This is a genomic window from Psychrobacter sp. TPE 89C (assembly GCF_055522395.1).
This window is the reverse complement of record NZ_JBVFXW010000010.1, coordinates 1-57,671: the sequence shown is the minus strand read 5'-3', so window position 1 is coordinate 57,671 and position 57,671 is coordinate 1. Positions and strand designations below refer to the sequence as shown.

The following is a 57,671-nucleotide window of genomic DNA, read 5'->3' as shown; positions in this document are numbered from 1 at the left end:
AACAAAAGCCAACCCTGATGCAGATATCTATCCTGCACAGACCAGTCAAACGGTCAATGACCCTATCGAAGACGAAGTTAATAAAAACGTCTTTATGGGTCGTCTCGAAGACCTCGTCCATTCGACAGCAAACTGGGGGCGCAAGCACTCACTATGGCCATTTAACTTTGGTACTTCTTGCTGCTATGTAGAATACGCCACCACCTTGACAGCCGTTCATGATTTATCACGCTTTGGTGCTGAGGTTATTCGTGCCTCGCCTCGTCAAGCAGATGTCATGATCGTCGCCGGTACTTGTTTTGTCAAAATGGCACCTGTTATTCAACGTCTTTATGAGCAAATGCTTGAGCCAAAATGGGTCATCTCAATGGGTGCCTGTGCCAACTCTGGTGGTATGTATGATATCTACTCTGTCGTACAAGGCGTAGATAAAATCATTCCAGTCGATGTCTATGTGCCAGGCTGTCCGCCGCGTCCAGAAGCTTTGATTCAAGGTTTGATGTTATTGCAAGAATCTATCACCAAAGAGCGTCGTCCGCTGGGTATCCATGTCAATGAGCAGGGTATTTATAAGCCACAGATGACGCCTGAGCGTGACCGTAAGCAAGCAGATCGTATTGCTGTTAAAAACTTGCGTAGCCCAGATAGCATTTAGATTTGTGCGTTTAGATTTGTAGCGATAGCAACAACCTCAATATTTTATGCCCTCATCATAGTTCGGTTATGATTAACATAGCTTAGTTATGGTTGACATAGTTCGGTTATGACTAACATAGTTCAGTTATGATTAATGAAGGAATACATCATTCATGGTCACGGTAGTCGAAAACATAGATCCTAAGATTAAGCCTGTCCCAGCCGTTATCAAAGAGCTGGAGCAGAAGTATGCCGGTAAGTTTGTCGTGCAGCACACTGTTGATGAGATTCCAACGGTTTGGGTTGCGCGTGCGGATTTGCTCGATGTTCTCTTATTCCTGCGTAAATTGCCACAGCCATACGTCATGCTATTTGACTTATCAGCGATAGATGAGCGTTTACGCCAGCATCGCGCGGGTTTGCCTGATAGTGATTTTACGGTTTTTTATCACTTGATGTCGCTTGAGCGCAATAGTGACGTACGTATCAAAGTCGCGCTGAGCGAAGATGATGTCAATGTACCGAGCGCCACCAATATTTGGCCAAACGCCAACTGGTATGAGCGCGAAGTATGGGATATGTTCGGTATTGTCTTTACAGGTCATCCGCATTTGACCCGTATCTTATTACCAAAATACTGGGAAGGTCATCCATTACGTAAAGAGTATCATGCGCGTGCGACTGAATTTACTCCGTATTTCTTGAATACCGCCAAGCAGCAATACGAGCAAGAGAACCTGCGTTTTGTCCCAGAAGAATGGGGCATGAAGCGTTCAGGTCGTGATGAAGATTTTATGTTCTTGAACATCGGTCCTAACCATCCCTCTGCTCATGGTGCCTTCCGTTTGGTGCTACAGCTCGATGGCGAAGAAGTCGTCGATTGTATTCCTGATATCGGCTATCACCATCGCGGCGCAGAAAAAATGGCTGAGCGTCAAACCTGGCACTCATTTATTCCTTATACCGACCGAATCGATTATCTTGGCGGTGTGATGAATGAGCTGCCGTACATCATGTCGGTCGAAAAGCTGGCTGGAATCACCATTCCACCGCGCGCTGAAACCATCCGCGTGATGATGAGCGAGTTTTTCCGTATTACCAATAACTTATTATTCGTCGGTACTTTCATTCAGGATGCGGGCGGTATGACCCCTGTATTCTATATGTTTACCGATCGCCAAAAAGCCTATGACGTCATCGAAGCCGTGACTGGCTATCGTATGCATCCCGCTTGGTTCCGTATCGGCGGTACAGCTGCTGATCTGCCACGTGGCTGGCAACGTCTGGTTCGTGAGTTCTTAGATTGGATGCCAAAACGCTTGGACGAATATGTCAAAGCAGCATTACAAAACAGCGTGCTCAAAGGCCGTACTCAAGGGGTTGCTCAGTATAATGCCAAGCAAGCATTGGCTTGGGGCGTCACTGGTGCAGGTCTACGTGCGACAGGCGTTGACTTTGATCTGCGTAAAGCACGTCCATATATGGGCTATGAGAATTACGACTTTGAAGTGCCAGTTGGTTACAACGGTGATGCTTATGACCGTTGTATGGTCAAAGTCGAAGAGATGCGTCAGTCGTTACGTATCATTCGCCAGTGCATGGATAATATGCCACAAGGCCCTTATAAAGCGGATCATCCACTAGCGGTACCACCGCCGAAAGACCGTACCTTGAACGATATTGAGACGCTGATTAATCACTTTATCTCAGTATCTTGGGGTCCTGTGATGCCAGCGGGCGAGTGTACGACGATTGTAGAAGCGACCAAAGGTCTCAACAGCTATTACATCACCTCAGATAAGGCGACGATGAGCTATCGTACTCGTATCCGTACACCGACATTTGCGCATTTGCAGCAGATGCCGTCCGTGATTAATGGTTCGCTCGTCTCTGATGCCATTATGTATCTGGCATCGATTGATATTGTGATGGCCGATTGTGATCGCTAATACTTTGATCGTTGATGCTGTGATCAGAAAATTATCGTTATTAAAGAAATACGTTTATCAATATATCATTGCCAAATGGCACACCAAAATGCTGATATCTTGCCATGTAGCGACACTCGTAAAACTGCCGCTATTAGCTGATAAAGCGTGATGAGTGAGGACAGATAGAAGACTATGAAAATTGTTTCCGACAAAATGCCAAAAGTAGATGTGGCAAGCATCCTCACTAGCGAGGAAATTGCGGCTATTCATGAGTTTATGCACCATTATCCACAGGCGCGTGCTGCCTCGTTAGATGCACTAAAAATTGTGCAAAAGCGCAACGGCTGGGTCGATGATGGACAAGTCAATGCCATTGCCAATATTCTAGATATTCCAATGTCAGATATGGATGGGGTCGCTACTTTCTTTAACCGTATTTATCGTCAGCCTGTTGGTCGCCATGTCATCCTTATTTGTGATTCAGTGGCTTGTTTCTTGACAGGTTATGAGGCGTTATCGGCTGAAATCAGATCGCAACTGGGTATTGAATATGGTCAGACGACGGCTGATGGTCGTTTTACGCTATTGCCAATTTGCTGTTTAGGTAACTGTGATAAGGGTCCTGCTGTGTTGATTGACGAAGACACCTATGGCCCTGTCCAGCCTGAAGAAGTAACGCAATTATTGGAGCTATACGCATGAGATTAACGCTTTCAGAGCAGATTGCTCAACGTAGCCAAGGCAAAGCGCCAAGCCAGCTTAATGAGCAGCGCATTCCAATTTATGGTGATAAAGCCACAGCGACTAGCGAAACCAAGCCGTTAACATGGCGTCTAGCACATCATGACGCAGTGCTTGATTTGGCCACCTACGAATCTCTAAAAGGTTTCACTGGTTTAAAGCAAGCTTTGAGTCAATCGCCTAAAGAAGTCGGCAATATGATCAAAGCTGCCAACGTCAGAGGCCGCGGCGGTGCAGGTTTTAATGCTGGTTTGAAGTGGACATTTATGTCACCGCCAGATGGCTTACCGCGTTATCTCATTTGTAATGCTGATGAGATGGAGCCGGGTACCTTTAAAGATCGTCTATTGATGGAGCGTCTACCGTTTCAGCTGATTGAAGGTATGTTGATTACCGCTCATGCTATTGGTGCAACTGACGGTTATATCTTTATCCGCGGTGAGTACATCTTGGCCGCTGAACGTTTGGTCGCTGCCATCGAAGAATGCTTGGCCAATAATTTAATGGGTAAGAACATTTTAGGCTCAGATTTTAGCTTTAACTTGCATGTGCATACTGGTGCTGGACGCTATATCTGCGGTGAAGAAACCGCATTGATTAATTGTCTAGAAGGTCGCCGTGCTAACCCACGTACCAAACCGCCTTTCCCGCAAATTTCTGGTGCATGGGGTCGTCCAACGGTTGTCAACAACGTTGAGACTTTATGCAACATGCCAGCCATCTTAAACCATGGCGTTGAATGGTATCAGTCGTTATCTACTATTAAAGGTAAGAGTCAAACGCCAGGTACGAAATTGTTTGGTTGTTCAGGCTTGGTCAATGACCCAGGTCTGTGGGAGTTACCATTTGGTTATACGGCACGCGAAATCATTGAAGATTTAGCGGGTGGTATGCAAGCAGGCAAAACCCTCAAAGCTTGGCTACCGGGCGGCGCTTCTACTGACTTTTTGACCACTGAGCATTTAGATGTGGTGGTGGATTTTGACACCATTCAAAAAGCAGGTAGCCGTATGGGTACTGGGCTGATTATGGTGGTGGATGAAGCTCAAGATATGGTGCCACTCGTTCGCAATCTCGAAATTTTCTTTCAACGCGAATCTTGCGGTTGGTGTACACCATGCCGTGATGGTTTACCGTGGGGCGTCAAACTACTTACTGCTATCAACGATGGCGAAGGGCAAGTAGGCGATGTGGAAAAACTAGAAGGCCTCACGCGTGACTTATGGATTGGTAAAACATTCTGTGCGCATGCGCCAGGTGCGATGGAGCCACTAATGAGTGCGATTAAATATTTCCGTCCAGAGTTTGATCAAAAAATCACTCAGGCGGTTGGTGTAGATATCATTGATGCTGCAGCCAATCAACAGCCAGTAGTGAAATAAGGAGAGCGGCATGGCAGTCATACATATTGATGGAACCACTGTCGAAGTAGATAGCGCGGATAACTTGCTACAAGCTTGTTTATCACTCGGCATTGATGTGCCTTATTTTTGTTATCATCCAGCCCTTGGCTCAGTAGGCTCGTGCCGTCAGTGCGCGGTCAAGCAATTTCAAAACAAAGAAGATATGGAAGCAGGTCGCGGTCGTCTTGTGATGTCATGTATGGTCGCCCCTGGCGATGACATGTACATCTCGGTCACTGATGATGAAGCCAAAGCGTTTCGCAAGTCGATGGTTGAGTTACTCATGACCAACCATCCACATGATTGTCCAACCTGTGAAGAGGGTGGGCATTGCCATCTGCAAGACATGACATATATGTCAGGTCATAGCCGTCGTCGCTATCGCTTTACCAAGCGCACGCATCACAATCAAGAGCTTGGCCCATTCATCGCGCATGAGATGAATCGCTGTATCGCTTGCTATCGTTGTGTACGTTTCTATAAAGACTATGCAGGCGGTGAAGATTTGGGCGTTTATGGCTCAAACAACCGTGTGTATTTTGGTCGTGATAAAGATGGTCAGTTCGAAAGCGAATTCTCAGGCAACTTAACGGAAGTATGCCCAACCGGTGTATTTACTGACAAAACACATTCTGAACGTTATAACCGTAAATGGGACATGCAGTATGCGCCAAGCATCTGTCATGGCTGTTCGGCTGGCTGTAATATTTCACCAGGTGAGCGTTATGGTGAATTGCGCCGTATCGAAAACCGCTATAACGGTGAAGTAAACCGCTATTTCTTATGTGACCGTGGTCGCTTTGGTTATGGCTATGTCAATCGCGACGATCGTCCAACGCAAGCGCTTGAACGTATCAATGATAAGCATGTCAAAATCAATATCGATTATGCATTAGATGAAACCATCAAACGTATCAAAGATAAAAAAGTCATCGGTATTGGCTCACCACGTGCCAGTTTAGAGACCAACTTTGCGCTAAAAAATCTCGTGGGCTTTGATAACTTTTCAACAGGTTTGAACCATCAGCAGCAAGCACTGGTTAATAAATGCATCGAAGTATTAAGTACCGACGGCATTTATAACCCAAGTATGACGGACATTGAAAGCCATGACGCAGTATTAGTATTGGGTGAAGATATCACTCAAACTTCATCGCGTGTCGCATTGTCAGTACGCCAAGCCGCAAAAAACGAAGGCCTGAAAATGGCAGCGGCATTGCAAACGCAACCTTGGCTTGCAGAACCAGTTAAACGTATTGCTCAAGATGCGCTAAGCCCAGTCTATGTCATTGATGTGACGCAGACCAAGCTAGAAGATATCAGTAAAGTGAGCGTGGTGGCGACACCTGAAGACATCACTAAGCTTGGCTTTAAAGTCGCTGATGAAATTGCTAACTTTGCTGATGATTTAGCAGAGATAGTAGATCCACAAGCGGCTGAACAAGATACTGATGCCAGTACTGAGACTGACGGTATGCAAGCATTAGCGAAGCAAATCGCTTATGACTTGATTCAAGCCGATAAGCCATTGGTCATCTCGGGTAGTAGCTTATCGTCTACCGCATTGATAGAAGCAGCGGCGCAGATTACTCAAGCATTGACGCAAAAACGCGCGGCAATCAAAGCCACTGAACAGCAGCAAGTTGAAGCGCATAACGCCAAAGTAAAAGCTCAAGCGCAGTCTGCTAATGACCAGCCTGAAGAAGATCAAGACTTATCTGCTAAGCCAAACAAACCTGAAACGGGCGTGAATACAGAAGCGCAAGATGATGTAGAACGCGCTCCTGCCGAACCGCTCGAATTAAAAGAAGTGAACAGTAAGTATCAGGCACAAGCAGGTATTTACTTAACGGTTACCGATGCTAATAGCATGGGTGTTTGCATGCTCGGCGGTCAATCAGTAGAAGAGTTGTTAGCGACTGATTTCGATGTGGTTATCGTTGCTGAAAATCAGCTGACTGATGCCATTGATGCCAATAAATTGACGCAGCTATTGACGGATAAAACCGTCATTGCACTGGATCATCAGCTGCTTGATTGGCATAAAGATGTCGATATCGTATTGCCAGCGGCTAGTTTTGCAGAAGCAGACGGCACATTGATATCTGCTGAAGGCCGTGCCCAGCGTTTCTTCCAAGTTTATGATAATGAATATTACCATCCGATGAGTAGTATCAAAGAAGGCTGGCGCTGGTTGCATGCAGTGCATAGCAGCATCGAAGGTCGTGATGTCGATTGGACACAGCTAGATGATGTCATCAATGCATTGATCGCAACCCATCCTAAGCTTGCTGGGATTAAAGGCGCTGCACCTGATGCTGCTTACCGTATGACTGGTCTTAAGATTGCGCGTCAGCCACGCCGCTATTCAGGTCGTACCGCTATGCGTGCCCCGATATCCGTCCATGAGCCGATGCAGCCAAAAGATTTAGACACCGGTTTAACTTTCTCAATGGAAGGCTATAGCGGTAAAGAAACACCAAGCTCGATGATTCCTTTTGCCAACGCGGCAGGCTGGAACTCACCGCAAGCGTGGAACAAATACCAAGACAAAGTCGGCGGTCATCTCAAAAATGGTGATCCAGGCGTACGATTATTTGATCAGCTAGCACGTTTAGAAACACGCCAATATGTTGCGCCAGAAGCAATGTCTGCGACTACAACAGATATGCAGCAAGGCCAAGCGAAACTAGTACCTATCTATAATATCTACGCCAGCTCAATGATGGCCTCTCGTAGTCCAGTCGTCGCTGAGCAATTACCTGTTGCCGCATGGCGTATCGGTATGGATGATGCTAAGGACTGGAATATTGCTGCTGGTGATTACTTGGCGATTGAGATTGATAAGCAACAAATCACCTTGCCAGTACAGATCGTCGGTTACTTAGCAGAAGGTTGTATCGGTTACCCAGTTGGGCAGGTGAGTATCATTCACCCGTCGATGCCAGCATCGGTACGTAAAGTTGATGCACCAGTCACTATGATGGGCAGTATGGCTAACGATATGATGAACAATAATGACATGATTAACGATAACGATACTGCGCAAATGAACGCAGCGCTGATCACCACACAGGAGGTGTAATATGCAAGTTACCCGTATTATCCCTGATGTGCCAAGCTTTTTGACTGGTAGCCTAAGCTTTGATGCTTGGTCTATCTTATTTCTGGTTGGGCAGTCACTGGTTATCTTCTTAGTCGTGGTATTGGTTGCGGCGATGATGATTATCTATGAGCGCCGTATGTTGGCCTTATGGCAAGATCGTTATGGTCCAAACCGTGTGGGTCCATTTGGTTCGTTGCAGCTGGTCGCTGATATGCTCAAAATCTTCTTTAAAGAAGATTGGACACCGAACTTTACCGATAAGTTTATGTTTACATTGGCACCTGCGGTCGCAATGTTTACTGCCTTGGCCTCATTTGCCATCATTCCTATCTCGCCAATGCTTGGCGTGGTTGATTGGGATATCGGTATTCTGTTCTTCTTTGCCATGGCAGGTATTGCTGTCTATGCAGTGATGTTCGGTGGTTGGGCTTCTGCCAACAAGTTCTCGTTATTGGGCGGCCTACGTTCAGCGGCACAAACCATCAGTTACGAAGTCTTTTTAGGCTTGTCTTTGATGGGTGTGGTTGCACTGACAGGCTCATTTAACTTACGTGCTATTGTTGAAGCACAAGCAGACGGTTGGTATATCATCCCGCAGTTTTTTGGCTTTTTAACTTTTGTGGTGGCCGGTGTTGCCGTTACGCATAGACATCCATTTGATCAACCAGAAGCAGAGCAAGAGCTGGCCGAAGGGTATCATGTTGAATATTCTGGCATGAAGTTTGGTATGTTCTTTATCGGAGAATATGTCAACGTTGTCTTGATTTCTGCATTGATGACTTGCTTGTTTTTTGGCGGTTGGCTTGCACCTTTTAATTTAGATATTCCATTTATTCCACCAGCTTTTTGGTTCATGATTAAAACACTGTTTTTTATGACGATGTTTGTTTTGGCTCGTGGCTCACTTATGCGTCCGCGCTATGATCAGGTAATGAATTTTGGTTGGAAAGTCTGTCTGCCAGTAACACTGATTAATCTGTTGGTTACTGCTGCAGTCATTTTGATCTTTTCCCCAACGTTGTAATCATTACTAGCCATCATTGATGAACTAGGGTAAAGCTGATAAGGATAATAATCCCATGTTTACTACCATAAAAAAGACCGTCATTGGTATATTTACCATTGTTCGCAGTATGTGGATGGTCAATAGTCATGCGCTCAGGCCACGCGACACCATTCTTTATCCTGAAGAGCCCGTACCAGTGCCGCCGCGTTTTCGTGGACGTATTGTGCTGACGCGTGACCCTGATGGTGATGAGCGTTGTGTTGCTTGTAACTTATGTGCTGTGGCATGTCCCGTTGGCTGTATCTCATTACAGAAAGCTGAACGTGAAGACGGCCGCTGGTATCCAGAGTTTTTTAGAATCAACTTTTCGCGATGTATTTTTTGCGGATTGTGTGAAGAGGCATGTCCAACGACAGCCATTCAAATGACACCTGACTTTGAGTTGGGTGAATATAAGCGCCAAGATTTGGTCTATGAAAAAGAGCATTTGCTTATTTCAGGACCAGGTAAATATCCCGATTATAACTATTATCGTGTGACGGGTATGGCGGTAGCGGACAAACCAAAAGGGGCGGCGCAAAATGAAGCTGCACCTATTGATCTAAGGAGTTTGCTGCCATGATGAATATTTTGAACCATCCTGAGTTGGCAGGGTTTTATTCGCTCGCAGCAGTGGCAGTATTTGCCAGTTTGCGCGTGGTGACCCAAGCCAATCCGGTGCATGCTATTTTGTCGATGATTGTGTCATTGTTAGCGATTGCTGGCATATTCTTTGTGCTCGGTGCGCCATTTGCAGGGGCACTAGAAATCGTTGTTTACGCTGGTGCCATTATGGTGCTGTTTGTCTTTGTCATTATGATGCTGAACTTGGGCATGAGCAATGATGAGCGTGAAGAACGCTGGCTCGATGCAGGCACTTGGGCGATACCAACGGGATTGACGATTATTATCGCGGTTGTGCTATATGCGATGATTGGTCTCAATCATGACGAAGCAGCAATGATTGGTGTGACGTCAATTTCGGCGAAAGAAGTCGGTACGGTATTATTTACTAAATATGTCATGCTGATAGAAGTGGCGGCATTATTATTACTAGCTGCTCTGGTCGCCGCTTATCATCTGGGCAAAGAGTCTATAGATGACGAAGTTGACAGTAATGCCAGTCAAGCACTCACACCACGTGTGGGTAGTATCAAGCAATATGACAATGAAAGTACTCATATACAACATGATGCTGTAGAAATGGCTCGGCCATATGAATACAAAGATGTTGACCCGCTTGATTATGTCAGTATGAATGTAGGTACGAAGAAAGTCACGCGCAAGGAGTCAGACTAATGGTACTAGCAGCGAGCGTGGCACAAGAGGTCGCGAATGTGCCGTTTGCCCATGAAGTAGCAGGCTTAGTACAGCCAGCTGTTGAGGTGCAACAGGTATTGGGCCTGATACCCATGAGCCATGGATTGATTTTGGCAGGTATTTTATTTGCTATCGGTCTATGCGGTGTCATGGTACGTCGCAATTTTCTCTTTATGCTTATGAGCCTTGAGATCATGATGAACGCGGCAGCACTAGCATTTGTGGTGGCAGGTAGCCGTTGGGTCGATCCAGATGGACAGATTATGTTTATCTTTATTTTGACGTTAGCAGCAGCAGAGGCCGCCATTGGTTTGGCAATATTATTGCGGTTTTATCATCAGCGTGGGCATTTAGATGTCGATAGCGCCAATGAGATGAAAGGATGATGTCATGAGTTTATTACCATTAACCTTTATATTCCCGCTCGTTGGCTTTTTGATTTTAGCCTTTATGCGCGACAAGCTAACAGAGCAGGTGGCAGCGATTGTCGGTGTGGGTAGCATGCTGTTATCAGCACTATGTACGCTATTCGTTAGCTATACTTTTTTAACCAGTAACCCAGCTGGAACGGTCGTAGAGATTCCGCTGTGGACATGGTTCCAAGTGGGTGATTTTGCGCCAAGCTTTGGTCTTAGTTTTGACGGCTTGGCACTAACGATGACGGGCGTTATTACAGGTATTGGCTTTTTAATCCATTTGTTTGCCGCTTGGTATATGAAAGGCGACACTGGATTTGCCCGTTTCTTTAGCTATATGAATTTGTTCGTTGCTAGCATGCTATTACTGGTATTGGCAGATAACTTGTTCTTGCTATATCTCGGTTGGGAAGGCGTCGGTATCTGTTCTTACCTGTTGATTGGTTTTTATTACCATGACAGAGCCAACGGCCGTGCCGCGATGAAAGCCTTTACCGTCACGCGTGTGGGTGATGTGTTCCTAGCGTTTGGTTTGTTTTTGTTATTCCGTGAATTTGGTACGCTTAATATTCAAGATATTATTACGCGCGCCCCAGAAGTATTCGATATCAACAATCCAACGATGATGCTGACTACGATGATGTTGGTTGGTGGCGCGATGGGTAAATCAGCCCAGCTACCACTACATACGTGGCTTGCTGATGCGATGGCAGGTCCAACACCAGTATCGGCATTGATTCACGCCGCGACGATGGTCACAGCGGGTGTTTACTTAATCGCCCGTCTACATCCATTGTTTGAGCTGACGCCTGGGATCTTATTGTATTGGGTCGGTGGTGTCGGTGCATTGACGCTCATCGTTGCAGGTTTCTGTGCACTGGCACAGACGGATATCAAACGTATCCTTGCTTATTCAACGATGAGTCAGATCGGTTATATGTTCCTAGCACTCGGTGTGGGCGCATGGCAAGGCGCTATCTTCCATCTGATGACGCATGCGTTCTTCAAGGCATTGCTGTTCTTATCATCAGGTGCGGTTATCCTTGCAGTACACCATGAGCAAGATATCTTCAAGATGGGCGGTCTACGCAAAAAGATACCATTGGTATTTTGGTGCTATGTCGTCGGTGGTGGTGCACTTGCAGCCATACCTTGGGTCACCGTTGGCTTTTATTCTAAAGAAGCGATTCTTTGGGAGACTTATGCCACAGGTCATCTAGTATTGTTCTATATGGGTGTGTTCGGCGCTTTCTTAACCGCGATTTATACATTCCGTATGATTTGGATTATCTTCTTTGGTGAAGAAAAAACGCCTGCACACAAATTATCAGGTATGTCGTATTGGTTGCCTTTGACGGTATTGCTAGTATTATCTACAGCCGTTGGTGCATGGATTACACCGCCATTAGATGGTGTCTTACCAGAGAGTGTCGGTCACTTATTAGAAGTCGCGGGTCAAGCGCATGCTAAGCATACTGCAGAGTATATCGCGATGGGTGCAATGGGCGCGGGCTTGATATTGGCAGCATTATTATACGTCGTAGATAAAGGTAGAATGCTTACCAGCTTTAAGCGCTCACGTATTGGTGGGGCGCTATATCACTGGTGCTATCATGGCCTAGGTTTTGATGCGCTATACGATGTAATTTTTGTAAAACCCTTTTTGTTCATCGGCCGCTTACTTAAAGCCGACCCTATTGATAAAACGTGGCTCATCCTACCTAAGCTGGCTTCAGCAGGTAATAAGGTGTTGTCTGCGACGCAAACAGGGTCACTTCGAGGTTATGCTGCAAGCTTTGGCTTGGGTATGGCTGTATTGCTGGTGCTGGTAATGATGACGGTGGTATAAGATGATTGAGTTACAACAAACGTGGATGCTACCAGCATTAATCGCAATTCCTTTTATTGCAGGATTGCTATGTTGGTTGGTCGAACGGTTTAATAAACGTCTACCGCGCTGGATTGCCTTAATCGGCATGACGCTGACCTTTGTATTGTCACTAGTATTGTGGCATTACGGTGACTTTAGCGGAATGAGTAAGCAAGTGATTGCTCCGAGCGCAAACGTGCCTTGGGTCGCTGAATTCAGTGTGCCATGGATACCGAGCTTTGGTATCAGCTTTCATTTAGCGTTAGATGGTTTGTCACTGATGATGGTGGCTTTGACAGGACTGCTCGGTATTGCAGCGGTTGCCTGTTCGTGGAATGAGATTCAACGCCGAGTTGGTTTCTTCCATCTGAACTTGTTATGGAGCTTAGGCGGCGTCATTGGTGTTTTCTTAGCTATTGATTTGTTCTTATTCTTCTTCTTTTGGGAGATGATGCTGGTTCCTATCTACTTCTTGATCGCGATTTGGGGTCATGATGTGGTTGGCAAAACCAAAGAGTATGCAGCAACCAAGTTCTTTATTTATACCCAAGCTTCTGGGCTTATCATGCTCATTGGTATCTTGATGTTGGTCATTATTAGCTATGCCCAAAAAGGTGTGGTTAGCTTTAATTATAATGACTTGCTTGGTACGTCGTTGGGTGGTTGGGAATATCCAATCATGCTGTGTTTCTTTATCGGTTTTGCGGTGAAATTGCCAATTATCCCTTTCCATGGTTGGTTGCCAGATGCGCATGCACAAGCACCAACGGCAGGCTCAGTGGATTTGGCGGGTGTACTGATTAAAACTGCGGCATATGGTCTGATTCGTTTTGTGTTGCCATTGTTTCCAGTAGCGTCACAAGAGTTTGCACCGATTGCCATTACTTTAGGTACGATTGGTATCTTCTACGGTGCATGGTTAGCCTTTATGCAGACCGATATGAAGCGTCTGCTGGCTTATACCAGTATCTCGCACATGGGTTTTGTAGTATTGGCAATCTATGCTGGTACATTACTCAGCTTGCAAGGTCTGATGATTCAGATGTTGGCACACGGTCTGAGTTCAGCGGCATTGTTCATTATGGCAGGTCAGTTATATGAGCGCCTGCACACACGTGATTTGACCTTGATGGGCGGTATGTGGGGACAGTTCCGTTACTATGCGCCGATATTGATGTTCTTCTGTGCAGCGTTACTGGGTATCCCAGGTACAGGTAACTTCATTGGCGAGTTCATGATTTTATTTGGCTCATTTGCTCAGTATCCTGTGTTTGTAGTCTTTGCAACATTCAGTTTAGTATTAGCAGGTCTGTACTCGCTGATTCTTATTCATCGCGCGTTATTTGGTAAAAACAACATCGAAGCAGTCGCAATACAAGAAACCAAATCACATGGTTTGCCACCGCGCAAACTCAAAGATTTGGGCAAACGTGAGTTGTCGTTGTTACTTATGCTAGCTGCTGGACTGGTCTGGTTAGGTCTATATCCACAGCCTTTCCTTGATACATCAAGTCACGCGATGCAGTGGATTAACAATGCATATACCTATAGTCAAGTAACACAAGTAGATGCGTCGCACCTGCTTGATGCAATGGAGGCACGTTAAGTCATGAATGATATTACGATGAATGATTTGATGGGATTGTTGCCTTATGCGCCAATCATTACTGTAGTGATTACGGTACTGGTGGTTATGATTGCCATCGCAGTTAAACGCTCCCATATGGTGACGGGTACAGTTACGGTCGTTGGCTTAAACATTGGTTTATTTACTTTGCTTGGTCAAATGACTGGCATCGTGAATAGTGGAACCATGATACCAAGTGCTGAACAGTTATTTGTGATTGATAACTTTGCTCAGTTTAATATGGTGATTATTTTTATCTGTGCATTGGCTTGTTGTACGTTGTCTTATGCGTACTTAGCAAACCTTAAGGATAATAAAGAAGAGCTGTATCTGCTCATGTTGTTATCGACGATTGGTGCTTTGCTGATGGTCAGTGCTCAGCATTTAGCGTCATTCTTTATGAGCTTAGAAATGCTGTCTATACCACTGTACGGTATGCTGTCATACACCTATATGCGCAAAAACTCGCTAGAGTCTGGTCTCAAGTACCTAGTGCTATCTGCAACGGCCTCGGCCACTTTATTGATGGGTATGGCGTTTATTTATGCAGAAGTAGGGTCACTGGCCTTTAAGCCTATTAGTGTGGAATTGAGTAATCTTTTTGAATCGCCACTGTTGATATTGGGCGCGGCGATGATGATGTTTGGTATTGCATTTAAATTGTCTGCTGCACCTTTTCATATGTGGACGCCAGATGTGTACGAGGGTGCACCAGCGCCTATTGCGACCTTCTTGGCATCCGTATCAAAAGTTGCGATGATGGCGCTTGCGGTTCGCTTCTTAATTGATACCGCTTTGCTAGCACTGCCCTCTGTGCAAATGCTATTGATGGTAATGGCGACCTTGTCGATCTTGGTCGGTAACTTGTTAGCCGTACGTCAGACCAGTCTGAAACGCCTACTGGGTTATTCTTCTATTTCCCATATGGGTTATGTGATGATCGTGATTGTCAGTATTGGTACGGCAGCGGATAGCATCTCTAGTATGTATATGGCTGTTTATGCGTTGACCTCTATCGGTGCCTTTGGCGTAGTGACTCTCATGTCGAGTCCTTATCGTCTATCTGGTGAAGCTGATGAGTTGACTCATTATCAAGGGCTGTTCTGGCGTCGTCCAGTGCTGACTGCTGTCATGACTATCATGATGTTGTCATTGGCGGGTATTCCATTGACGGCAGGCTTTATCACTAAGCTATTTGCCATATTGGCTGCGGTACAAGGAACCAACTGGTTCTTGGCAGCAATGATTATTTTAGGCAGCTCGATTGGTCTATTCTATTATTTGCGCGTGATGCTTACGCTGTTCAAACGTCCTAAACAGTTTATTGAGTTTGACGTCTCTGGACAATGGGCGATGCGTACTGGCGGTATCATGATTATTGCGGTGACAGCGATGATTATCTTCTTCGGTATCTTGCCAAGTAATATGATTGAATGGTCAAGTTTGGCACGTATCTGGTAGTCTTGAGAGAGGTGAGATAAGTCGCTGCATGTGGCTTATCTGCTGTTACGGTTAGAAAACCAAGATGCGCCAGCTTTGTGATAAGCTTGGCGCATCTTTTATTTTGTATCGTTTAAAGTTTTTATAAAAATAACTATAGTCAAAGAAGTCTAAAACAGCTACAAGACAGCCGACTGCAGATAGTACAAGTCGTACATCTAAGGAGGGTAACGCCGTAGCTATTTAGTGGTTCTCTGACTATAACAATAAAAAGCGAGTGGCCATTTCTTATGAGTGACAATATTCAAACGGTAACCGTGCTTAGCAAAACCACGTGGACGCCCAACCTATTTAGTTTTACGGTCAGCCGTCCTGACAGCTTTAAGTTTACTGCCGGTCAGTTCGTGCGCTTGGGTGTCAATCCCAGTCGATTGAAGTACTATACAGAGCAGAGTGGTATGTCTGATGCTGAGATATCTGATGAGGCATTGAATGAGGATGTCTTTCGCGCTTATTCGATTATCTCTTCACCATTCGACGAAGTATTAGAGTTTTTCTCTATCGTCATCCCTGAAGGGGGATTTACCTCACAGTTGCAACATCTACAAGTAGGGGATGAGTTACTTCTTAATACCTTGCCATTTGGATTTTTGACATTGGCGCGTTATCAAAAGCCACTGCCCAAGGATCTATGGTTGCTCGCAACAGGTACGGGTCTGGCACCATTTTTATCCATGCTACAAGATTTGAAGACATGGGAAGATTATGAGCACATTGTATTGGCTTATAGCGCGCGCTCGATAGAAGAGCTCGCTTATGTTGAAAAGATTGAAAGCTTACAAGAAGATTTTGGTTCGTTGGTTGAGAATCCGGCAAAATTAATGTTTATCCCTATCGTGACTCGTGAGCCTGTCGACGGTGCGTTGTCAGAACGTCTGCCCAAGCTACTGCTAGATGGCACGTTGCAAGCACGTGCAGGCATCGATTTAGATATCGATACTACCCATGTCATGCTATGTGGCAACCCAGATATGGTGGATGACACCAAAGAAGCATTAAAGTCGCTAGGACTGGTGATGAATCGCCGAGGCGAGGGCAATATCGCTGTAGAAAACTATTGGTAGCCATATAACTGGTTTGAGTATTCTATAGATTTGCTGTGACAAAATAAAAACGCTGACCTTCAAAGACTATTGTTTTTGAAGGTCAGCGTTTTTTATACGGTGAAATAGTTAAACTTGGCTTGGTTCAGTCGCATCATCTACGGGATTGACAGGACCTTGCATCAACTCAGGTTCATCATCGTCACTAATGATATCTTCGTTGCTACTTGCGGCTAGTAAGTCACGATAATTAATCTGAGTCTTTAAAATCATTTGCTCTTCTTCAAGCTCGCCATAGTTTACTTGTACCTTATGCAAGGTACTCATGATTTTTTTATTCTTTTTTAGCCAGCGATTGATATCAATGTAGATGATTTCATCTTTTGCACGGGCAATATTGATATAAGAGAGCAGAAATCCTAACGGATCTTTTTTAAGAATACTGTGATAGAACCAGACGAACAGTTTGACACCTTGGCGTTTAAGAAAAGACTCGCAGCGTAAGTTGAGTACGTCAGTATATGTCTGCTGACCAAATACAAAACGTTGGACATTACGATCGAGCTGAACATGAATCAAGCCAAAGTTACTCGCGATTTCCACATAAATGCCTGCCACGTTAATCGTACAGTACAAACGAAACCAGTCATCATGCATCTCAACACGCAACTCTAGGATTGCCTTTACGTTGTCAGTGACGAACTTCTGTAGCGAGTCATTGACGTACTCTTGTGTCACTGGCAGCGCAAGTTCATCTTCAAATTTATCCGTTGTTCTATCATATATCTGTCTGATAGATTGGGTAAGGCGCTCCCAACCACCGCTAAACGACTCGTCGAATCGATAGCCTAAATTGTCAAAGAATTCGTCAAAATTGTCTGAAGTATCCATGTTATCAAAATCACTCAAACTTCTTATCCTTATCATTATAGGGGTGCATCATTGTATAGCGCGCGCTCAGAATCGCTAATCAAAAAAATGGTCGATGGGCTTTTATTGATAATACGATGCTTATTAAACAGTATATATCAAATATGATGGCTTCAAAATGCACACATGTACTTTGTAGTCATTCATTCGGTCGATATTGAATATCAGAATATAGCATTGGTAACGATTATTTTTTAGAAAATATAAACCATGGGTAATAAAAAAGCCTATTGTATTTGTCTGTATTCATTATATAGACGTTAATATCTAAGCTTCTTACAACCCAGTCGTTAACGCTCTTTGATTTGGCTTATGGGTTTTGCATTAAGTTTAACGGTGCGTTTTTTAATCATTTTACTGAAGGTTTTAAATATTGCGTGAGTGGGTTAGCTTGCTAACTCAGAGGTTCTCGTAGTGACATGATTCTATGTCATGGTATGATAGCGCCAGAATAAATCATACATATCATTACAATGCTTATTATTTGTTGTCTTTTACTTATAAGCTCGTACCCATAAGCTGAGATTGACTGTGGCCTATATTAAAGATTCACAAAGCTATCATTTTTCTGCACAAGTACCTAAGCGAGATATTAGTTTACCTGTGGCTATTGTTATCGCAGTTGGTGTACATGCGCTTATTATTTTTGGCATTAGTTTTTCTATGGGCAAAGACCCTGCTGCGATGATGCAAGATGTCGCAAAATCGCTCACCGATAATATGAAGCCGAATGAGGATGCTCAATTTATTGCTAATGCCTCCCAAGAAGGCGGCGGCACAGTACAAGAGCAATTGAGACAAGAAACCGATCAGATTAGCCCATTGTCCGCTGAGAAAATGAGTGAAACACAAGATGTGATCAGCTTGCAACGGCAAGTTCGACAGCAGCAGTATCAAGAGAGCTATTTGCGTACTACATTGAGCTGGCGCCAAGCCAATGTAGAGTCTGACAATGATAGCAAAGAAGCACAAGATGATGTGATCGCTCAAGAAGAGCGGATACGTAAGCAAATAGCGACGTTAGAAGCACAGTTGTCTCAGCGCCAGCAGCTCTATGCCACCAAGTCTAAAGTAGTGACAGTAGACAGTAATTCGACGACGCGCGGCGCTGCGGCAGACTATATCGATACTTTCCGTGAGCATGTCGAACGTATTGGTAATTTACATTATCCGATACAAGCCCGCGCGCAAGGTATCACTGGTGAAGTACGTCTCATGGTCATCATTAGTAAGGATGGTAATATCAAAGCCATTCGCTTGCTTGAAAGTTCAAATTCAACGATACTAGATGAAGCGGCTAAGCAGTCAGTCAGGCAAGCTGCTCCTTTTGGTGGATTTACCAAAGAGATGAGTGATATCGTCGAGTTGCGTTTGATCCGTACTTATCAATACAGCGATAAAGTTGCTGTCACTTATTAAGATGGTTTGAACGTAATTAATGGTAAAAAATAGCGTGACGATTCATTTTTTATACTTGTTTTGACAAGATAGACCCTCAAACCCTCAAACACAATCATAAGGTAAATGATAATTATGGAATTTTTAGGTTTTACTATAGATATTGCCACGTTAACCACTAGTGCATTAAGCTTGGTCACCAAAGTGGTACTAGCAATCTTAATATTTGTCGTGGGTCGTTGGCTTGCCAAAAAAGCGGTCGCAATTGCAGAAAAAGTCATGCTACGTAGCCGCTTAGATGATACTGTTGCTAGCTTTTTAGGTCGTTTGATCTATGGTGTGCTATTGGTTGTCGTTGTATTAGCAGCGCTTGGCAAGGTTGGTGTGCAGACAACCTCGGTCGTTGCCATATTAGGTGGTGCTGCTGTTGCAATTGGTTTATCACTAAAAGATCAGCTATCTAACTTTGCCGCTGGCATCATGATTGTGACTTTCCGCCCGTTTGTACGTGGTGATTATGTGGAGATTAGCAGCTATAGTGGTACGGTAACAGAGATTACCTTGGTAAATACTCATTTGATGACGATAAACAATCACGATGTCATCATTCCTAATGGTGATATTACGACCTCAGCAGTTATTAATTATACGGCATTGCCTAGTCGCCGTGTCGATATCACTGTCGGTATTGGTTATGATGCAGATATCAAAATGGCTAAAGAGGTAATGTTCAGCTTAGCAAAAAATAACCCACTGGCATTTACTGATCCTGCACCTGTCGTAAGTGTGACCAATTTGGGTGACAATTCGGTTGATTTGACTTTAAATGTTTGGACCACCAATGACGATTGGTGGACGATGCAATGTGATTTGCTAGAGCAGTTTAAATATGCACTTGATGATGAGAAGATTGAAATTCCATTCCCGCAGCGTAGTGTCCATGTCAAAGGATTGGATCAGATGATTAATCAAATGAATCAATCACAGAAGTTACCAATGACAAAAGACTAGTTGCTGAATTAAGTATAAGGATTTGGGAGGTTTAGACCTGCTAAAATCTCAATTTCAAAAAATTCCATCTCATCTTGCTCGGCCTGTCCGAGCTCATGATCAAATCCCAGTAAGTGCAGCACACCATGTATTAACAAGTGGCTAATGTGCTGTGCAACTGTTTTCTCTTGTTCTGCGGCTTCGCGCACGATCACATCATGACAAATAATCAGCTCACCAAGCGCTAGGGTCGGCATCAGCCCGATGATAGCGGCTGGCAAGTCACTAGGATAAGACAGAATATTGGTCGCATAATCCTTGCCTCGTGCTTCTAGATTCAACTCACGACCTTCAGTCGCATCAGTAATGTATATATCGAGTGATTTGGCTTTTTTTTGCCATAACTCAACATCAATGTCTGCAAAATAAGGCAGCACCAAACCACTATTGATGCGCCCATCTATATAATCTAAAGTCGCCATCATTACAGGTAGTAGCGTGTCACGATGATAAAAAGCATCAAGAAGCTCATCATTGATGCTATCTGTGGCACTGATATCTAGCGCTGCTAAGTTTGCATTATTATCTTCTATTTTAGATGCCTCATTAAGATTAAAGCTGTCTGTTTCGTTAAGTTGGCTCACGTTGTTCTCTCCTTACTTTATTATCATGTCATTCATTTAATTTGTTCGAACTGATCAAGGCTAACCTACGAACGCTAACCATCAGTCTAGCAGCAAAAAACCGGACTACTAATCAGTAATCCGGTTTTGCGTTTCTATATTTGCGTTTCTAAGGTGGCAAATATCAAACCTACCATCTTATAGCTTGGCTGCGGCATTAGCGATGGCTTGTCTACGCTCTTGCTCTTTGATGCGCTCAAACTTACGCTTTTCTTCTAATATGATTTGTTCTTCATCAAACACATCATAGGCTTCGACGATTTTTTGCACCAGTTGATGACGTACCACGTCTTTTGAGTCAAACTTAGTGATATGAATCTCTTCAATACCGCTTAAGATTTCCATCGCTTGTGCCAAGCCAGACTTATGACCACGGGGTAAATCCACTTGGGTCACGTCACCAGTGATCACGGCTCGCGAGCCAAAACCCAGACGGGTCAAAAACATTTTCATCTGTTCAGGCGTGGTGTTTTGCGCTTCATCCAAGATAACAAACGAGTTGTTTAATGTACGACCGCGCATATAGGCAAGGGGAGCGATTTCAATGACTTGTTTTTCGATCAGTTTGCCAACTTTTTCAACACCGATCATCTCATATAACGCATCGTACAATGGACGTAAGTAAGGATCGATTTTTTGCGTTAAATCACCAGGCAAGAATCCCAGTTTTTCACCAGCTTCTACGGCCGGACGCACGAGTAAAATCCGCTCAATCTCATTACGCTCGAGCATATCGACGGCGCAAGCAACAGCTAGGTAAGTCTTACCCGTACCAGCAGGGCCAATACCGAACGAGACGTCAGAGTTCAGCACACTTTGGACATAGGTTTGCTGGTTGCCACCGCGAGGAATGATACGACCTTTACGGGTGCGCAAGCTAACTGGCGTAAATTCACTAACGACATCGAAGTCTTCTTCTTCGGCAGCATCTTCTGCCTGTTGTGCATCGGCTGCCATGTCTTCGTCACGAGAGATGCTCGATTGGATGATGAGATGCAACTCTTCTGCACTGATGTCTTTTTTGTTTTGAGCTTCATCTACCATCTTGTAAATAATACGTTCACCACGCTCAACACCGGTCACATCACCGCTCAGGCAAAAGTCACCTTGACGCTGCATGATCTTGATATCGAGGCGTTTTTGAATATATTTCATGTGATTATTATATTCACCTAGCACGATTTTAAGCTGTGCTGGCGTCAATGATTCAAACTTTATACGGCGGCTCATAGAATCAGTCAAGCGATTATCCTTTTATAGTGTGCCCAAAGTGATGTTGTTTTATTAAGCTTTGGACTTAAGAGATAAAATAGTCGTTCGTTATTGTCTTGGCTTTAAATGGTAGAGATAGAAATGACGGTAGCAATGCTGTTGATTTTGTTGTTTGTTTTAAGAGTGATGATAAGTAACGGTCTTGCCTTTATTATGGTAGATAGTTTTTAAATTTCAAGCCATACATCCTATACATGACGTTGTTTTTGTATGGTGATTGCAACGGTCATGTTTTATTGAATGCTTTTATGAAGTTAATAGCTTTTACGTGTCAATCTGATATTAAATTAGTCTTCAGTCGTACAAGATATCACGAATTTTTAGTACACGCTTTGTCTACTGTTAAGGGCACGGAGCGATAGATAATTTGTGGTAATCTATGAGTGATATCATAGCGCTTATAATTAAATTTAAAACACGAATAAAATGAGCAGGATTATAAAATTTAAGTGGCTGCTAGCGGCAATTAATAGCCCATTCATCAATTATAGAAAGCACTTCCCATACAATAAAGTAGGAATAATAATGACACAAAATGATGATGTAACTTTATCGAATGTTAAAGGCAACGTTGAAAATGTGGTTGAAACCACAGCTGATAATAGTAAGGCAATCACGGCGCAGCAAGTACTTATCGCAGGTGGCGGGCATGTCGGTTTATCCTTTGCACTGCTGCTAGCGAATCATGGCATTGCGAGCACGTTATTAGAAAAAAACAGCTATCCGACCATCAGTCCAAATGATGACAACAATCGCAGCCATTATTTGGACAGTCGCAATACCGCATTATCACGCCGCACTGTACAGATTTACCAAGAGATTAGCCTGTGGGATGAGTTACAAAGCCATGCCTGCCGTATCGATGCAGTACAGGTTAGCGAACAAGGCAGCTTTGGCCGTGCGCAGCTCAATAAAGCAGAAGAAAAAGTAGAGTCATTTGGTCAAGTAATAGAAAATGCATGGCTTGGCCGCAAGCTTTTATTGGCCGCGCAACAGGAGCCGTTGATTACCTTGATTGATAATGCCAATGTCAGCGCAGTGACACAAAAAGCGGATGGTATCACGCTGAGCTTTAGCTATTACGGTGAAGAAGAACAAGCGCAGAAATTACAGGGCAGTGTCTTGGTCGCTTGTGATGGACGTGATTCTACCGTGCGTCAGCTATTGGATATCGGCACGACCACTTATGACTATCAGCAAACGGCTATCGTCGGTGTGGTAGAAACTGACAAAGCGCATGAGCATATGGCGATTGAGCGCTTTAGCCCAGCGGGTCCACTTGCCGTACTACCACTGACAGATCCAAGTGGTGACGGCAATGATGAGTACCAGAGTGGCTACAGACGTTCAGTTGTTTGGGTATGTCCAAAGGGCGAAGAGAAACGCTATTTAGAAGATGACGCACATTTTTTACAGACACTGCAGCAAGCCTTTGGTCAACGTGCTGGCACGTTTATCGCTGCTGGTCGCCGCGGCGCTTATCCATTGACACGTGTGCTAGCAGACAAGCAAGTAGACGGTCGTTGCGTGGTCATGGGCAATGCTGCTCACACACTGCATCCCGTAGCAGGGCAAGGCTTTAATCTGTGTATGCGTGACGCGCATGTATTGGCGCAGATGATGAATGCGCAAGTGCTCAAAGGCGCAGATATTGGTGATCCAACGCTACTCAAACGCTATGAAAAAGCACGTCTAAGCGATCAAAAACGTGTCATTCGTTTTTGCGATGCTGTGGTACATGGCTTTACCTATCCTAATCCAGTCATAAAGCTGGCAAGAAATGTGGCTCTAATTGCCTTTGATAAATTGCCAAACATTAAGCCACTAGTTGCGACCTATGCGATGGGCTTAAAATCGTAGTGCTATAGCTAATCCTCTTTAAAAGAGTGACAGCGTTAACCTCGCTTGAAGTATTCAATATACATCTACACTTGGTTGCCTTGTCTCTCTTTTAAACTGAATCAACTATATATAAGTAAGATTGATAACAAGCATTCTAATATTGACCAGTATTGAGAGACACCTTATGAAAAACAACCATACGCTGATTATCGGTAGCGGTATCGTTGGTGCAACGCTTGCGTTAAAACTGGCACAAGCAAAAATGCCTGTGACATTGATTGATGCTCGTCCGGCTCGTGATGCCTCAGCTTGGCAAAGCGTGCTGAGTAAGCGTGATGCTCGGGTCTATGCGCTGAGTTTGGCCAGTATTAACTTACTCAAAGACGTCGGCGCGTGGCAAAAGATTGCGAGCTCTGAGCGTAAGGCTGATTACTCACAAATGCAAGTATGGCAACTGAATGGTAAGGGCGAGCTGCTATTTGGTGAGAGTAGCGATAATTTTGGTGATAGTAGTGATGATCCTTCTAATTCTGTTATGCCGCAAATGCTCGGTAGCATGGTCGAACCAGCCGTTATTGAACATGCGCTATCGCAACGTCTGTGTGAAGATGATGTCAGTGATTATCTGACCATTATCGCGGGACAAAAAGTCACAAACATGGATTGGCTGGGTGCAGCGTCAGGATACCGTGTCACCGTTGATAATGGTACGGTGATTGACGCTCAATTATTAGTGGGCGCGGATGGTCGGGGTTCATTTGTACGTAAACAGGCAGCGATTGGTCTAGATACACTCGATTATAATCAAACCGCGATTTGCTGTGCGATTCATACTGAAAAACCGCATCAAGCAACCGCGCGTCAGGCGATGTTGCCCACGGGTACACTGGCGTTATTACCATTAGCAGATATCACTGATGAAGACAAAGCTGATCCGCAACATTGGCAGTCGATCGTATGGACGTTGCCGCGCAATCAAGCATTGGCATTGATAGAGAAAGATGGACGCGTTATCGCTGATAAACTGGCTGCTGCCTGTCATTATGAGTTGGGCGCTATCAGTCAGATTGAATCAGTCGCTAGCTTTCCGCTCACCGCGCAACAGGCGAAAAGCTACGTGGCTGATAACTTGGTATTAATCGGTGATGCGGCACATGGTGTGCATCCGCTGGCAGGTCAAGGGCTGAATCTGGGCATGCTTGATGTGCAAGTGTTGAGCGAGCAACTAGCACACGACTTTACTCGTAGTGGCGGTACGATTTGGGGCAGTAATCAAACGTTGCGTAGTTACGAGCGTCTGCGTCGTCCGCATAATAGCCTGATGATGCACAGCTTTTCTGCCCTTAACTGGCTATTCTCAGGGTCGCTGGCGCAATTACGTCCCGTACAGCAGATACGTAGCGAAGGTATGTACCGTGTTGGCAAGATGAAGCCGCTCATGCGTTTGTTTGCTAAGCAGGCGAGTGGGGTTTAAGAACAGCAGTTTAAATTAAATAATAAGAATATTTCGATGAAGCATATTTTAATTGATTATGAGAACATTCAGCCCAAAAGTTTCGATGATGTGGAGGTCGATGAGTGTCACGTATGGCTGTTTTTGGGTATTAATCAGCAAAAGAGTCTACCACTTGAACTGGTTGAAACATTGCTTAGGTTTGATAATAAAAATGTACATATTATTAAGATGCAACATGCAGGAAAGAATGCACTAGATTTTCACTTATCTTTTTATCTTGGCAAGATCTCTGAAATTGATCCTAAGGCTGATGTCTGTATTTTAGCAAGAGATAGTGGCTATGATATCTTAGTTGAGCATCTCAATAGTACCTATGATGGTATGAGTATTAAGCGATTAGTAAATGCTAATCAGTTAACTGTGAATTATAAGTCGCATGAAAGTACTGTGTCAGATATAGAGGAAGTTTCACTTATCGTTGAAGATAATCAAGAAGTTATGTTCCATAACATCGATAACGTAGTAACTGAAAACAAAGATGCTTCAGATCGGCCGATCGGAAACGATGTGCCTAAGGTGATTATATATGACTGTTATATCTTAGTTTTTGATAGCATTGTCAATCGTAAAATCTTTTTACCAAGCTATAAATCTAACTTATTACATTTGATGAAGAAGTATGTTCCAGTGGAAATGTTAGAGAACTTTAATAATCTTGAGCAAGATTATATTTTTGAACAGGTTTTTGATAAGTTTGTTAAATTAGGTCTTATTAGCCACGATCAAAACGAAGAAAAACTAAGTTATAAAGTAGATAGCCAAGGAATATTGGATTTAGTAAAGGATCAAGTTTTATTAAATAAGGCTAAAAAAATTGATGGACTAAATAATGTTATTAGGCAGAAACTTGCAACTTATCGCCAAGTAAATGATGAAAAAAAAGTTAGCCTAGTCGTGAAGTGGTTAGAAAAGCAAGCTTATATTAAGCAGGATAATCAAGTTGTCCATTATTCGCCTTTTAACGATATACCGAAAAATACAAGCAAACTTTCAAACGATAATAATGAGAAAATCAAAGCTTCTGATACGATATATCAAGGTGTAATAACATTAATAAAAAGTCGACCGCCAACATCTAGACCGTCCAAAAAATCAAGCTTAGTGAATTATCTTAAAAGCCATTTACGTAACGAGAATCCTAAAGTAATCGATAAACTTATTAAACAGATGGTTAAAAATAAAGTTATCGTCATATCAGATACAAACAAGCTTAGCTACAAAATATAAAAGCTTAAAAAAGGTAAAATTCATGCTCATCCCTAAATACTGGGCGCAATATAAGCAGCGCTTTGAATTGTCAGAAACAGCTGATAACGCATCCGATGACTTTAATTCTAAGCAAGCAACTATTAAGCGCTATGGTTGGTCAGATGTCAGTCAAGTAGAAGCCTTGGCTCATGCTAAGGCTCGAGTGAAAGATGCTCATCAACGCTGGCTAGATGGCAAGGATATTGTCAGACGTGAGCGTAGGGAAGAGTATAACGAAAGTAATGGCATTCCCATTCGTGAGCAGATTATTTCTGAACAGAATTTTTCAGAGAATGGCTTAACTAAAACTGGTTTAGAGAGTAAGGCATCTGATACGCAGCTTGTAGTCACGCGTAACAGTTATGGTGCCCAAGTGGCTAACATCGATAACATCGCGATCGTTGATGTCGATAATAAAGATCTATTAGGCCATCTATATCCCGAACATTACAGTCCTAATGGCTTTATGCCTGCTATACCCACTTATCAAACTAAGTCATCAAACAAATTACCAGTTTGGGGGTTTATTATCCTCTTTATACTTATCGCCAGTGTTATCGCTTGGCTCGGACTATCATGGTTATGGCTGTTAATGGTTATGATTGGCGTGACCGTCTATTTGTGGCAACAAGCCAGCCAAAGAGATAAAGCATATATGCAAAAATATACTGCTGAAATGAATTCGTTACAGCCTTTTATAGCTACTTTGATTCAACAGCGCGTTGCCAATCATCCCAATGAGACCTTTCGTTTGTATAAGACGCCTGCAGGCTTTCGTATTATTGCTACCCACGATACTATCTCGCCAAATGATGCGTTAGTCGCGGACTGGTTTGAGTATTTCCATGCCGATACCAATTACGTGCGTCTCTGTCAGGCGCAGCAGTGTTTTCGAGCGCGACTCACGGCCAAACCGTGGCGCATGAATGAGGTTGAGGATAAAAAACTGACTAAAGAGATCCCTTCCAAAAACTTTTGGTTTGATGTCGAGAGCATGAACGTAGATAGTAGTATTGAGCAACGTCAAAAAGAGTTAAAGGCTCGTCGGAAAGAGTGGATTACCAATTACGATACGTATGCTAAAAACTATCGAGCCTGTCGCTATATGGAGAGTTTTTCTGGTAAAAAAGGTATTGATAGAAATACAGCCTCTACGCAAGCCATTGATGCTTTTATCAAGTGGCATGACGATACCTGTCAGGCGGAAAAAGAGCTGGAGATGGCTTAGGGCGTGTTCAACGCGCCCTAATCATTAATCATAATGAAAGGACTTATACTATATGTGAGTCAAAAATTAACGTTACCCCAACGACGAGAACAACACCATCAATACGGGTGAGACAATATTAATAATAAAGCCAAAGCTAATGGCCAATGGCACGACCTTTAGACCGCCTGATTGTTGAATGATTGGCAAGGTAAAATCTAAGCTGGTCGCACCGCCAAGTCCTACCGCTGCAGAAGGAGATTTGCGCATAAAAACGGGTATAAATAATAGCGCAAAGAACTCACGCACCAAGTCATTGAATAAGGCGACACTGCCCCAAACCGCGCCATAAGCGTCTGTCATCACAATCGCTGATAGTGAATACCAACCAAACCCTGACGATAGCGCCAAGCCTTTGGTCCACGAGACATCGGTGAATATTAGCGCAAAAACTAGTCCACCAACTAATACTGCCAGCGTAAAGACAACACTCATTTGTACGCCGCGTTTATTCAGCATTACTTCTTTGAGCGTGATGCCTGAACCCTTTAGACCAATACCAACCAGCAAAATCAAAATCATTAGTAGGACGGTCATGGTGTTCTCTGGCGGCATATAATTGGCAGGTAAGAAGTAGCCAATCACCATCCCAATCACCACACAAACAACCTGCGCGAGACTGCCGCGAATACTGACACGATGCTCTTTAGATTTGACGCTTGGTTTTTTGGCATGCCAAGGGTGCAGATGATCGAATGCCATGAGTGAAAACAAGCCCATACCAATCGTTAACACCGATAGGACAGTGACGTATAGAGCAATTTCGCCCAACTGGTTACCCAGCCCTTCTACTTGTGATAGCTCAATCCCAATAAGTGCTAAGATGATGTAGACCAAATAGGATAGGCCTTTATCCGCAAGCTTGGTCATGGTCGGATTAGAAGGAATAGCAAAGCCAACAAACATTGGCATTAATACTAGAACAAGGGTAATCATGCTTTGCATAACGGCAGACTCATAAATTGTAACAAGGCGTTTTTTAGAAGCTGAAGATTGTATCATATCGATATATAAATACTTGCATTGGCAAACCATATTCTTTATAAAGCCCAATTCTTATGGATTATAATGAGGTTTATAGCAATGTTTAAGCATTTATTTAATAAACTTTTGTTTTTAAATTAAGACACCGAAAATACGTGGTTGGCATTATGTCGCTATATCAGCTCAAGCCTAAATTTCAAGATCAACTGCGACCGCTGAGTAATGCGTTGGTCGCACAAAACATCACTGCCAATCAAGTCACTGTATCCGCAGTATTATTGAGTGTGGGTACAGCGTATGTGATTGCTAAGCCTGCGACTGAGCAGCAAGCCTTATGGCTTCTATTGCCTTCATCACTGTTTGTACGTATGGCACTCAATGCCATCGACGGCATGATGGCGCGTGGGCATGGTCAGGCCTCTAGATTGGGTGCAGTACTAAATGAGGCGGGCGACATTATCGCTGATACGGCGCTCATTGCCAGTTTGGCTCCTCATATTGCTAAGCATGATTTACAAATGAATTCTGAACGACAAACTGGCACGAGTAAGTCGCCAACCACTCAGCGGCATATCAGTAGTATTGTAGCGTTAAGTATGAGTACCGAACTGCTCGGTATCGCCAGCAATACGATGCTAGGGGCTAGGGCAAACCAAGGGCCGCTAGGGAAAAGTGATCGCGCTTTGGTGCTAGGCGTGCTTGGGGCTTTTATGGGTAGCAAGGTACCGTTATCGCGCGCTCATCTCAGCATTATGCCGCTATTCATATTGACCGAAGCACTCTTATTAAAAACGTGCTTAAATCGCTTACGCTATATGACCAATTTATACTTGATGCATCAGCCACCAGCACTTCGAGCAGTAACGTGTGAGTCAACAAACAACTGGCTATCTCTTAATACTGTTTTACCAAATAATTATATTGATAACGCTCGCCCATTGGAGTTTAAAGAAATGCCAACCACCACTGTTAATAGTCAAAAATCAGAAAAACAGGCTAGCGTTAGTTTTGAGAAGTCTTCAGCTGCAATCATTAATGGTGAAAGTTGCTACAACGCTTATGACGGCACGGCTATTTATTATCGCTACTGGCTCACGATACCTTTAGAGGATGTGAAAAAAGCCAATCAGCCTCTACGTCAAGTTATTCTCTTGCATCGAGGTCATGAGCATTCGGGTCGATTAGCAGAGCTAGGACAGCAGTTTGCAAAAGCTGGTTATCAAGTCTTTGCTTGGGATGCACGTGGCAATGGTCGCTCAGGCGGTATCAAAGACCATGCTGAGAGCGTTACCGAGCTTGAACGTGATTTAGATGGCTTTGTGCAATTGGTTATTGGGCAGACAGGCATTGCTATCGAAGATACCTTAATTGTCGCCAGTAGTATCGGTGCGGTGCTGGCAGCAGCATGGGTGCATGATTATGCGCCCAATATTCGCGGCATGATACTCGGCACGCCTGCCTTGAGTATTCGCTTGTATTTGCCTTTTGCGATACCGTCATTGAAAGTAGCACGTACGCTGGGTCTGATGTCGCGTGTCAGCAGTTATGTCAAAGCGCAAGTATTGACGCATGATAAAGACGCGCAGCAAGCCTACAATGCTGATCCGCTCATCTCGAACAGTATTTCAACTGACTTACTGATTGATACGCATGCCACTGGTCAGCGTTTGCTGGATGATGCCGGTGCCATTACTGTTCCGACGTTTGTATTGTGTGCGGGTAAAGATTATGTGGTGGATAAACAGTCTGAACGTGCGTTTTATGAAGCGATAAATACACCGACCAAACGCTGGCAACTGTATCCAGACAGCTATCATGCAATCTTTCATGAGACCAATAAAGCAGACGTTTTTGCTGACTGTATTGATTTCGCTGAGCAAGTATTTAGCACACACGTCCAAGCACCTGATTTGAGTGCGGCACATTTAAACAGCGCCAGTAAAGATAAGGTCGATCGTTTAGCGATTAAGCCATTTAATCCAAGTTTTGCGATTATGCGTTTTGCGATGCAAAAGTTCGGTCATGTTAGCGATGCGATTGCGACAGGGCTTGAGCATGGGTTTGATTCTGGCCACTCGCTTGACCACGTTTATTACAATCAGCCGAGCGGTCAGAATAAATTTGGTCAAGCAATCGATAAATTTTATTTAAGTAATATCGGCTGGCAAGGCATTCGTATACGCCGCGCTCATATATTGGAGCTGGCACGTATAGCACTTGCAGATATTGAAGATAAAAACCAAAGTAAGGCTAAGCCATACCAACTAAAACTATTAGATATCGCTAGTGGTCATGGTTTTTATGCCTTTGATCTGCTAACTGAGTTTACAGAGTTGCATGCGGAGTTACGAGATTATGAGATGCATAATATTCAAGCATTACAAGCCAAGGCGGAGCAGTTAGCAATTTCTGATCGAGTTGTTGCGTGTCAAAAAGATGCTTTTGATGCAGCAAGTTATAAAGGTATAAAATCGGTAAGTGCAAGTGTTAAAGGCGAAGCATTGAACACGTCAGGTTTCGATATTGCCATCAGCTCAGGCGTGTTTGAGCTGTTTTCTGATAACGCGCTACCAGTAACAGCCTTAGATGGCATTTATGACAGTTTAAAAGCGGACGGTTATTTAATTTATACCAATCAGCCGTGGCACCCTGAGCAAGAGTTTATCAGTAAAACGTTGAACAACCACCGTGGTAGCAGCTGGGTGATGCGTTGTCGATCACAAGCGGAGATGGATCAATTGGTTGAGCGTGCTGGCTTCAAGAAAGTCGCCATGCGTATCGACCGCTTTGGTATCTTTACCGTATCATTGGCGATCAAAACGGCATCAATCGATGATAAATAACAAATGACTAATAACCGTACCAAGCCTTATGAGCGTGTCCAACTTTTTTCCGGAGGTGGCTCACGTTTTGGCTATTACTTAGGCAGCTATGCGGCGTTGGTCGAGTATGACCTAAAACCAGATGTTATCGTTGGTACTTGCGGCGGGAGCTTATCCGCTTATCTGGTCAACCTAGCTCCTGACACTAAAGACTTGCAAGCGCTGATGTGCAGCCGCGAATTGTATCGTACCATTGCTGCAATCAGACATGTCTCGCCAGATGAAGCCAATAGGCGTGTAAAAATGCGTTATATGGCTCATACACTCAAACGTTGGCATCTGTCACGGCGTACGTCTAATGGACAAAAGCAACGACAAACAGACAGCTATGCGCGACTCTTGGATGAGCTGCAGCAGCTCGCGATGTTTCGTGTCGATAATGAAAAGCAATGGCTTGACGAGCTGTCTAGCCTTGCTTCTAGCGAAAATGTCAATAGTCAGCCTAATGCTAGAGTCCCTGAGATAGCCATCATTGCCAGCCGACTGTATCAAGCGCCTGTTGATGGTTTATATAATGAACAATTAAAGCTGCAAGAATTGTTATTTGCGCCGCCACGCTTTGAGCATTCTGTATCAAGTCTGGCTGACGAGCAACTGATATCACCTGCACATACATTGGCAAGTGGTCGTATACATCAGGCAGTAGAGATACGGACTCAATGGGATTTTGCGTCAGTGGTTCGTGCTTCTATGGCCGACATGTATTATCTACCGCCTATACATATTACAGAGCTTGGTTGGTGCTTAGGTGGGGTCATCAATCTCACACCGATTGAGCTAGCGTGTCAGTTGGGTGATAGCATATTTGCAGAGACTAAGGCAGGTTACGACTCATGGCTGGCTGCTCCCGCGATTCAAAGGGTTTTTGGTTTTGACCCTAATGAGCGGTTGGCCGCAGTACACGGATATCAACCAATGGAAGTATCGTCGCATACTAATACCGCTAGCAACAACCATCAGCTACATTGGTTACCGTTTGCCGATAACGAACAGCAGTTATCAGGTCAAAATGTGCAAAAGCGTTTTAATCTAAAGCAAATGACCGTTGAGCTGATACACGCTGATTATGATGGTTTTGTGCAGCAAATGCAGGCGCAATGGCAATATGGCTACCAGCGTACAGCTGACTATATACAGCAGCATAATTTGTGAAAACTCTCGTAGAAGATACCGCCGAAAATCATACGCCGCATATTATTATCGTCGGTGGCACGAGTGGTCTTGGTTTAGCACTGGCTATGCATCATCTGCAGCTTGGCTGGCAGGTGAGCGTTGTTGGTAGTAACGAGGCAAAGATAGAATGCATCAATAGCCAGTATCCTATTATCATTACTTATGCTTGTGATTTGACTGATGACACGCAAATAAAAAATCTACTAGAGACATTGTCCAGTGTTCGCTTTGACAGGCTGATTTATAGTGCGGGTAGTTACACCAATGAGCGTGTCCAACATCTGAGTCAAGCAGACAGCGATAAAATGCTAGCGATTAACTTGCAGGCGTTTGAGCAGGTTTTTAGATGGGCAAGTGCGCAGTTAAAGCAGCAACATCAGTCAATGGATATCACCAATAACCTTAAGCCAAGCCTCATCTGTATCGCCTCTATCGCAGGTACGATGGATTATCCTTATGCCAGCCTCTATGCTAAAAGCAAACGAGCGATGATTGCGGCTGCCAGTGCTTATCGATTGGCGCTTGACCCTTATAATGTTCAAGTGACCTGCATTGCTTCAGGTTATATCGATACCCAAGCGTTGTGCGATTTGAATGATGGTGATGCCAGTCATAAACCATTTATCTTGAGTTTGCAGACTGCTGTGGTAGAGGTTATGCAGGCGATTGATAATGATGTTGAGTTAGCTGTGTTTCCACGCTCCATGCGCTATATTACTCGGGCGTTAAACCACTTACCCAAGCCATTACTCAATTGGATATTACGCAGTAAATTGGATAAGCCTTCTTAACCAAGCACTGTTTTAATCAAAAATGGGCTGCTCATCCAAAGAGCCAGTAGAGTAGGGTGAATAGTGGTACTCCAATCAGTAAGCTGTCCACCCGATCTAATACGCCGCCATGTCCAGCCAGCATCGTTCCGGTATCTTTTACCCCATGTTGGCGTTTAAATGCTGACTCTAATAAATCTCCTGCGATACCACTAACTGCCAAGCCGTAGGCTGCTAGTAAACAAAGCCACCCGCTAAAAGGCGTGAGCCATAATCCTAACGATGAAGCCAATATAGCCGAAAGTAAACTGCCAAAGACCGCGCCTTCAATGCTTTTATTTGGGCTAACGGTAGGAGCGAGACCTCGCTTAAACAGTTTGCGTCCCAGTAGTCGCCCACATAAGTATTGGGCAATATCGTTGAACTGACTGGCGAAGAAGACAAAAAGTAAGACGCCATATTGCTCACGTTGCCATGTCAGTTGCTGCAAGGCGATAAGGCTCAAGATCAGAGAGATAAAGACACTGCTAAACACAATATCCAATAGATTGAGACGCATATAGGACTGTGTCAGTGCTGAGTTTTCTTCGTCAGATATTATTTGTGGTTGTAGCCCGCGTGCTTGGAGTTTGCTAATCAGCCCTGCTTTGTCATATATACACCATACGCGCTTAATCTCATAGCAGCCGCGTAGGCCAATTAACATAAAAAAGGCAATGAGTAGCCACTGATAAGGATAAGACTGATCGTACTGACTAGGGTTCTCTAGCTTAGCGATACTGTAGCAAAGACATAGCGCAACCAGCATAAACCACCAAGAGCGTGCAATCAGATAAATCTTAGGCAAGCGAGTACGTAGACGAGGGATAGCCAGTATGCCCCAAACCAAACTTACTACCATCATAAGTCCGATAACAAACAGCGTATCAGTAGACATGTTTTTAACACTTTGAGAGATAAAAAGCAGTCATCAACCACTTTAGTAATGACTAGAATGCCAATGAACCGCTGCTTCTAGGTAGCAGTAGTCGCTTTTATTGTTCTAGCTCCTGAGTGAACAATTATAGGCTGAATAAGCCAGTCAATACTACCTTCTCTCGGGTCTAATAATGGATTAATCACACTTGTTCGAGGTGTGACGGCTAGGTTTGGATAGTCTTTTCTATAATGCCCACCGCGACTTTCGAGACGTTGAGAAGCTGACTGGATAATTAATATCGCTAATTGTAACTGTCTTGCTAACTGTAAATGTGTAAGCTCATCAATGCTGACAGTGCTATTTTTGCGATTGATATTGCTATTACTATCACTGCTACTAAGCGAACTTAATTCAGGTTTTTTCAACCATTGCTGCCATTGTTGTATCTGTTTAAGTGCTTCCTCTAATTCTTTAGCACTACGTGTGATGCCCATATTAGCGGTCATCAGCGCTTTTAGTTTTGCAATGATTTCTGTCATGTCAGCATCAGAATGGCAGGGCTTACTAGCTTCATGATAATCGTATAAATTTGATCTCGATGATGCAAAATATGGAAGAGTAATCGATTGGGTGTTTTTCAGTATGGGTGTTTTCCAAATGTCATTGGCACTTACATTCAAATTATGACGATACGCCGATGTATGTAGCTCTGCATCTAATACTTCAATTTCTGTCAAATAATGAGGCAAGTCAGCGGCGATATTGCGACCAACCACCACGCATTCCAATAGCGAGTTGCTCGCCAAACGGTTGGCTCCATGTAGTCCTGTATAAGCAACTTCGCCTGCTGCATAAAGACCCACTACATCCGTCATACCGTTCACAGATGTGACGACCCCCCCGCAACTATAGTGGGCGGTAGGGGCGACTGGTATCGGATCCGTCGTGATATCAATACCAAGCGTTAACAAAGTCTGATAAATTTGCGGAAAATGCTCTTGTAAAAATGGCGCTGGTAGATGACTGACATCAAGATGTACGTAGCCAAGACCATTTACATTAATCTGCTCAGCGATCGCTCGTGCGACGATATCTCTGGGTGCCAATTCAGCGCGCTCATCAACATTGAGCATAAAGCGTCGACCTGTCTGCGGACAATACAGCCGTCCACCCTCACCGCGAAGTGCTTCAGAGATTAAGAAACTGCTGTCATCTAATGCTAAGCCCGTGGGATGAAATTGAATGAATTCTAAATTTGCCAAACGGCAACCCGCTTGCCAAGCCATCATGACGCCGTCACCGACACATACATTGGGCGCGCTGGCACGTTGAAAAAGCTGCCCTAAACCGCCACTGGCCAGTACGACTGCGTGACTATAAACAGTGAGTTGACGATGACTATTGTGGTCAAAAACGCGTGCACCTTGGCAGTGGTTGTCTCTATTGTCTTTCAGCAGACTTAACGCTTCATGATACGGTAATATCGTAATATTACTTGCAGCATGTGCCTTTATAATTAAAGCTTCCATAACGTGCCGACCCGTTGCGTCATCAGCATGGGCCACTCGCCTGCAGCCATGGCCACCTTCTTTGGTAAGGTGTAAGTTGCTAATTTCTAAGTTACTAGTATTCAAATCAGTACTATTTAAATCAGTTAAAGTTTTTTGCTTCGTATCTTGTTGTGAATTCTGAGTAAAAGGGACACCTTGTTCGCATAGCCACTGTATAGCCTGCTGTCCTTCACTTAGTATCTCAGTCGTATTATTAGCATCGCATAACCCTGCGCCTGCGATTAAGGTGTCAGCGACATGGTCGGTCACAGAGTCGTTTTTGTCCAAACTTGCAGCGATACCACCTTGCGCGTAATGGCTTGAGCAAACCTCCAAAGCGGCTTTGCTCAGTACCATGATACTTAGCGATTTTGGTAGTGATAGCGCAGTGCTTAAACCGGCCAATCCTGCACCGATAATAAGTACGTCTGTTTGTCTGACATTATCCGCGCTCATACTAGGCAGCTCCAACGTTAGCGAACAGTGTACGGTCTTTTACGATATCGCCACTGGCAGCGACTCGTTGCTTTTGTGCTTCAGCAAAATCAAGCATGCGCTGTAAAGGCTTTTTGGCTGCTACTGCCAGCTCAGGTGTCATTAGAACTTCACCGCTCTGATTAGTTAAGCATTGCTCAATACCTTTTAGGCCGTTCATTGCCATCCATGGACAAAACGCACAGCTCTTGCAACTGGCACTTTCGCCTGCAGTTGGTGCGGCCAAAAATCGCTTGGTGGGCGAGCGCTTTTGCATCTCGTGTAATATGCCCAAATCGGTAGCAACGATAAAGGTATCGGCATCCATCTCATAGGTTGATTGCAATAGCTTGCTAGTAGAGCCGACCACATCCGCCAGCTCAACGACGCTATCAGGTGACTCAGGATGTACCAAGACTTTAGCGTTTGGGTATTCTTCTTTCAATTGAAGGAGTTCAGTGGCTTTAAACTCATTATGTACAAGGCAAGATCCTTGCCAAAGCAGCATATCTGCGCCAGTCTCACCAGCGATGTATTTACCCAAATGGCGATCAGGCCCCCAAATGATAGGCTCGCCTTGAGCATGTAAGTGACGGACGATGTCGATACCAACGGACGAGGTCACTACCCAGTCTGCACGTGCTTTGACCGCAGCGCTCGTATTGGCATACACCACAACGGTACGCTCAGGATGAGCATCACAAAATGCGGAAAACTCATCAGCAGGGCAGCCCAAATCAAGCGAACACTCGGCTTCTAAGTCTGGCATCAGTACCGTTTTTTCCATACTCAATATTTTTGCCGATTCACCCATGAAGCGTACGCCTGCGACCACCAATGTCTGTGCACTATGTGCTTGACCAAAGCGTGCCATCTCAAGAGAATCGCCAACACAGCCACCAGTCGCCAATGCCAAATCCTGAATAAAAGGATCGACATAATAATGCGCGACCAGTACGGCATTGTTGTCTTTTAATAATTGCTTAATATTTTCTTCAACCACGATACGTTCTGAACGAGGCAGATCCGCTGGCATCTTAGCCTTGGCATACTCGATATTCATTTTAGTCGCAATGCGGTTGTCATTGCTCATGATGGGTGCGTCATAGGGATAAGTTTTCATAAGTGCAAACCTTGTGTGCAATAACGACACGTCATATGCCGCTAAAAATGATACCAACTTCAAAACTATGATTAGCCGTATCAAAATCGTTCAGCCTACTGAGAGTAGTACTAATACGCATTTTTCTTGCTACTCTAATTTTTAAAAGGAATACAAGCTGACTAAATACAGCTTTAACGTAAACGAGTTTTTATTATGCTCATTTTGAGCATAAATACAAGTGGTTTTTTATATTCTACTTTCTGTACAGTAGGTATTTATGAAAAATACGCTCTATCACTTTTGCCTTCAGACGCTTATATTTACATCGGTAGACTATGATATTTTCAGATTCAAGCTATACTGATTCGTACGATAAATAACAAGTGTAGTGGCTTTCTTATTGCACGCTCAAAGTTAAAAGGTAATTACTAACATCATGACGTTGTCTTATTCACATGCGCATCAGCAGGGTAGCGGTACTACTGAGGTTGTTGCAGTTTTGGTTGCTATTACGGATCATACCGCCCGGGTTTTAACAGTTGATCAAGGCAAGTTATTGCCCAATGGACCACTCATGCCATTACATCGCTCACTGCAAGCTGGTGTGCGCCAATGGGTTGAGGAACAGACGCAGCAACCACTTGGCTATTTGGAACAGTTATATACCTTTGTTGATACCAATAGGCGTAATATTGATGGCCATGCATTGGTTTACGTAAGCTACTTGGGCTTGGTGCAAGAGACGCAAATGCAGGCGCTCCAAAGCAAAGCCCTATGGCGAGATTGGTACGATTATTTTCCATGGGAAAATCACCTAGATGGTATGCCAGCTATCATTATGGATTTTATTGTGCCGGCATTATTGGACTGGGCAAATAGTGTGCCAGACTCAATTGCTCAGCAGCGCCGTCGTCGTCAGCGTATTCATTTATGTTGGGGTGTAGATACTGAGGTTTTAGACTCGGCTCAAGATAGAAATACCTATCATCAATCAAGCACTACTAACGGTTATGACTGGGTCTCAGAGCATGTATTACTGCGCTATGAGATGCTTTATGAAGCAGGACTGATTCCAGAATCATCTAACTATCAGCCGCAAAAATTGCCAAAGCATTGGGCACAGATCATAGGTACACCGATGTACTATGATCATCGCCGCGTCATTGCGACAGCGATCTCAAGACTGCGCGCCAAGATTGAATACCGACCGCTTATCTTTGGTCTGATGCCAGATGTCTTTACGTTGTCGCAGCTGCAGCAGAGTGTAGAAGCGCTCTCAGGCGTGCGCTTGCACAAGCAAAATTTTCGCCGTCTGCTAGATTCACAAAACTTAGTGACAGAAACAGGGCAGAGTAGTAGTGCGCAACGTGGTCGTCCTGCCAAGCTTTATCGCTTTTGCCACGATATCGAATTGCAAAGTTTATTGATGGACAGCAAATTGCCTAAACGTAAATAGGTTTAAATAAGCGGTAAATGCTCTCACGTTTTTATGACTATCCGCTTTTAGCCATTGCATGAAATACTTCATTTCCTTGCGGTACTGTCAACTTTACGCTATATTTATGCTCATTTTGAGTTTAATTAAATTGAACCGATATCAATATAATGCGTATATAGGGGTGACAAATGACTGTTAAAAAAGAACCTGCATTGGATGAAGTGTTGTTAAGACCTTTGGTAGAAGCTGCCTTAACTGAAGACTTGGGCAGACGTGGTGATGTAACGTCTCAAGCGACTATCCCTGCTGACCTGCAAGCAAAACTAGAGATTAAGGCGCGGCAAGCAGGCGTGATATGCGGTATGGACTTGGCGCGTTTATCATTCGCTCTGGTTGATGCTCAGATTGAGTTTATCGCTCAAGTAGATGATGGTGAATCGGTTGAAGCTGGCACAGTATTGGCCATTGTCAGTGGCAATGCACGTCATCTATTGACAGCCGAACGCACTGCGCTTAATTTCATGACGCACCTCAGTGGCATTGCTACAGATACCAGAAAAATTGTAGACAGTGTGGCGCAATATCCTGCGCAAATTACTTGTACACGTAAAACCATACCAGGCTTACGCATTGTACAAAAATACGCAGTACGCTGCGGCGGCGGGCGCAATCATCGTCTAGGGTTGGATGATGCTATTTTAATCAAAGACAATCATATTGCCATCGCTGGTGATATAACAACAGCCATTCAGCAAGCCCAAGGTTTTGCTGGTCATCTAATTCCTGTGGAAGTAGAAGTAGATACTTTAGAGCAGCTAGAGCAAGCGTTGGATGCTGGTGTGAGTTTGGTGCTTTTGGACAATATGTCCCCTGACGTATTATCAAAGGCAGTAGCCATGTGTAAAGGTCGCGCCAGAACGGAAGCCTCAGGCGGTATTACTCCTGCGACCGTGGAGGCCACCGCCAAGACAGGCGTTGATTTTATTGCGATGGGTTATCTAACGCACAGTACCACTGCATTGGATATTGGCTTGGATTTTAGCGCATAGGTTGGCGACTGAATTTTCATGGTAAAAAGTCTATTTATCTTATGTATAAAGCTGATTAGAAGCGTTGCTCTGCACTTAACTTTTTAATGAGATGGTACAGAGGAATTAGGGCGTGTCTTCATTTTTAACCCATTTAACAGTTATGATTCGAATTAAGGACACGCCTTAAGCAAAGTTAATGATTTTATTAGCTTATCTGCCTATGTTACAATACAAGCTACAATGCTATTTTTAGTCAGATATTGTTTTAGTCAGATATTGTTTTAGTTAGATATTGTTTTAGTTAGATATGGGGTCATCGTTGCACTCGCACGATGGCCTTGCTTTTTTCAGCAGTTGTATCAATAGACAAGCGAGCGCTCAGTGAATACTGAAATCATTAAGATAATCTTAGCCTTTATGGTATTGATTAATCCCTTTAGCGCTTTGACGTTATTTTTGGATTTGACCCGCGGTTATTCAATGAATAATCGACGTAAAGTCGCGCGTGTGGCTTGTTTGACGATTTTTATCACCATCAGCTTTTTTACGGTCGCAGGTGAGACGCTACTAAAAGCGCTTGGTATCTCAATTGGCTCGTTTCAGTTGGCAGGTGGTATTTTGGTATTTTTGATTGCCCTGAATATGATGAATGGCGATGGTAATCCTGTTAAGCCTGATCAAGAAAACTTCGATGTCGATCATGTACAAGATTCCCCAGTATCAATGGCAGCAGCTGTCGTCCCTCTCGCTATTCCAATGATGATTGGGCCGGGCGGTATCTCAACGGTGATTATTTATTCCTCACAAGTTTCTGGCGTACTGCAAGTATCGGCCATATTAATAGCTGGGTTGTTGATCAGTTTGTTTTGTTATTTGGCATTAATGGCAGCAGGTCGCATTAGCCGTTTATTGGGTGATACGGGACTCAATATTATGAGTAGAATCATGGGTATGTTATTGGCGGCTGTCTCTATCGAAATCATTGTGGGCGCGTTACGCACCTTATTTCCTAGCTTGGTATAACAGCTTTATTTGTTAAGCCATAAAAAAAGGATTGCTATAAAAAGTACCTAATACAAAAAATAAAAAGCCAAATACGTTTCAGCGTGTTTGGCTTTTTTTGTGAATAGTATATATAGCGGCCATATTAACCATAGTCGGTTCAATATAATTTGGATACAAGGAAGGCGAGTGAAAGTACTACAACTCGTAGACTAAGCAAGCCTGACACCGTATCCAATTTATAGAGGATTGACTATATTAACTATTATATAAATGCCACGCCAAGTACAGCATCAAGATACCCACCAATCCGTCAAGTATATTCCATGCCTTTGGTTTGGAAAATAACGGTCTAAGCAATCGTGCAGCATAACCCAAAGCAAAAAAGAAAAAGAACGAAGCACTGATAGCACCCACACCAAAGGCCAGTTTACTACTAGCACCCGTTGAAACCATACCGACGAGCACCAATGTATCTAGATAGACGTGCGGGTTGAGCCATGTAAAGCCAAAACACAGCAACAGTGCTTTTTTCAAGCTAGTAACGGCCTGACCATCGACAGTTAACGCATGTGAGCGTCGCACACTAGCATATAAACTTTGCAAACCGTAAACCAGCAAAAACAACGCACCTGCGAATCTGGCGATATCTACTGCATGTGGATAACGAGTGGTTACAGCACCAAATCCAGCAACGCCTGCTGAGATTAACAACGCATCACTAACGGCACAGAATAAGCAGATAAAAAAGATGTGTTCACGTTTAATGCCTTGTTTAAGTACAAAAGCATTTTGTGATCCAATTGCTAAGATAAGCGATAGCCCAAGCAAAAAGCCAGAGGTATAATCAGTCGCGTTCATAGTAAAGTGCTTATCATTTAGAGAGTAGATGTTTTTAGGGTACAGGAATATTGACACTTTGCTTACTGGCAGTGCCAAAAAAAGCTGTTAAGATACGTCATTGAATCAATATATGCAATACTTGCACAATACGAGTGCACGGAACGAGAGGCAAAGTAGGTCATGGTGGTAAGTTTGACAAGAATGCTAAAGTCATTTGGGCAAGCTCAAGAAGACCTGCCAACACAAGCGGCTAAAAATGCTCAACAGATGAATGTCAGCCAAGATATAGAGGTGGAAGATAGCAATGATGAAAACGATCAAGCTATCAGTCAGCGCTCTGTGCTTACGCCACCTGAGCGTGCAGGTCGTATTCGTGATGCATTAGCACAAGTGAGTGATATTCGAACGCCGACGCCCTTGACCGATCGCTATTTGTCCAATCGTGCCCAAATGCGCCCGACCAATAGACCTCCTTTTGACCCAGATACTTTGTGGTATCTCAAACATGGACGCTGTCCGATTATGACTGAGCTTGTTGATGTGGTCGATGAAGCCACCCTAAATGCCATGCCTATTGAGGCTGTCGCGATACTAGACCGAATTAATGGTAAATTAAAGCGTTACCGTGAATGGAGCAGCGAGCTCAACGAGCAGCAACAGCAGCAACATAATGAGCGTCAGTTTGTTATAGATAAGCTGGTGTCGGAGAGCATTCCAGAAGCGCTACATCATTATGAGCAACTACAACGGTTTAGCCCGCATCGTACCAAAAACAACACGGTACAAGGCAAGATGACCGCAGGCGATATGTTGACCGATTTGTTTCTTGAGATTGATTATGAGCTTGACGAGTTGTTAGATGAGTTGCATCAGACGGTGATGAATCGTTTGGCTTCTACGCATCGTTACGTTAAAAGCCGCACAAAAAGTTAGTTAGTAATGACTTAAATGATCGCTGTTCACTTGAGACGGTTAGGTGTTATTAACTATAATCGATGCAAAACGATATGACGCATAACAGCATGATACACAACAATATAGGGCTTTAATAAAGCCTTATTTTTTTGTTTAATAAAAGCATGACCAATCAATATAATTAGCGACGTTCAAATCGCTATGCTTAAAGTATGAGCCAAAATAATAAAGAATTTGCCAAACCATTCTGCCAAATAACAAGGACAACCTGATGACCCAAGTGACTGCGATACTCGTGATGTTTGTACTGTATGGGGTGCTACCAGCCGCTGGGTTATATCTGGGGTATCGCGGTATTAAGAAAGTCACAGCGCCTAAAATGCTCGAATACAAAGCGATGCCGCAGTTGGGTTATATCCCTGAAAAGAGTTTGCCCATTGAGGTCAAAACAGCCCTCGACCAAATAAATGAAAAAGGTGAGAAGCTGCGTGTCATTTATGGTGATACAAATAATGATGGAAAGATTGATGATAAAGATACCGTAACCGAAACGTATATTATGATTCAAAATTTAATGGACAGACATGTACCGCTTGCGGTGGCGGACTATTGCCGCTTGCATGATTTAGATGGTAAGGACGGTGCACTCGCTGATACGACCAAGATTAAGCATTCTAATGTCACTGGTAAAGAAGCGCTATTAGATGTACTAAGTACGATTAATACTCAGTTTGACGATTTGCTCAATGCTTCCTATCATCAAGATGGACAAAAGCTGCTCGCGACCAATCGCTATCTACAAAAACGCTTTGACAATCCTACTGGTAATACGGAGATTCGAAAGCTCGATAGTAATGTTAGCAATGCCAGTAGTGATGTGAGCAGTGATGTAAATATTCAAGCGATTGAAAGTCCGATGGGTGCAAATGTGAGTGCTAAAGACATTAAACTATAAATACAGAGCTATATGATCAAAGGATAGAATAAAGAGTAAGCGTATATGAGCATCTTAATAGGGATTGGTATTGTCACGACAATCACCACCTTTTACTTGGGTAAAAAAGGCTGGCACGCGCTTCACAAAGCCGTCGGTATCACCCCAGGTGTGCTCATTTATCAGAATGATGATGCACCGTTATCATTGTCTCAGCTTAGTTGGCAGCAATTAAATTTAAATAAGAAACACCTAAAAAATTTGCCAGAGCCGCAACTGCGCCAACTACAACGCATCGATGAAAAAGTGACTCACTATCAAGCGTATCAGAAATCACTAAAAGCTCAGCATAAAACGCATGCCATAACAGAGCAGCAGTTTGTATTAAACAAGATGCTGCATACGCGGTTACCTGAAATGCTAGCCAGTCATCACCAGCTAGTGACTGTTAATATAAGCACTGACAATATAAGTGCTAACAGTGTGAGTAACGACAACAAAGCGGAAGCTAGTGAGTTATTACAGAGTGTTCTAAACAATATTGAGCAACGTTTGGATAAACTGCTAGCGCAGATGGATGAGCAGCAGTTGCAGGAATTACGAGTAATGAAAAACTATATCAATAGTCATGATAGCTAAGTCTATGTCGTCAGACTTACAACGACTTGCTATAAATGACATAAAAAAAAGCTGCCAATGATGAATAATCACTGGCAGCTTATTTTGTACACTATTCTTAGTTTATAAAAGCTCTACTAAAAACCTAGATTAACGCTTGTCGTTGCGGTCACGGGTATTGCGCGTACCACGGCTGGCAGGGCTAGCACTGCTTTTAGGTTTTGCGCTGCTGTTACGATTGTCGCTACCACTGCGGCTATCGCTACGACTGTCAGTAGCGCGACGCGCTTTAAGCGGCTTGCTTCTGATACGCTCTTGCTTCTCTTTCGCTGCGCCATGCAGACCTGTACCATAACGAGGACGCAAGCTTACTAAATCGGTCAAGGTATTGATGTCTTTTCTGTCGAGTTCTAAGAAACGACCAGTACGTAGCTCTTTTGGTAGGGCAATCGTACCGTAGCGCGTGCGTAGTAGACGGCTTACTTTTAGGCCTTGTGATTCAAACAAGCGACGTACTTCACGGTTACGGCCTTCTTTTAGCTGGACGTGATACCACTTGTTGACGCCTTCACCGCCACCGTCTTTGATATCTTCAAACTTTGCAAGGCCATCTTCTAGCATGACGCCAGCCGTTAATGCACGGGCAATCTCAGGTGTCACTTCACCCAATACACGTACCGCATATTCACGAGTCACTTCACCAGAGGGATGCATCAAGCGATGCGCCATTTCACCATCATTGGTAAACAATAACAGACCCGTTGAATTGATGTCTAAACGACCGACCATGACCCAGCGATCATGAGTCAGTTTTGGCAAACGCTCAAAAACGGTTGGGCGACCCTCTGGATCTTTAGCAGAGCAGACTTCGCCTTCAGGCTTGTAGTAAGCGATAACACGGCGACGCTTCTCATTTTCAGAGGTGTATTTGATCTGACGGCCATCAACGCGAATCTCATCGCCTTGTTCAACACGATCACCGATGGTTGCTGGGCCGTTATTGACAGTGACGCGACCAGCTTTAATGACTTCTTCCATCTGACGGCGTGAACCAAGGCCCATGCGGGCGAGGGCTTTCTGTAATTTTTCGTCTTTCATAATCATAACCTTGAGTCGGTGGGTTTACATTTCTCAATGTAAAAAATTGGACTGACTATTATACGTCATTTAGTACCACTTATGAGTGGATTTACAAATTATTATGCTGGGTTACGTTACTAAAGCGTGTCTTTAGTCTGCACTACCTTCCTTGTTTGGGAAATTAATTTCACTTTTAGCACCATTTTTGAAATGAGGACACGCCCTAGCGTGTTTTCTCAATCTGAACAATAAATGCTTATACAAGATGAGATGCACTTTGATGAGAAATATTGCAGATATTAATGGATTATTTCAAGTGTTCACTGTCACTACTTTTATAGCAATTTTGGCTGAAATTATAATATAGTTAAAAATATATTGATAATAGCAACTATCGATTGTTATAAAACTTTTGTCTTGTTATTATATTCACTTAAGCGGATAATGTGACCCCTATTTTATCTTACAAATATGGGCGTGAGCGACGGTAACAATTGGTTATCTACTTTTGCTTTTGAACGCTTTATATATCAAATTTTTTGACGTTTTTGTAAATTATAATGTCATCAAACTCAAGTGCTTATGTTATCATATGTTATTATTTTGTTGCATATGTATAATATAGTTGCAGTAAGATTGTTAAATGTGTTTCTTAGTTGTTATAAGGTTTTATAAGGTTGTTACTATGCACCACTCCTCAAAGATTGCTTGTTTACTACTGGTCATACTTTCTGGTCTTTTATCGGGTTGTGCTACGACGGTAAGCAGTGGACTCAAATCTGGCAATTTACCACCAGTGGGTGATTTCACAGCAGAAAACGGCTTGCAGTTCAATATACAGCCTTTGAGTTTAGCGACGTTACCAGTCAAGCAAGCGCCCAAAATTAGTAATGATATTTACCAATTGATCGAGACTTCTGGTCGGGTTGATTATCGTATTGCTCAAGGTGATATTTTGAGCATCAATTTAGTGGGCTATCCAGAGCTAACGCCTGTAGCAACCACTACTAGTACCAATCCGTACGCCTCAGGGTTTCCAGTCGACCAGCAAGGCTATATACAGTTTCCATTAATAGGACGTATAAAAGCCAGTGGTATTAGCGTGCCGCAATTTACGGCAAACCTACGAGGGCAGCTGCAACGCTATTTAAAGTATTCAGATCCTCAGGTCAAAGTGATTAATTACCGTGGCAACAAGTTCTTTATTGATGGTGAGGTTAAGCAGCCCGGCGAGTTTGCGATTGCGGACACGCCTGTATCGTTATATGGCGCGATTTCTATGGCAGGTGGTGCGACGGTGACAGGCGATTCAAACAGTATCGTATTGAACCGCAAAGGTCAGAATTATAACATCGGCTTGCAGTCACTACGGCAGGTAGGGTCTTCAGGAAACCAAATCTATTTACGAGATGGCGACTCTGTGCATGTCAATAGCCAGAGCCGTAATAGAGTCTACGTGTTGGGTGAGTTTGGACAAGTTGAGCCAGTGGATATTCCTGAGCAAGGACTGAGCCTGTCTCATGCTTTAGGCGAGTCAAGAGGGCTTGACTCTAGTACTGCCAATGCGGCCAAGATATATATCGTCCGTGACAATCCTGATTATCAGCGCACCAATATCTATTATGTCGACATGCAGACCATTACCAGCTTTGCGCTCGCCAACCGTTTTGATATGCAGCCCAATGATATTTTGTATGTTGATCCCACAGGTCTGGCACGCTGGAACCGCGTTATCAGTGCGATATTGCCGTCTACCTCTGCAATCAACGTTATTTCAGGGTTATAAGCGAAACGAGATATTATGGCATTTGATAACATTTTAGTGGTCTGCGTGGGTAATATCTGCCGCAGTCCCATAGCCGCTGCGATCATGAGTGAGCAGTATCCAAACAAGCATATTGACTCTGCAGGGGTGTCCGCTGTGGTCGGTCATCCTGCTGACCCAAAAGCAATTGAGCTGATGGCAGCGCATGACACCGATATAAGCCATCACATTGCCAAGCAGATTAATCAAGAGATGACCATAGTGGCAGATCTCATTTTGACCATGTCAACCAACCAATCTAAATGGATTGAAGACCAGTGGCCACATTGCCGCGGTAAAGTTTTTAGAATTGGTCATTGGTTAGATATAGATATCGCAGATCCCTATCGTCGTGATGTAGCCGTATTTGAGAGTGCCAGAAAAAACATTATCAGTAGCCTTGAGCTGTGGGCTGACAAAATTAGTTGAGTAGAAAATATATGATGAAAGAGTCACAGAAATCCTCACAACCTGTCAGCGATCGAGATAACGATGAGATTGACTTATTAGCCTTGCTTTGGGTGTTGTTACGTGGCTGGAAAATGATCATTATTTTTGCGCTACTAGGTTTGGCACTTGGTGTGCTGTATAGCCGCTATGTAAACCCAACATTTAAAGCAGATGCCTTATTGCAACTGGATGAAAAAGATCAAGGTATCTCAGCACTTGGTGCAAATATCTCTGAGTTAATTGCACCAGAAGTCAGTAAAGCGCAGACAGAATCAGAGCTCATCAGATCGCGAATGATTTTAGAGCCAGTGGTCAATTTATTGCATTTGCGTATTCGTCTGGATGATCAAAATGTCAGCGCTATCGATAGAATCAAAAAAGATCGTATCGATGTGCAAATTAATACGACTGAAGGCGTTGCGCTAGAGACGGATAGTGGTCAAGCCAACATCAGCCAGTTTAATGTCTCACAAGCATATCTAAATCGTCCGTTTACTTTGGTCAGGACGGAGACTGGGTTTTTACTCAGTAATGGGCTTGACGACTTTAAAGGACAATTGAATCAACCGCATCAGTTCAAAGGGGTGGACGGGGCGATTCAAATTACGGTCAACGATTTACCTAGTGTTCAATACCCTATTAGTATCACCAAGCAGTCGCTACAAACCACGACCGATGCCATCAACAGTGCATTATCAGTAGTAGAAAAAGGTAAACAAACGGGTATTATCCAAATGTCGCTGACAGGGGCAGATCAAAAGCAAGTCAGCTTAATTTTAAAGCAAATTGTTCTATCGTATGTCGATCAAAACCAATCTCGCGGTTCTGAAGAAACGACCAAGACTCTCACCTTTATGGAAACTCAGATTCCGGCACTCAAACAAAAGCTGGAAACGTCTGAGATTGCATTCAATGAGTTCAGAAAAAAATACGGCACTATTGATGTGGCTAAAGAAGCTGAGTTATTGGTAACAGAAAGCTATCAGATCGATGCCCAGCTCAATGAATTAAAGCTCAAAAAAGCAGAGTTGACCACTTATTACACAGCAGAGCATCCGTTGGTGGTTCAGATTAATGATCAGCTAAAGGTGCTTAATGCTAGAAGACAAGAGATTGATGCAACCGTCGGTCGTCTACCTGAGATACAACGAGAGTTTTTAAAACTATCGGAAGATGCTGCTATCAACAGAGAAATCTATCTGACGATGCTCAAAAACTATGAGCAGTTAAAAATCGTCAAAGCAGGCCAGATTGGTTTTGCTCGTATTATCGATTTACCGATTAGCACCTTTAACGCCATTGCGCCCAAAAAGCTGCAAATATGGATACTGGCACTGCTACTTGGCGGTATGCTCGGTACGATGCTTGTATTGCTCAAAAACTTGCTTCGTAATGCAGTGAAAGACCCTGAGCGTTTAGAATCCAAGACGGGTGTGCCTGTGATTGCCACCATTCCACGCTCAAAATCATTGCTACGACTCACCAAAAACAAGCTAGCCCCTCATAGACTACTGGCTTACGTCGACCATGACAGCTTGAGCTATGAAGCTATCAAAAGCTTGAGAACGTCGTTGATGTTTGGTATGCCAACACAAGGGCAGAGTTATGCAAGTGATACAAGTGGTAAAGGCGATATCGGCTCACGTGCCAAAGTCATCCTAATATCTGGAGAAAGCCCAGGGGTCGGTAAGTCGTTTATCGCCGCCAATTTGTCCGAGGTGTTTTCTCAGCTGAATAAAAAAGTACTCATCATGGATGCGGATATGCGTCTGGGTGAGTTGCACAAGATATTTAAGATTGAACAAACCACTGGACTGGCTGAGTATTTCTCGCAAGAGGACAATACCATTACCAATGTTATTCACCATACCAGTATCGATAACATTGATTTTATGCCACGTGGTCATCATCCGCACAATCCTTCTTCACTGTTGGCCAGCGATAAGTTCGGTGCATTAATGACACAGCTGATGACGAGCTATGATTATATTGTCATTGACTCACCACCAGTATTAGCCGCGTCAGATGCGATGATACTGTCACAGTACGCAGATAAAGTGTTAATGGTGACCCGATACAATGAGTCACTAGAAGGCCAGTTGGCATATGCAATCAAGCAAATGAATAAAGCCAATGTACAGGTAGACGGTATTATTTTAAATGATATGCAGCAAGGCATCATGGATAAATACAGCTATCACTACAGTTACGCGTATGGTAATAACAAATAGCTATTGTTTCATACGTTATTGTGTCAGCCATTATTACTCCTGCTTTATTAGTCCTATTACGTACTTCATTCACTTAAATGGTTATATGTTATGTCTATAGAATCACAGCCGTATCAGACTAACCAAAATGCCAAAGTCAAAGGATCGCAGCGTATTGCGGACTATTTGTTAGCGCTACCTCGCAGTAGCAAACGAGCAGTTTTGTTATCGGCTGATTTGGTGATGTCCATGGTTTGCTTATATCTGGCGATAGCCATGCGATATGGCTACTTGGGTAACCATATTAGTCTATCGGCGCTTTTTTTATGCGCGGTGGTACCCGTCATTGGCTTATATACTATCGGATTCTATAAAGGTATTGCTCGTAGCTTCTTTGATGCGATGATGGGCAATGTATTACAGCTATTCTTTGTATTGATCGTCGTGGCTCAAGTCGTGCTTTATTTTAAACTTATACCAGGTATGCCGCGTGCGGTACCGCTGCTATATCTGTTCTTATTTTTTATATGGTTATGGAACAGTCGTTTGAGCATCAAAGAGCTACTGGCTCGCTTGCAAGGGCAACGTTCACAGCGTAATCATATGAGTGCCTATGATAATGTGCTGATCTACGGGGCTGGTGAAGCTGGACAAGAGCTGCTTGAAGGTCTAAAAAATCTGCATAAATATAATGTTGTGGCTTATATCGATGATGATGCTCAGCTAACGGACGCTTATCTATTCGGGAAGCGGATATATAATGCTGATGCACTGTTAGAAGTCATCTCAGATCTAGCTATTTCGCAGGTGTTTTTGGCAATGCCCGGCATAAGTCGTACTCGTAAAAGACAAATAATAGATAAGCTGTCGAATACCTCTGTAAAGATTCAGGACTTACCAAGTCTACAGGAGATTGCAGACGGCAAAGTCACTGTCAGTAGTATGCGCCAAGTGGATATATTAGATGTGTTAGATCGGCAGACTGTCGAGCCAGATGCCGACCTATTACGCAAAAACATCACTGGTAAAAACGTACTAGTCACCGGTGCTGGTGGTTCTATTGGTAGTGAGCTGTGCCGACAAATCGTTAAAAATAAACCAAAGTGTCTGGTGCTGTATGAGCTGTCAGAATTTGCCTTATACAGTATTCATCAAGAGCTGATCGCAAAATGCGCCAATAACAGCGATTATCAACACATTAAAATTGTAGCCATTATTGGCAACGTCACTAACGAAAGCAATTTAGTCAGAATATTCAATATTAACCATATAAATACAGTATATCATGCGGCTGCGTATAAGCATGTCCCTATCGTAGAGCACAATCCTTTTGAGGGTGTTATCAATAATACTAAGGGTACGTATCACTGTGCTCGTGCTGCAGTACAGGCCAATGTAGAGACCTTTGTACTGATCTCGACTGATAAAGCGGTGAGACCGACCAATGTAATGGGCGCGTCTAAGCGCATGGCAGAGCTGGCTTGTCAGGGCCTAAGCAATGCGGTTAAGCGTCAAGGTGTTACAAGCCATGGTGTTACAAGCCATGGTGTTAAAAGCCATGGTGTTAAAAGCCATGGTGTTAAAAGCCATGGTGTAAGCGACGACATCGATAGCGTTATCAATGCGAATAGCAAGACTCGCATCAGTATGGTGCGCTTTGGCAATGTGCTTGGCTCATCGGGTTCGGTAGTGCCAGTATTCACCAAACAAATCGAGCAAGGCCAACCAATAACGGTCACCCATCCTGATGTAACCCGTTATTTTATGACCATTCCAGAAGCTGCAAACCTAGTGATTCAGGCAGGCGCAATGGCAGCGGGTGGTGAGGTGTTTGTTCTCGATATGGGTGCGCCCGTCAAGATTGTAGATTTGGCAAAACGTATGATTTATCTGAGTGGCTGTACGCCTAAAGACGATGAAAACCCAGATGGTGATATCGAGATTGTATTTACAGGGCTAAGACCAGGCGAAAAGCTGTATGAAGAGCTGATCATCGGTGAAGACAATGTGGAGAGCACCAGGCACCCGCTTATCATGCAGGCGATCGAAGACAGCTTTGCGTTAAGTGAGATTGAAGCGGTATTATCTGAGCTAATCAGTAAAGCACAGCACCATGATGTCAGCTGGCTAAAGCAGCAGTTTGAGCATTTTGTAGTTGGGTATCAGTCAGAATCTGCACCCGAAAAAACAGTAAAATCTACCGTTATAGAAGTCGAAGGGGTTTATTAAAAAAAGATGACAAATATGACTAATATTAAGATAGCCGTTATTGGCCTAGGGTATGTTAACCTGCCATTGGCTGTTGAGTTTAGTAAGTAATTTTTAGTAGTCGGCTTCTATATTAATGCTAGTCGTATCGCCGGATTTATCATTAATATTCAGAGTACGCTAGGTCATATATCGCAGTGGAACACTGCTGCGTTTAGGCCTGGTATATATAAGTTTTATTATAAAATAATCAGTAAATCTCTATAAATAATAAGTAGGTTTCTATGAGAATATTAGTTACGGGCGGTGCTGGATTCATTGGTTCTGCTGTTATACGTCATATTATCAACAATACCAATGATGATGTGTTAAATATCGATAAATTGACTTATGCAGGTAATTTAGAGTCACTCAAAGAGATTGATCAAAACTCGCGATATATATTTCAGCAGATAGATATTTGTAATTCAGAGGCAATGACAGAAGTTTTCAATAGTTTTATGCCTGATCTAGTTATGCATTTAGCAGCAGAGTCACATGTAGATCGCTCCATTGATGGACCTGCTGAGTTTATCACTACTAATATCGTAGGCACTTATATTCTATTAGAAGTAGTACGTCATTATTGGCAAGGTCTTGATCAGACTAAAAAATCTCAGTTTAAGTTTCATCATATCTCTACAGATGAAGTCTATGGTGACCTAGAAGGTACGACAGACTTGTTTACTGAGTCAACGCCTTATGCACCAAGCTCGCCTTATTCAGCATCTAAAGCCAGCTCGGATCATCTAGTAAGAGCGTGGCAGCGCACTTATGGTCTGCCAACGTTGATCACTAACTGTTCTAATAATTATGGGCCTTATCACTTTCCTGAAAAGCTTGTTCCGTTAGTAATACTCAATGCGCTAGATGGAAAAGCTTTACCCATCTATGGCAGAGGCGATCAAATACGTGATTGGTTATTTGTGGAAGATCACGCACGTGCATTATATAAAGTAGTCACTGAAGGGCAAGTGGGTGAGACTTACAATATTGGTGGACATAACGAAAAACAAAATATTGAAGTAGTTAAAAAGATTTGCCAAATATTGGATGTGCTAAAACCTCGTACTGATGGCATTCAATATGAGTCATTAATTACATTTGTAAAAGACCGCCCAGGGCATGATTTGCGCTATGCAATTGATGCTAGCAAAATTGCCAATGAGTTAAATTGGACGCCGACAGAGACGTTTGATAGTGGTATTAGAAAAACAGTTGAATGGTATTTAGGTAATTTAGAGTGGTGTCGTCGTGTACAAGATGGCAGTTATCAACGTGAAAGATTGGGAGCAAGTGTGTAATGGAAACTACCACAACGAATACTAAAGGTATCATCTTGGCAGGCGGTTCGGGTACGCGCTTATATCCGATCACTAAGGGCGTCTCTAAACAGTTACTACCTATCTATGATAAGCCAATGATTTATTATCCTTTATCGGTACTCATGCTAGCAGGTATTCGTGAGGTACTACTTATTAGCACGCCAGATGATATTGAAAGCTTTAAGCGTCTATTAGGTGATGGTAGTGATTTAGGTATCGAGATTAGTTACATCGTACAACCAAGCCCTGATGGTCTCGCTCAAGCCTTTATCTTGGGTGAAGAGTTTATTGGTGATAGTAATGTTTGCTTAGTACTTGGTGACAATATCTTTTATGGTCAGGGCTTTACTCCTTTGTTAAAGCAAGCAGTCAATCGTCAAGCAGGCGCGACTGTTTTTGGATATCAAGTTAAAGACCCAGAGCGTTTTGGCGTAGTGGCATTTGATGAATATAAGCGTGCGATTTCGATAGAAGAAAAACCCTCTAAACCTAAATCTAATTATGCAGTAACTGGTTTATATTTTTATGATAATGATGTCATAGAAATTGCTAAAAAGGTAAAGCCATCAGAGCGTGGTGAGCTTGAGATTACTACAGTCAATCAGATGTATATGGAACGTGGTGATTTAAATGTCGAGCTGCTAGGTCGAGGGTTTGCCTGGCTAGATACGGGTACGCATGAGAGCTTATTAGAGGCAGCGCAGTTTGTAGAAACTATTGAAAAGCGTCAAGGTTATAAGGTTGCTTGTTTAGAAGAGATAGCACTCAATAATGGTTGGTTGACCAAGCAGAAAGTGGCTGAGATTGGGCAGACTATGAGTAAGAATGCTTACGGCCAATATTTAATTTCTTTGGCTCAAGAGTAAACATTATGATACCAGTTACTAAAGCTTATCTACCTAACAAAGCAAAATATCAATCCTATGTTGATCGTATTTTTGAGAGTGGATGGTTGACTAACAATGGTAGCCTGTTGCAAGAGTTAGAAGGGAGGCTCGCAGACTATTTAGGAGTTAAACAGATAATCCTAGTAGCCAATGGTTCGTTTGCTCTGCAACTTGCCTATAAGGCATTAGCGTTAAAAGGTGAGGTCATTACTACACCTTTTAGTTTCGCAGCTACCACTAGTACTCTAGCATGGGAAGGATTAACACCAGTTTTTGCTGATATAGATCTAGAGAGCTTCAATATAGATCCTATTGAAATAGAAAAGCTAATAACACCAAATACTAGCGCTATTGTGCCTGTACATGTATTCGGTAACCCATGTGATGTTGAAGCAATTCAAGCCATTGCCGATAAAAATAATCTAAAAGTCATTTATGACGCTGCGCATGCTTTTGGTTCAGAGTATAAATCTCAGAGCGTTCTAAATTACGGTGATATTAGTACACTTAGCTTTCACTCGACTAAGCTATTTCATACTGTCGAAGGTGGAGCTGTCATTACTGATAATGATGAGCTAGCCAAAAAAATTCGCTTGATGATTAATTTTGGTATTAGTAGTCCTACTTCTATTACGTCACTGGGTACCAACGCTAAAATGAATGAGTTTGAGGCGGCTATGGGCTTATGTGTATTAGATGATATAGATACGATTAGACAGCGACGTGAAGATATTTGGCAGGTTTATACTAATAAGTTGTCCACTACATTCAAAATGCAGCAGTGGAATAAATTTGGTAAAAATAACTTCGCTTATGCCCCAATAGTTTTTGAAAGCGAAGAGCAGTTACTTAGAGTCGAAGCTGAGCTTAATGAAAATAATATTCTTCCTAGAAGATACTTTTATCCAAGTTTAGATACGCTACCTTATCTAGACAGTAAACAGATTTGTAATAAATCGAGAAGTATAGCCAGTCGAATTTTGTGCTTACCTATATATCCGACTTTAGAAAAAGAAAATATTGAAGAAATTATAAATCTAATTAAAGAGAGTTAGTATGGCATTTTTAGATAATGAGAAAATAAAGTCTATGGGCTTTAAATCAGTCGGTGAAAATGTTCTTCTTTCAGATAAAGCATCTTATTATAACTGTAAGAATATTAGTATTGGCAATAATACTCGTATTGATGATTTTTGTGTTTTATCAGCTGGTGAAGGTGGCATTGAAATAGGTCAGCACGTACATATTGCCATTGGAGTAAGTATAATAGGAGCCGGAAAAGTCTTAGTAGATGATTTCGCAGGACTTTCTTCAAGAGTCTCAGTCTATAGTAGTAATGACGATTACAGTGGCATGTTCATGACAGGCCCTACCATACCTGTTGAATTTACAAATGTAACAAATGGGCCAGTTACGATTGGTAGGCATGCGATAGTAGGTTCAGGAACGGTCATATTACCAAACATAAATATTAGTGAAGGTGTCGCTATTGGTGCTTTAAGTTTGGTTACCAAAGACTGTGAAGAGTTTGGTATCTATATGGGTATTCCTGCTAAGAAGATAAAAAATAGAAAAAAAGATTTGCTTGCATTGGAATCTGAACTGATTCATAAATGAAAAATATCAATTCAATAATTTTCAAATACTAGTTCAAAAGTAAATATCTAATTTAGAAATTTTTCAAGAATTAATAAGAGATATAAACTTACTATAATTTTGAACTAATAAGCAAATGAGAAAAATGAAAAACCCCAACCTTAAGATTAATATTATAGCTAGTTATATCAGTCAAATATATTTGATTGTCATTAGTATCGCTATTTTGCCTATTTATATTAAATATATGGGAGCAGAGGCGTATGGTTTAGTGGGTTTTTTCGCTATGCTGCAAGGTTTGTTTAGTTTACTTGATTTCGGCTTGACTCCTACGATTAGCCGTCAAACGGCACAATACAATGCTGGTAAAGAAACTACGCTAAACTTTAGACGCCTGTTTAGAGCATTGAGTCTGATATTTGCAGTAATTGCAATTATTGGTGGTGGAGCACTATTTTTATTAGATAACTATATTGCTACGCACTGGTTAAAATTAGAGGCTTTGAGCATTAACGACGTATTGTTCTGTTTAGAGGTAATGGCTGTATGTATAGCCTTACGTTGGATGACAGGCTTATACCGTGGAGTGATATCAGGGTTTGAGCAGATCGTTTGGTTAAGTATAGCTAATATTGTGATTGGTACTCTGAGATTTCCAGGCGCACTATTATATATGTACTATTTTGGTTTCAATATAAGAAGCTTTTTTGTTTTTCAGCTATTAATAGCATTATTAGAGTTTATTATATTGGCGACTAAAAACTATTTGCTATTACCTAAGACCAAAGCCAGAGATATAATTGGTTGGTCTATTAATCCGATTAAACCTTTGTTAGGGTTTGCTCTGACTATTGCAGTAACTTCTTCAGTTTGGGTGTTGTTCACTCAGTTAGACAAATTTATACTTTCTGGGATACTACCTTTAGCGGACTATGGCTATTTCACTTTAGCCGTACTGGTAGCAGGTGGTATATTACAGCTTAGTGCCCCTATTAGTGCCCCTATTATGCCACGAATGGCAAGGTTAGAAGCTGAGCAGCAGCATGATCAAATGCGCCAAGTTTATCTAGATGCTACGCAGTTTATAGCTATAGTAGTAGTTACTGCGGGTATTGTGCTTGCTGGGGTAGCACATTCTGTATTATATGCTTGGACAGGAGATGCCAATATAGCATTACAAGCAGCACCAGTCTTACAACTGTATGCGCTTGGTAATGCGTTATTAGCCTTGGCTGCTTTCCCTTATTACTTACAATATGCTAAAGGTAATTTAAAATACCATTTTATTGGGAATATTGTGAGTGTCGTTATTTTAGTTCCTACTATAATTTGGGCAGCTACACATTATGGAGCTATCGGTGCGGGGTGGGTATGGTTTTTAACTCAATTAAGTTACTTGTTATTTTGGGTCAGCTATGTGCATAAAAAAATTGAACCTACTATCAATATATTATGGTTTAAAAGTTTTTTACCTAGTATTGTAACAGTATCTATCTTTGTATTAGTAGCTACAAGTTGGATAGAACATTCTGGTGATCGACTTACTATTTTAATTAAAATTGTTTCAGTTAGCATTTGTAGTGTAATACTTGCAATGCTAAGTTCTATTCGAGTCCTAAATATGTTAAAAAAATATATTAAGAGATTTGT

General features: G+C 43.0%; 46 protein-coding genes (1 of these 46 running past the window's edge). 37 read left to right on the top strand and 9 right to left on the bottom strand.

Annotated elements, in window-relative coordinates:
* The 13 genes from ACZW67_RS05245 to ACZW67_RS05185 all read left to right on the top strand — a co-directional run.
* Window positions 1–655, top strand: the 3' portion of a protein-coding gene (locus tag ACZW67_RS05245) for a NuoB/complex I 20 kDa subunit family protein (protein ID WP_465182419.1). It extends 14 nt beyond the left edge of the window; 655 of the gene's 669 nt are visible here — the last part of the coding sequence; its start codon lies beyond the left edge, outside the window; the stop codon is at window positions 653–655.
* 154 nt (window positions 656–809) lie between these two features.
* Window positions 810–2,585, top strand: a complete 1,776-nt coding sequence (gene nuoC / locus ACZW67_RS05240) for an NADH-quinone oxidoreductase subunit C/D (protein WP_194196868.1) — start codon at window positions 810–812, stop codon at window positions 2,583–2,585.
* Window positions 2,586–2,759: 174 nt separating this feature from the next.
* The gene (gene nuoE, locus ACZW67_RS05235; protein WP_465182418.1) at window positions 2,760–3,269 is read left to right on the top strand and encodes an NADH-quinone oxidoreductase subunit NuoE; all 510 of its coding nucleotides are present in this window, start codon (window positions 2,760–2,762) and stop codon (window positions 3,267–3,269) included.
* Window positions 3,266–4,690 (top strand): NADH-quinone oxidoreductase subunit NuoF, encoded by a 1,425-nt coding sequence (nuoF, locus tag ACZW67_RS05230; protein WP_465182417.1) that lies wholly within the window; start codon window positions 3,266–3,268, stop codon window positions 4,688–4,690. The genes nuoE and nuoF overlap by 4 nt, the downstream gene beginning before the upstream one ends.
* A gap of 10 nt (window positions 4,691–4,700) precedes the next feature.
* Complete coding sequence (nuoG, locus tag ACZW67_RS05225; RefSeq protein WP_465182416.1) at window positions 4,701–7,796, top strand: NADH-quinone oxidoreductase subunit NuoG; 3,096 nt, start codon at window positions 4,701–4,703, stop codon at window positions 7,794–7,796.
* A 1-nt stretch (window position 7,797) separates the two neighbouring features.
* Complete coding sequence (gene nuoH / locus ACZW67_RS05220) at window positions 7,798–8,841, top strand: NADH-quinone oxidoreductase subunit NuoH (protein ID WP_465182415.1); 1,044 nt, start codon at window positions 7,798–7,800, stop codon at window positions 8,839–8,841.
* A 55-nt stretch (window positions 8,842–8,896) separates the two neighbouring features.
* Window positions 8,897–9,445, top strand: coding sequence for an NADH-quinone oxidoreductase subunit NuoI (gene nuoI, locus ACZW67_RS05215; RefSeq protein WP_110922265.1), 549 nt, complete (start codon window positions 8,897–8,899; stop codon window positions 9,443–9,445).
* The gene (gene nuoJ / locus ACZW67_RS05210) at window positions 9,442–10,161 is read left to right on the top strand and encodes an NADH-quinone oxidoreductase subunit J (protein ID WP_465182414.1); all 720 of its coding nucleotides are present in this window, start codon (window positions 9,442–9,444) and stop codon (window positions 10,159–10,161) included. The genes nuoI and nuoJ overlap by 4 nt, the downstream gene beginning before the upstream one ends.
* Window positions 10,162–10,259: 98 nt before the next feature.
* Window positions 10,260–10,568 carry an NADH-quinone oxidoreductase subunit NuoK gene (nuoK, locus tag ACZW67_RS05205; RefSeq protein WP_041753378.1) on the top strand — a complete coding sequence of 103 codons (309 nt, stop codon included), beginning with the start codon at window positions 10,260–10,262 and terminating at the stop codon, window positions 10,566–10,568.
* A gap of 4 nt (window positions 10,569–10,572) precedes the next feature.
* On the top strand, window positions 10,573–12,447 hold the full coding sequence (gene nuoL, locus ACZW67_RS05200; protein WP_465182413.1) for an NADH-quinone oxidoreductase subunit L: 1,875 nt from the start codon (window positions 10,573–10,575) through the stop codon (window positions 12,445–12,447).
* Window position 12,448: 1 nt separating this feature from the next.
* Window positions 12,449–14,074, top strand: coding sequence for an NADH-quinone oxidoreductase subunit M (gene nuoM / locus ACZW67_RS05195; RefSeq protein WP_110922268.1), 1,626 nt, complete (start codon window positions 12,449–12,451; stop codon window positions 14,072–14,074).
* 3 nt (window positions 14,075–14,077) lie between these two features.
* The gene (gene nuoN, locus ACZW67_RS05190) at window positions 14,078–15,556 is read left to right on the top strand and encodes an NADH-quinone oxidoreductase subunit NuoN (RefSeq protein ID WP_110922269.1); all 1,479 of its coding nucleotides are present in this window, start codon (window positions 14,078–14,080) and stop codon (window positions 15,554–15,556) included.
* Window positions 15,557–15,825: 269 nt separating this feature from the next.
* Entirely contained in the window at window positions 15,826–16,659 is an 834-nt protein-coding gene (locus ACZW67_RS05185; RefSeq protein ID WP_465182412.1) for a ferredoxin--NADP reductase, read from the top strand.
* A 108-nt stretch (window positions 16,660–16,767) separates the two neighbouring features.
* On the opposite strand, the gene ACZW67_RS05180 is transcribed toward ACZW67_RS05185, so the two are convergent.
* A complete protein-coding gene (locus tag ACZW67_RS05180) occupies window positions 16,768–17,565 on the bottom strand; it encodes a hypothetical protein (RefSeq protein WP_201589988.1) in 798 nt (265 codons plus the stop codon).
* A 534-nt stretch (window positions 17,566–18,099) separates the two neighbouring features.
* On the opposite strand from ACZW67_RS05180, the gene ACZW67_RS05175 reads away from it, so the two are divergent.
* Window positions 18,100–18,987 (top strand): energy transducer TonB, encoded by an 888-nt coding sequence (locus ACZW67_RS05175; protein ID WP_465182411.1) that lies wholly within the window; start codon window positions 18,100–18,102, stop codon window positions 18,985–18,987.
* Between the two features lie 114 nt (window positions 18,988–19,101).
* Window positions 19,102–19,977: a mechanosensitive ion channel family protein gene (locus ACZW67_RS05170; protein WP_465182410.1), complete on the top strand. Its 876-nt coding sequence runs from the start codon at window positions 19,102–19,104 to the stop codon at window positions 19,975–19,977.
* Window positions 19,978–19,985: 8 nt separating this feature from the next.
* Here the strand turns inward: ACZW67_RS05170 and ybeY are convergent, their stop codons facing one another.
* Together ybeY and ACZW67_RS05160 are read right to left on the bottom strand one after the other, a co-directional pair.
* Entirely contained in the window at window positions 19,986–20,600 is a 615-nt protein-coding gene (ybeY, locus tag ACZW67_RS05165; protein WP_465182409.1) for an rRNA maturation RNase YbeY, read from the bottom strand.
* Between the two features lie 177 nt (window positions 20,601–20,777).
* The gene (locus tag ACZW67_RS05160; protein WP_197100931.1) at window positions 20,778–21,869 is read right to left on the bottom strand and encodes a PhoH family protein; all 1,092 of its coding nucleotides are present in this window, start codon (window positions 21,867–21,869) and stop codon (window positions 20,778–20,780) included.
* 567 nt (window positions 21,870–22,436) lie between these two features.
* Between ACZW67_RS05160 and ACZW67_RS05155 the strand changes: the two genes are divergently transcribed.
* The 4 genes from ACZW67_RS05155 to ACZW67_RS05140 all read left to right on the top strand — a co-directional run bounded on the left by ACZW67_RS05155 (window position 22,437) and on the right by ACZW67_RS05140 (window position 27,745).
* Window positions 22,437–23,771, top strand: a complete 1,335-nt coding sequence (locus ACZW67_RS05155; RefSeq protein ID WP_465182408.1) for an FAD-dependent monooxygenase — start codon at window positions 22,437–22,439, stop codon at window positions 23,769–23,771.
* Between the two features lie 166 nt (window positions 23,772–23,937).
* On the top strand, window positions 23,938–25,227 hold the full coding sequence (locus tag ACZW67_RS05150; protein ID WP_465182407.1) for an FAD-dependent monooxygenase: 1,290 nt from the start codon (window positions 23,938–23,940) through the stop codon (window positions 25,225–25,227).
* A 36-nt stretch (window positions 25,228–25,263) separates the two neighbouring features.
* The gene (locus tag ACZW67_RS05145) at window positions 25,264–26,496 is read left to right on the top strand and encodes a PIN domain-containing protein (protein ID WP_465182406.1); all 1,233 of its coding nucleotides are present in this window, start codon (window positions 25,264–25,266) and stop codon (window positions 26,494–26,496) included.
* A gap of 22 nt (window positions 26,497–26,518) precedes the next feature.
* A complete protein-coding gene (locus ACZW67_RS05140) occupies window positions 26,519–27,745 on the top strand; it encodes a hypothetical protein (protein ID WP_465182405.1) in 1,227 nt (408 codons plus the stop codon).
* Window positions 27,746–27,817: 72 nt separating this feature from the next.
* Here the strand turns inward: ACZW67_RS05140 and ACZW67_RS05135 are convergent, their stop codons facing one another.
* Window positions 27,818–28,729 carry a LysO family transporter gene (locus tag ACZW67_RS05135; RefSeq protein ID WP_465182404.1) on the bottom strand — a complete coding sequence of 304 codons (912 nt, stop codon included), beginning with the start codon at window positions 28,727–28,729 and terminating at the stop codon, window positions 27,818–27,820.
* Window positions 28,730–28,935: 206 nt separating this feature from the next.
* On the opposite strand from ACZW67_RS05135, the gene ACZW67_RS05130 reads away from it, so the two are divergent.
* From ACZW67_RS05130 to ACZW67_RS05120, 3 genes are read left to right on the top strand one after another with little or no spacing between them, the layout of a single operon-like run.
* Window positions 28,936–31,611 carry an alpha/beta fold hydrolase gene (locus ACZW67_RS05130; protein ID WP_465182403.1) on the top strand — a complete coding sequence of 892 codons (2,676 nt, stop codon included), beginning with the start codon at window positions 28,936–28,938 and terminating at the stop codon, window positions 31,609–31,611.
* A gap of 3 nt (window positions 31,612–31,614) precedes the next feature.
* On the top strand, window positions 31,615–32,802 hold the full coding sequence (locus tag ACZW67_RS05125; protein WP_465182402.1) for a patatin-like phospholipase family protein: 1,188 nt from the start codon (window positions 31,615–31,617) through the stop codon (window positions 32,800–32,802).
* Entirely contained in the window at window positions 32,799–33,614 is an 816-nt protein-coding gene (locus ACZW67_RS05120; protein WP_465182401.1) for an SDR family NAD(P)-dependent oxidoreductase, read from the top strand. The genes ACZW67_RS05125 and ACZW67_RS05120 overlap by 4 nt, the downstream gene beginning before the upstream one ends.
* Window positions 33,615–33,645: 31 nt before the next feature.
* Here ACZW67_RS05120 and ACZW67_RS05115 read toward each other — a convergent pair whose 3' ends face one another.
* From ACZW67_RS05115 to nadA, 3 genes are all read right to left on the bottom strand, one after another.
* A complete protein-coding gene (locus ACZW67_RS05115; RefSeq protein ID WP_465182400.1) occupies window positions 33,646–34,530 on the bottom strand; it encodes a phosphatidate cytidylyltransferase in 885 nt (294 codons plus the stop codon).
* Between the two features lie 77 nt (window positions 34,531–34,607).
* Window positions 34,608–36,518 (bottom strand): L-aspartate oxidase, encoded by a 1,911-nt coding sequence (gene nadB, locus ACZW67_RS05110; protein ID WP_465182399.1) that lies wholly within the window; start codon window positions 36,516–36,518, stop codon window positions 34,608–34,610.
* Between the two features lies 1 nt (window position 36,519).
* Window positions 36,520–37,659, bottom strand: coding sequence for a quinolinate synthase NadA (gene nadA, locus ACZW67_RS05105; protein WP_465182398.1), 1,140 nt, complete (start codon window positions 37,657–37,659; stop codon window positions 36,520–36,522).
* Window positions 37,660–38,077: 418 nt separating this feature from the next.
* Here nadA and ACZW67_RS05100 point away from each other — a divergent pair, with 418 nt between their 5' ends.
* The 3 genes from ACZW67_RS05100 (at window position 38,078) to ACZW67_RS05090 (ending at window position 41,133) form a co-directional block, all read left to right on the top strand.
* Window positions 38,078–39,097, top strand: a complete 1,020-nt coding sequence (locus ACZW67_RS05100) for an NUDIX hydrolase (RefSeq protein ID WP_465182397.1) — start codon at window positions 38,078–38,080, stop codon at window positions 39,095–39,097.
* A gap of 170 nt (window positions 39,098–39,267) precedes the next feature.
* Entirely contained in the window at window positions 39,268–40,128 is an 861-nt protein-coding gene (gene nadC / locus ACZW67_RS05095) for a carboxylating nicotinate-nucleotide diphosphorylase (protein ID WP_465182396.1), read from the top strand.
* Window positions 40,129–40,491: 363 nt separating this feature from the next.
* Window positions 40,492–41,133, top strand: a complete 642-nt coding sequence (locus ACZW67_RS05090) for a MarC family protein (protein WP_465182395.1) — start codon at window positions 40,492–40,494, stop codon at window positions 41,131–41,133.
* Between the two features lie 237 nt (window positions 41,134–41,370).
* Here the strand turns inward: ACZW67_RS05090 and ACZW67_RS05085 are convergent, their stop codons facing one another.
* Window positions 41,371–41,973 (bottom strand): LysE/ArgO family amino acid transporter, encoded by a 603-nt coding sequence (locus tag ACZW67_RS05085; protein ID WP_465182394.1) that lies wholly within the window; start codon window positions 41,971–41,973, stop codon window positions 41,371–41,373.
* A gap of 183 nt (window positions 41,974–42,156) precedes the next feature.
* Between ACZW67_RS05085 and ACZW67_RS05080 the strand changes: the two genes are divergently transcribed.
* The 3 genes from ACZW67_RS05080 (at window position 42,157) to ACZW67_RS05070 (ending at window position 44,443) form a co-directional block, all read left to right on the top strand.
* The gene (locus ACZW67_RS05080) at window positions 42,157–42,888 is read left to right on the top strand and encodes a hypothetical protein (RefSeq protein ID WP_201548557.1); all 732 of its coding nucleotides are present in this window, start codon (window positions 42,157–42,159) and stop codon (window positions 42,886–42,888) included.
* Window positions 42,889–43,141: 253 nt separating this feature from the next.
* Window positions 43,142–43,825, top strand: a complete 684-nt coding sequence (locus ACZW67_RS05075; RefSeq protein WP_465182393.1) for a hypothetical protein — start codon at window positions 43,142–43,144, stop codon at window positions 43,823–43,825.
* A gap of 45 nt (window positions 43,826–43,870) precedes the next feature.
* The gene (locus tag ACZW67_RS05070; protein WP_465182392.1) at window positions 43,871–44,443 is read left to right on the top strand and encodes a hypothetical protein; all 573 of its coding nucleotides are present in this window, start codon (window positions 43,871–43,873) and stop codon (window positions 44,441–44,443) included.
* A gap of 129 nt (window positions 44,444–44,572) precedes the next feature.
* On the opposite strand, the gene rluB is transcribed toward ACZW67_RS05070, so the two are convergent.
* The gene (gene rluB / locus ACZW67_RS05065; RefSeq protein ID WP_194362818.1) at window positions 44,573–45,520 is read right to left on the bottom strand and encodes a 23S rRNA pseudouridine(2605) synthase RluB; all 948 of its coding nucleotides are present in this window, start codon (window positions 45,518–45,520) and stop codon (window positions 44,573–44,575) included.
* Between the two features lie 667 nt (window positions 45,521–46,187).
* Between rluB and ACZW67_RS05060 the strand changes: the two genes are divergently transcribed.
* From ACZW67_RS05060 to ACZW67_RS05020, 9 genes are all read left to right on the top strand, one after another.
* Complete coding sequence (locus tag ACZW67_RS05060; RefSeq protein ID WP_465182391.1) at window positions 46,188–47,288, top strand: polysaccharide biosynthesis/export family protein; 1,101 nt, start codon at window positions 46,188–46,190, stop codon at window positions 47,286–47,288.
* 15 nt (window positions 47,289–47,303) lie between these two features.
* Entirely contained in the window at window positions 47,304–47,735 is a 432-nt protein-coding gene (locus ACZW67_RS05055; protein ID WP_465182390.1) for a low molecular weight protein-tyrosine-phosphatase, read from the top strand.
* An 11-nt stretch (window positions 47,736–47,746) separates the two neighbouring features.
* On the top strand, window positions 47,747–49,987 hold the full coding sequence (locus ACZW67_RS05050) for a polysaccharide biosynthesis tyrosine autokinase (protein WP_465182389.1): 2,241 nt from the start codon (window positions 47,747–47,749) through the stop codon (window positions 49,985–49,987).
* Window positions 49,988–50,077: 90 nt separating this feature from the next.
* Window positions 50,078–52,195, top strand: a complete 2,118-nt coding sequence (locus tag ACZW67_RS05045) for a polysaccharide biosynthesis protein (RefSeq protein ID WP_465182388.1) — start codon at window positions 50,078–50,080, stop codon at window positions 52,193–52,195.
* 263 nt (window positions 52,196–52,458) lie between these two features.
* Window positions 52,459–53,517: a dTDP-glucose 4,6-dehydratase gene (gene rfbB, locus ACZW67_RS05040; RefSeq protein WP_465182387.1), complete on the top strand. Its 1,059-nt coding sequence runs from the start codon at window positions 52,459–52,461 to the stop codon at window positions 53,515–53,517.
* The gene (gene rfbA, locus ACZW67_RS05035; protein ID WP_465182386.1) at window positions 53,517–54,404 is read left to right on the top strand and encodes a glucose-1-phosphate thymidylyltransferase RfbA; all 888 of its coding nucleotides are present in this window, start codon (window positions 53,517–53,519) and stop codon (window positions 54,402–54,404) included. Before rfbB ends, rfbA begins: the two co-directional genes overlap by 1 nt.
* A gap of 5 nt (window positions 54,405–54,409) precedes the next feature.
* Window positions 54,410–55,480 (top strand): DegT/DnrJ/EryC1/StrS family aminotransferase, encoded by a 1,071-nt coding sequence (locus ACZW67_RS05030; protein WP_465182385.1) that lies wholly within the window; start codon window positions 54,410–54,412, stop codon window positions 55,478–55,480.
* Window position 55,481: 1 nt separating this feature from the next.
* Window positions 55,482–56,042 (top strand): acyltransferase, encoded by a 561-nt coding sequence (locus ACZW67_RS05025; RefSeq protein ID WP_465182384.1) that lies wholly within the window; start codon window positions 55,482–55,484, stop codon window positions 56,040–56,042.
* A gap of 124 nt (window positions 56,043–56,166) precedes the next feature.
* Window positions 56,167–57,671 (top strand): oligosaccharide flippase family protein (locus ACZW67_RS05020; RefSeq protein ID WP_465182383.1); only part of this gene is annotated, 1,505 nt, incomplete at its 3' end.

Bases quoted from the DNA above. Each gene is read 5' to 3' on its own strand.
- ACZW67_RS05060 (WP_465182391.1), top strand. From the start codon at position 46,188: ATGCACCACTCCTCAAAGATTGCTTGTTTACTACTGGTCATACTTTCT.
- ACZW67_RS05025 (WP_465182384.1), top strand. From the start codon at position 55,482: ATGGCATTTTTAGATAATGAGAAAATAAAGTCTATGGGCTTTAAATCA.
- nuoE (WP_465182418.1), top strand. From the start codon at position 2,760: ATGAAAATTGTTTCCGACAAAATGCCAAAAGTAGATGTGGCAAGCATC.
- ACZW67_RS05180 (WP_201589988.1), bottom strand. From the start codon at position 17,565: ATGATAAGGATAAGAAGTTTGAGTGATTTTGATAACATGGATACTTCA.
- ACZW67_RS05155 (WP_465182408.1), top strand. From the start codon at position 22,437: ATGACACAAAATGATGATGTAACTTTATCGAATGTTAAAGGCAACGTT.
- ACZW67_RS05130 (WP_465182403.1), top strand. From the start codon at position 28,936: ATGTCGCTATATCAGCTCAAGCCTAAATTTCAAGATCAACTGCGACCG.
- nadB (WP_465182399.1), bottom strand. From the start codon at position 36,518: ATGAGCGCGGATAATGTCAGACAAACAGACGTACTTATTATCGGTGCA.
- ACZW67_RS05150 (WP_465182407.1), top strand. From the start codon at position 23,938: ATGAAAAACAACCATACGCTGATTATCGGTAGCGGTATCGTTGGTGCA.
- nuoH (WP_465182415.1), top strand. From the start codon at position 7,798: ATGCAAGTTACCCGTATTATCCCTGATGTGCCAAGCTTTTTGACTGGT.
- nuoF (WP_465182417.1), top strand. From the start codon at position 3,266: ATGAGATTAACGCTTTCAGAGCAGATTGCTCAACGTAGCCAAGGCAAA.
- ACZW67_RS05070 (WP_465182392.1), top strand. From the start codon at position 43,871: ATGAGCATCTTAATAGGGATTGGTATTGTCACGACAATCACCACCTTT.
- nadA (WP_465182398.1), bottom strand. From the start codon at position 37,659: ATGAAAACTTATCCCTATGACGCACCCATCATGAGCAATGACAACCGC.
- nadC (WP_465182396.1), top strand. From the start codon at position 39,268: ATGACTGTTAAAAAAGAACCTGCATTGGATGAAGTGTTGTTAAGACCT.
- ACZW67_RS05055 (WP_465182390.1), top strand. From the start codon at position 47,304: ATGGCATTTGATAACATTTTAGTGGTCTGCGTGGGTAATATCTGCCGC.
- ACZW67_RS05075 (WP_465182393.1), top strand. From the start codon at position 43,142: ATGACCCAAGTGACTGCGATACTCGTGATGTTTGTACTGTATGGGGTG.
- rluB (WP_194362818.1), bottom strand. From the start codon at position 45,520: ATGAAAGACGAAAAATTACAGAAAGCCCTCGCCCGCATGGGCCTTGGT.
- ACZW67_RS05045 (WP_465182388.1), top strand. From the start codon at position 50,078: ATGTCTATAGAATCACAGCCGTATCAGACTAACCAAAATGCCAAAGTC.
- ACZW67_RS05160 (WP_197100931.1), bottom strand. From the start codon at position 21,869: ATGAGCCGCCGTATAAAGTTTGAATCATTGACGCCAGCACAGCTTAAA.
- ACZW67_RS05080 (WP_201548557.1), top strand. From the start codon at position 42,157: ATGCTAAAGTCATTTGGGCAAGCTCAAGAAGACCTGCCAACACAAGCG.
- ACZW67_RS05030 (WP_465182385.1), top strand. From the start codon at position 54,410: ATGATACCAGTTACTAAAGCTTATCTACCTAACAAAGCAAAATATCAA.
- nuoC (WP_194196868.1), top strand. From the start codon at position 810: ATGGTCACGGTAGTCGAAAACATAGATCCTAAGATTAAGCCTGTCCCA.
- ACZW67_RS05135 (WP_465182404.1), bottom strand. From the start codon at position 28,729: ATGCAAAGCATGATTACCCTTGTTCTAGTATTAATGCCAATGTTTGTT.
- ACZW67_RS05145 (WP_465182406.1), top strand. From the start codon at position 25,264: ATGAAGCATATTTTAATTGATTATGAGAACATTCAGCCCAAAAGTTTC.
- rfbB (WP_465182387.1), top strand. From the start codon at position 52,459: ATGAGAATATTAGTTACGGGCGGTGCTGGATTCATTGGTTCTGCTGTT.
- nuoI (WP_110922265.1), top strand. From the start codon at position 8,897: ATGTTTACTACCATAAAAAAGACCGTCATTGGTATATTTACCATTGTT.
- ACZW67_RS05085 (WP_465182394.1), bottom strand. From the start codon at position 41,973: ATGAACGCGACTGATTATACCTCTGGCTTTTTGCTTGGGCTATCGCTT.
- nuoJ (WP_465182414.1), top strand. From the start codon at position 9,442: ATGATGAATATTTTGAACCATCCTGAGTTGGCAGGGTTTTATTCGCTC.
- ACZW67_RS05140 (WP_465182405.1), top strand. From the start codon at position 26,519: ATGCTCATCCCTAAATACTGGGCGCAATATAAGCAGCGCTTTGAATTG.
- ACZW67_RS05115 (WP_465182400.1), bottom strand. From the start codon at position 34,530: ATGTCTACTGATACGCTGTTTGTTATCGGACTTATGATGGTAGTAAGT.
- nuoL (WP_465182413.1), top strand. From the start codon at position 10,573: ATGAGTTTATTACCATTAACCTTTATATTCCCGCTCGTTGGCTTTTTG.
- nuoN (WP_110922269.1), top strand. From the start codon at position 14,078: ATGAATGATATTACGATGAATGATTTGATGGGATTGTTGCCTTATGCG.
- ACZW67_RS05100 (WP_465182397.1), top strand. From the start codon at position 38,078: ATGACGTTGTCTTATTCACATGCGCATCAGCAGGGTAGCGGTACTACT.
- ACZW67_RS05125 (WP_465182402.1), top strand. From the start codon at position 31,615: ATGACTAATAACCGTACCAAGCCTTATGAGCGTGTCCAACTTTTTTCC.
- ACZW67_RS05170 (WP_465182410.1), top strand. From the start codon at position 19,102: ATGGAATTTTTAGGTTTTACTATAGATATTGCCACGTTAACCACTAGT.
- nuoM (WP_110922268.1), top strand. From the start codon at position 12,449: ATGATTGAGTTACAACAAACGTGGATGCTACCAGCATTAATCGCAATT.
- rfbA (WP_465182386.1), top strand. From the start codon at position 53,517: ATGGAAACTACCACAACGAATACTAAAGGTATCATCTTGGCAGGCGGT.
- ACZW67_RS05185 (WP_465182412.1), top strand. From the start codon at position 15,826: ATGAGTGACAATATTCAAACGGTAACCGTGCTTAGCAAAACCACGTGG.
- nuoG (WP_465182416.1), top strand. From the start codon at position 4,701: ATGGCAGTCATACATATTGATGGAACCACTGTCGAAGTAGATAGCGCG.
- ACZW67_RS05050 (WP_465182389.1), top strand. From the start codon at position 47,747: ATGATGAAAGAGTCACAGAAATCCTCACAACCTGTCAGCGATCGAGAT.